At 44.9% G+C, this 57671-nt stretch carries 53 protein-coding genes (2 of these 53 running past the window's edge); 14 read left to right on the top strand and 39 right to left on the bottom strand.

The annotated features are described in order from the left end of the window. The 3 genes from QMA41_RS01295 to QMA41_RS01285 all read right to left on the bottom strand — a co-directional run. Positions 1 to 106, bottom strand: the start of a protein-coding gene (locus tag QMA41_RS01295) for a DUF1028 domain-containing protein (RefSeq protein ID WP_281628628.1). It extends 596 nt beyond the left edge of the window; the window shows 106 of its 702 coding nt (coding positions 1-106); its start codon is at positions 104 to 106; its stop codon lies beyond the left edge, outside the window. 22 nt (positions 107 to 128) lie between these two features. Then, complete coding sequence (locus QMA41_RS01290) at positions 129 to 1520, bottom strand: AbgT family transporter (protein WP_281628627.1); 1392 nt, start codon at positions 1518 to 1520, stop codon at positions 129 to 131. Between the two features lie 94 nt (positions 1521 to 1614). Beyond that, positions 1615 to 2877, bottom strand: coding sequence for a M20 family metallo-hydrolase (locus tag QMA41_RS01285; protein WP_281628626.1), 1263 nt, complete (start codon positions 2875 to 2877; stop codon positions 1615 to 1617). A 231-nt stretch (positions 2878 to 3108) separates the two neighbouring features. On the opposite strand from QMA41_RS01285, the gene QMA41_RS01280 reads away from it, so the two are divergent. Further along, a complete protein-coding gene (locus QMA41_RS01280; RefSeq protein WP_281628625.1) occupies positions 3109 to 3855 on the top strand; it encodes an FCD domain-containing protein in 747 nt (248 codons plus the stop codon). A gap of 62 nt (positions 3856 to 3917) precedes the next feature. Here QMA41_RS01280 and QMA41_RS01275 read toward each other — a convergent pair whose 3' ends face one another. The 6 genes from QMA41_RS01275 to QMA41_RS01250 form a co-directional block, all read right to left on the bottom strand. Continuing rightward, complete coding sequence (locus tag QMA41_RS01275) at positions 3918 to 4829, bottom strand: VirK/YbjX family protein (RefSeq protein WP_171352707.1); 912 nt, start codon at positions 4827 to 4829, stop codon at positions 3918 to 3920. Positions 4830 to 4916: 87 nt separating this feature from the next. Beyond that, the gene (ompV, locus tag QMA41_RS01270; RefSeq protein WP_281628624.1) at positions 4917 to 5693 is read right to left on the bottom strand and encodes an outer membrane protein OmpV; all 777 of its coding nucleotides are present in this window, start codon (positions 5691 to 5693) and stop codon (positions 4917 to 4919) included. Between the two features lie 82 nt (positions 5694 to 5775). Further along, positions 5776 to 7083, bottom strand: coding sequence for an ATP-binding protein (locus tag QMA41_RS01265; protein WP_281628623.1), 1308 nt, complete (start codon positions 7081 to 7083; stop codon positions 5776 to 5778). 21 nt (positions 7084 to 7104) lie between these two features. Then, entirely contained in the window at positions 7105 to 7821 is a 717-nt protein-coding gene (locus QMA41_RS01260) for a response regulator (RefSeq protein WP_281628622.1), read from the bottom strand. A gap of 769 nt (positions 7822 to 8590) precedes the next feature. Continuing rightward, on the bottom strand, positions 8591 to 8932 hold the full coding sequence (locus QMA41_RS01255; RefSeq protein ID WP_006962405.1) for a DUF3316 domain-containing protein: 342 nt from the start codon (positions 8930 to 8932) through the stop codon (positions 8591 to 8593). Positions 8933 to 9163: 231 nt separating this feature from the next. Next, positions 9164 to 10087, bottom strand: coding sequence for a LysR family transcriptional regulator (locus QMA41_RS01250; protein ID WP_281628621.1), 924 nt, complete (start codon positions 10085 to 10087; stop codon positions 9164 to 9166). A 373-nt stretch (positions 10088 to 10460) separates the two neighbouring features. Here QMA41_RS01250 and QMA41_RS01245 point away from each other — a divergent pair, with 373 nt between their 5' ends. Both QMA41_RS01245 and QMA41_RS01240 read left to right on the top strand, forming a co-directional pair. Then, positions 10461 to 11372, top strand: coding sequence for an omptin family outer membrane protease (locus tag QMA41_RS01245; protein WP_006962409.1), 912 nt, complete (start codon positions 10461 to 10463; stop codon positions 11370 to 11372). 83 nt (positions 11373 to 11455) lie between these two features. Further along, a complete protein-coding gene (locus QMA41_RS01240; protein ID WP_281628620.1) occupies positions 11456 to 12262 on the top strand; it encodes a phytochelatin synthase family protein in 807 nt (268 codons plus the stop codon). 56 nt (positions 12263 to 12318) lie between these two features. Here QMA41_RS01240 and msrQ read toward each other — a convergent pair whose 3' ends face one another. Then, positions 12319 to 12921: a protein-methionine-sulfoxide reductase heme-binding subunit MsrQ gene (gene msrQ, locus QMA41_RS01235; RefSeq protein WP_281628619.1), complete on the bottom strand. Its 603-nt coding sequence runs from the start codon at positions 12919 to 12921 to the stop codon at positions 12319 to 12321. Beyond that, positions 12918 to 13925 (bottom strand): protein-methionine-sulfoxide reductase catalytic subunit MsrP, encoded by a 1008-nt coding sequence (msrP, locus tag QMA41_RS01230; RefSeq protein WP_038159024.1) that lies wholly within the window; start codon positions 13923 to 13925, stop codon positions 12918 to 12920. The genes msrQ and msrP overlap by 4 nt, the downstream gene beginning before the upstream one ends. A 177-nt stretch (positions 13926 to 14102) precedes the next feature. Here msrP and QMA41_RS01225 point away from each other — a divergent pair, with 177 nt between their 5' ends. Continuing rightward, entirely contained in the window at positions 14103 to 14300 is a 198-nt protein-coding gene (locus QMA41_RS01225; RefSeq protein ID WP_095560244.1) for a DUF2986 domain-containing protein, read from the top strand. Here the strand turns inward: QMA41_RS01225 and QMA41_RS01220 are convergent. The 5 genes from QMA41_RS01220 to nirB form a co-directional block, all read right to left on the bottom strand. Next, positions 14280 to 14762 carry an NYN domain-containing protein gene (locus QMA41_RS01220; protein ID WP_006962420.1) on the bottom strand — a complete coding sequence of 161 codons (483 nt, stop codon included), beginning with the start codon at positions 14760 to 14762 and terminating at the stop codon, positions 14280 to 14282. The two genes, QMA41_RS01225 and QMA41_RS01220, sit on opposite strands and share 21 nt — an antisense overlap. Before the next feature lie 97 nt (positions 14763 to 14859). Beyond that, positions 14860 to 15618, bottom strand: coding sequence for a uroporphyrinogen-III C-methyltransferase (cobA, locus tag QMA41_RS01215; RefSeq protein WP_171352714.1), 759 nt, complete (start codon positions 15616 to 15618; stop codon positions 14860 to 14862). Positions 15619 to 15763: 145 nt separating this feature from the next. Next, positions 15764 to 16612 (bottom strand): formate/nitrite transporter family protein, encoded by an 849-nt coding sequence (locus tag QMA41_RS01210; RefSeq protein ID WP_019276488.1) that lies wholly within the window; start codon positions 16610 to 16612, stop codon positions 15764 to 15766. A gap of 125 nt (positions 16613 to 16737) precedes the next feature. After that, positions 16738 to 17061: a nitrite reductase small subunit NirD gene (nirD, locus tag QMA41_RS01205; RefSeq protein WP_021457103.1), complete on the bottom strand. Its 324-nt coding sequence runs from the start codon at positions 17059 to 17061 to the stop codon at positions 16738 to 16740. A 12-nt stretch (positions 17062 to 17073) separates the two neighbouring features. Then, complete coding sequence (gene nirB / locus QMA41_RS01200; RefSeq protein WP_281628618.1) at positions 17074 to 19629, bottom strand: nitrite reductase large subunit NirB; 2556 nt, start codon at positions 19627 to 19629, stop codon at positions 17074 to 17076. Between the two features lie 532 nt (positions 19630 to 20161). Here nirB and QMA41_RS01195 point away from each other — a divergent pair. Both QMA41_RS01195 and QMA41_RS01190 read left to right on the top strand, forming a co-directional pair. Then, a complete protein-coding gene (locus QMA41_RS01195) occupies positions 20162 to 21706 on the top strand; it encodes a PAS domain-containing methyl-accepting chemotaxis protein (RefSeq protein WP_082314019.1) in 1545 nt (514 codons plus the stop codon). 448 nt (positions 21707 to 22154) lie between these two features. Next, positions 22155 to 23198: a GGDEF domain-containing protein gene (locus QMA41_RS01190; protein WP_281628617.1), complete on the top strand. Its 1044-nt coding sequence runs from the start codon at positions 22155 to 22157 to the stop codon at positions 23196 to 23198. Positions 23199 to 23217: 19 nt separating this feature from the next. Here QMA41_RS01190 and QMA41_RS01185 read toward each other — a convergent pair whose 3' ends face one another. The 5 genes from QMA41_RS01185 to QMA41_RS01165 form a co-directional block, all read right to left on the bottom strand. Then, positions 23218 to 23883, bottom strand: coding sequence for a DUF2726 domain-containing protein (locus QMA41_RS01185; protein ID WP_019275108.1), 666 nt, complete (start codon positions 23881 to 23883; stop codon positions 23218 to 23220). 97 nt (positions 23884 to 23980) lie between these two features. Continuing rightward, a complete protein-coding gene (locus QMA41_RS01180) occupies positions 23981 to 24787 on the bottom strand; it encodes a hypothetical protein (RefSeq protein WP_021457098.1) in 807 nt (268 codons plus the stop codon). Positions 24788 to 24823: 36 nt separating this feature from the next. Beyond that, positions 24824 to 25585: a transporter substrate-binding domain-containing protein gene (locus tag QMA41_RS01175; RefSeq protein ID WP_006962436.1), complete on the bottom strand. Its 762-nt coding sequence runs from the start codon at positions 25583 to 25585 to the stop codon at positions 24824 to 24826. Between the two features lie 107 nt (positions 25586 to 25692). After that, the gene (locus QMA41_RS01170) at positions 25693 to 26373 is read right to left on the bottom strand and encodes a response regulator (RefSeq protein WP_006962438.1); all 681 of its coding nucleotides are present in this window, start codon (positions 26371 to 26373) and stop codon (positions 25693 to 25695) included. Beyond that, complete coding sequence (locus QMA41_RS01165; protein WP_281628616.1) at positions 26370 to 27989, bottom strand: sensor histidine kinase; 1620 nt, start codon at positions 27987 to 27989, stop codon at positions 26370 to 26372. The genes QMA41_RS01170 and QMA41_RS01165 overlap by 4 nt, the downstream gene beginning before the upstream one ends. 346 nt (positions 27990 to 28335) lie before the next feature. Between QMA41_RS01165 and QMA41_RS01160 the strand changes: the two genes are divergently transcribed. Next, positions 28336 to 28560 (top strand): hypothetical protein, encoded by a 225-nt coding sequence (locus QMA41_RS01160; RefSeq protein ID WP_019275111.1) that lies wholly within the window; start codon positions 28336 to 28338, stop codon positions 28558 to 28560. A gap of 46 nt (positions 28561 to 28606) precedes the next feature. On the opposite strand, the gene QMA41_RS01155 is transcribed toward QMA41_RS01160, so the two are convergent. The 11 genes from QMA41_RS01155 to QMA41_RS01105 form a co-directional block, all read right to left on the bottom strand. After that, entirely contained in the window at positions 28607 to 29776 is a 1170-nt protein-coding gene (locus QMA41_RS01155; protein WP_281628615.1) for a tetratricopeptide repeat protein, read from the bottom strand. Beyond that, positions 29773 to 30390, bottom strand: a complete 618-nt coding sequence (locus tag QMA41_RS01150; protein ID WP_281628614.1) for an energy transducer TonB — start codon at positions 30388 to 30390, stop codon at positions 29773 to 29775. The genes QMA41_RS01155 and QMA41_RS01150 overlap by 4 nt, the downstream gene beginning before the upstream one ends. Then, on the bottom strand, positions 30390 to 30794 hold the full coding sequence (locus QMA41_RS01145; RefSeq protein ID WP_019275114.1) for a biopolymer transporter ExbD: 405 nt from the start codon (positions 30792 to 30794) through the stop codon (positions 30390 to 30392). The genes QMA41_RS01150 and QMA41_RS01145 overlap by 1 nt, the downstream gene beginning before the upstream one ends. Continuing rightward, the gene (locus tag QMA41_RS01140; protein WP_095572099.1) at positions 30791 to 31348 is read right to left on the bottom strand and encodes a MotA/TolQ/ExbB proton channel family protein; all 558 of its coding nucleotides are present in this window, start codon (positions 31346 to 31348) and stop codon (positions 30791 to 30793) included. Before QMA41_RS01140 ends, QMA41_RS01145 begins: the two co-directional genes overlap by 4 nt. Beyond that, on the bottom strand, positions 31348 to 32706 hold the full coding sequence (locus QMA41_RS01135) for a MotA/TolQ/ExbB proton channel family protein (RefSeq protein ID WP_281628613.1): 1359 nt from the start codon (positions 32704 to 32706) through the stop codon (positions 31348 to 31350). Before QMA41_RS01135 ends, QMA41_RS01140 begins: the two co-directional genes overlap by 1 nt. A 1-nt stretch (position 32707) precedes the next feature. Next, the gene (locus QMA41_RS01130; protein WP_281628612.1) at positions 32708 to 33472 is read right to left on the bottom strand and encodes a DUF3450 domain-containing protein; all 765 of its coding nucleotides are present in this window, start codon (positions 33470 to 33472) and stop codon (positions 32708 to 32710) included. Between the two features lie 175 nt (positions 33473 to 33647). Next, positions 33648 to 35744 (bottom strand): TonB-dependent siderophore receptor, encoded by a 2097-nt coding sequence (locus QMA41_RS01125; RefSeq protein ID WP_281628611.1) that lies wholly within the window; start codon positions 35742 to 35744, stop codon positions 33648 to 33650. A 287-nt stretch (positions 35745 to 36031) separates the two neighbouring features. Further along, entirely contained in the window at positions 36032 to 37348 is a 1317-nt protein-coding gene (locus QMA41_RS01120) for a histidine kinase sensor domain-containing protein (protein WP_281629151.1), read from the bottom strand. A 74-nt stretch (positions 37349 to 37422) separates the two neighbouring features. After that, positions 37423 to 38088 carry a response regulator transcription factor gene (locus QMA41_RS01115; RefSeq protein ID WP_281628610.1) on the bottom strand — a complete coding sequence of 222 codons (666 nt, stop codon included), beginning with the start codon at positions 38086 to 38088 and terminating at the stop codon, positions 37423 to 37425. Positions 38089 to 38204: 116 nt separating this feature from the next. Then, entirely contained in the window at positions 38205 to 38981 is a 777-nt protein-coding gene (locus tag QMA41_RS01110) for an MBL fold metallo-hydrolase (RefSeq protein WP_281628609.1), read from the bottom strand. Between the two features lie 114 nt (positions 38982 to 39095). Then, entirely contained in the window at positions 39096 to 39968 is an 873-nt protein-coding gene (locus tag QMA41_RS01105) for a DMT family transporter (protein WP_281628608.1), read from the bottom strand. Positions 39969 to 40432: 464 nt separating this feature from the next. On the opposite strand from QMA41_RS01105, the gene QMA41_RS01100 reads away from it, so the two are divergent. Both QMA41_RS01100 and QMA41_RS01095 read left to right on the top strand, forming a co-directional pair. Next, positions 40433 to 40825: a SulA-like leucine-rich domain-containing protein gene (locus tag QMA41_RS01100; protein WP_006962466.1), complete on the top strand. Its 393-nt coding sequence runs from the start codon at positions 40433 to 40435 to the stop codon at positions 40823 to 40825. Positions 40826 to 41021: 196 nt separating this feature from the next. Beyond that, positions 41022 to 42125, top strand: a complete 1104-nt coding sequence (locus QMA41_RS01095) for a phosphoribosylaminoimidazolesuccinocarboxamide synthase (protein WP_281628607.1) — start codon at positions 41022 to 41024, stop codon at positions 42123 to 42125. Positions 42126 to 42169: 44 nt separating this feature from the next. Here the strand turns inward: QMA41_RS01095 and QMA41_RS01090 are convergent, their stop codons facing one another. After that, positions 42170 to 42511 (bottom strand): hypothetical protein, encoded by a 342-nt coding sequence (locus QMA41_RS01090; protein ID WP_038158976.1) that lies wholly within the window; start codon positions 42509 to 42511, stop codon positions 42170 to 42172. A gap of 138 nt (positions 42512 to 42649) precedes the next feature. Between QMA41_RS01090 and QMA41_RS01085 the strand changes: the two genes are divergently transcribed. Further along, on the top strand, positions 42650 to 43378 hold the full coding sequence (locus tag QMA41_RS01085; protein WP_281628606.1) for a helix-turn-helix transcriptional regulator: 729 nt from the start codon (positions 42650 to 42652) through the stop codon (positions 43376 to 43378). A 63-nt stretch (positions 43379 to 43441) separates the two neighbouring features. Here the strand turns inward: QMA41_RS01085 and QMA41_RS01080 are convergent, their stop codons facing one another. After that, positions 43442 to 43936: an EF-hand domain-containing protein gene (locus QMA41_RS01080; RefSeq protein ID WP_281628605.1), complete on the bottom strand. Its 495-nt coding sequence runs from the start codon at positions 43934 to 43936 to the stop codon at positions 43442 to 43444. Between the two features lie 47 nt (positions 43937 to 43983). Then, positions 43984 to 44550 (bottom strand): nucleotidyltransferase family protein, encoded by a 567-nt coding sequence (locus tag QMA41_RS01075; protein ID WP_281628604.1) that lies wholly within the window; start codon positions 44548 to 44550, stop codon positions 43984 to 43986. Between the two features lie 164 nt (positions 44551 to 44714). On the opposite strand from QMA41_RS01075, the gene QMA41_RS01070 reads away from it, so the two are divergent. After that, positions 44715 to 45626, top strand: coding sequence for a LysR family transcriptional regulator (locus QMA41_RS01070; protein ID WP_006962474.1), 912 nt, complete (start codon positions 44715 to 44717; stop codon positions 45624 to 45626). Here the strand turns inward: QMA41_RS01070 and QMA41_RS01065 are convergent. The 4 genes from QMA41_RS01065 to gyrA form a co-directional block, all read right to left on the bottom strand. Then, positions 45623 to 46492 carry a YjjW family glycine radical enzyme activase gene (locus QMA41_RS01065; RefSeq protein ID WP_281628603.1) on the bottom strand — a complete coding sequence of 290 codons (870 nt, stop codon included), beginning with the start codon at positions 46490 to 46492 and terminating at the stop codon, positions 45623 to 45625. The genes QMA41_RS01070 and QMA41_RS01065 overlap by 4 nt on opposite strands. Before the next feature lie 9 nt (positions 46493 to 46501). Then, a complete protein-coding gene (locus QMA41_RS01060) occupies positions 46502 to 48043 on the bottom strand; it encodes a YjjI family glycine radical enzyme (protein ID WP_281628602.1) in 1542 nt (513 codons plus the stop codon). A 152-nt stretch (positions 48044 to 48195) separates the two neighbouring features. Further along, positions 48196 to 50079 carry a methyl-accepting chemotaxis protein gene (locus tag QMA41_RS01055; protein WP_281628601.1) on the bottom strand — a complete coding sequence of 628 codons (1884 nt, stop codon included), beginning with the start codon at positions 50077 to 50079 and terminating at the stop codon, positions 48196 to 48198. Positions 50080 to 50387: 308 nt separating this feature from the next. Beyond that, a complete protein-coding gene (gene gyrA / locus QMA41_RS01050) occupies positions 50388 to 53030 on the bottom strand; it encodes a DNA topoisomerase (ATP-hydrolyzing) subunit A (protein ID WP_281628600.1) in 2643 nt (880 codons plus the stop codon). Between the two features lie 287 nt (positions 53031 to 53317). On the opposite strand from gyrA, the gene ubiG reads away from it, so the two are divergent. From ubiG to nrdB, 3 genes are all read left to right on the top strand, one after another. Further along, the gene (gene ubiG, locus QMA41_RS01045) at positions 53318 to 54025 is read left to right on the top strand and encodes a bifunctional 2-polyprenyl-6-hydroxyphenol methylase/3-demethylubiquinol 3-O-methyltransferase UbiG (RefSeq protein WP_281628599.1); all 708 of its coding nucleotides are present in this window, start codon (positions 53318 to 53320) and stop codon (positions 54023 to 54025) included. A 467-nt stretch (positions 54026 to 54492) separates the two neighbouring features. Then, positions 54493 to 56775: a class 1a ribonucleoside-diphosphate reductase subunit alpha gene (gene nrdA, locus QMA41_RS01040; protein ID WP_281628598.1), complete on the top strand. Its 2283-nt coding sequence runs from the start codon at positions 54493 to 54495 to the stop codon at positions 56773 to 56775. An 82-nt stretch (positions 56776 to 56857) separates the two neighbouring features. Beyond that, on the top strand, positions 56858 to 57671 hold the 5' portion of the coding sequence (gene nrdB, locus QMA41_RS01035) for a class Ia ribonucleoside-diphosphate reductase subunit beta (RefSeq protein ID WP_006962487.1). The gene runs 320 nt beyond the window's last position; 814 of the gene's 1134 nt are visible here — the first part of the coding sequence; it begins with the start codon at positions 56858 to 56860; its stop codon lies off the right edge, out of view.

Here is a 57671-nt window from a genome sequence, read left to right as displayed (position 1 = left end):
TGCGCCAACTATGATTAACATAGCCTCCGACAGCAACACCACCTGTTGCTGTTATTGATGCAGATAACCCCGTTTTAGGGTTTACATGTATAAGTGAAATCGTCATAAATTCTCTGCAGTAAAAAGGCTCAATAGCCCACCATTTGACCTATAAACAGGACAACCCAACACAATGCGTACACAAACACCATGAAAGGTAAGATCGCTTTTAACCATTGCTCATAAGAGACACGGCCAAGAGCTAACATCGCAAGTGTTCCACCAGAAGTTGGCACAATGAGATTCGTTAAACCATCACCCACTTGGAAAGCGGTAATCATTAACTGACGGCTCATTCCGACCAGATCCGCAACAGGAATGAGAATTGGCATTGTCACCATTGCCTGACCTGAGCCAGAAGGAACAAACAAGTTAATTACGCCTTGAACAACACTGGCAACAATTGCCGAGATCGCAATTGGCATATCTTTGATCAGTGAGCTCAACGCATGAACGATAGTGTCGATGATTTGTGCTTGATCTAAAATCACCTGAATGGAAGCAGCAACACCAATCACTAACGCACCAGCGGTGACACCTGAAGCACCTTCCATCATCTGTTTGACAATAGCGTTGGCATTCAGGCCATTGACTGCACCAATCACGATGGCCATCAACAAAAATAGACCTGCGATTTCATTGATGTACCAGCCATTAACGAACACGCCATAAAGCATCACACCCAAGCCCGCAAGGAAAACACAAAGCGTCAGTTTGTCTTTTTTTCCTAAACGGTAATCAGATAGATCTTTGCTTAATCCCTCCGACGATTCTGGCTCTTTAAACTCCATCTTGGTCACTCGAGCGCAGATATAGTAAGACAAAAGCGCTAGTGAAGAGAGCACCATGACAACACGCAGCCAAGCCCCTGAAAATGTTGGCAGTTCAGCAATACCTTGAGCGACACCTACTGTATATGGGTTAATCGGAGACAAGGCGAAACCCACGCCGATACCACCGACAGCCAACACCGTACCCACTAAGCTCGAATACCCGACAGCAGCAGAAATCAGAACGGCAACAGGGACAAGCGCAATGTTGTTTTCAAACCCTACCGCAACACCGAAGAAACCATAAATGAACGTCCCGATGGTAATGATCATGTTGCGTTTTTTCACGCCAGCGCGGTTGACTGCAACGCCAATCGCGTTCTCTAGTGCACCGGTTCGTTGCAATATGTGGAACAAACCACCAGCAATAAAGACGATGAACAAATAAGGCGCAGCACTGATCAAACCTTTGGGGATAGCAACGAAAACATCAAAGAAGTGAACCGAAGGAACGTCTTTCAAATAGGTAAACGAATCCGCCACCACAGACGTTTTACCATTACTGACAATACGTTCAAACTGACCCGCTGGTACAATAAAGGTCAGCAAATAGGTTGCGACCAAAATCATAAAAATTAGAACCATCGGGTCTGGAATGTTTTGATACCATCGCCTCTTTTGAGCGGTTTCCATGTTCTTTGTCATGTCCATAACAAAATATCTCCTTAGTATAGGGATAAACGCTGCTAGATAAGAGCGTTCTTGCTTGCAAGCAAAGCTAAATCAACGACTATGGCTGATGTTTTCACTTGCCAATATCTGGTTGTTGCTTCATTAACAGACAGAAGTGATTAAGAACTTCCGCCGCTGCGACTAAATCTTCTTGCAATATGGTTTCTTCAGGGTGGTGACTGATTCCGTCAGTACAACGTAGGAATAGCATGGCGATATCAGTAAGCTTGCTCACAGCCAATCCATCGTGGCCTGCGCCGCTGTAAATATGCTTAGGTTCAATTCCAGCCAATTGCACAGCTTCACTTAACGTTGCTGAAAGTGAGTCTGCACACTTAACCGCTGACTGTTCATAGGTTTGCTCATGCTGGTAAGCGAGATTGTATTGGCGCATCAAAGATTCAATGTTTGATAACATCTCTTCTCTTGCTGCTATACGCGAGGCGTCGTTTGGTGAACGTAGCTCAATTGTAAGGTCCGTTTGCTGGGGAATCACATTCACGCCATTTGGGTAGTTGGCAATTTTGCCCACAACACCCACCAAGTCCTCTTCGCGTTTACATAGTTGATCAAACATATGAATCACTTGAGACGCTCCCACCAGCGCATCTTGCCGCATGTGCATAGGAACGGTACCAGCGTGACTCGCCTTACCCACAATCGACAAGGTATGACGCTCGATACCTGTCATCGCTGTAACAACACCTACAGGCAAATTAGCCTGCTCTAGCTGCGGCCCCTGCTCAATATGCAGCTCAACAAAACCAAGAACACTCTTCTGATCGTAAGAATCTTCACTGATCAACTCCGGCTGGCAGCCAAATGAGACCAGCGCTTCTCGCATGCTAACTCCATCAGCGTCTTTCGCTTCAAGCATTTGAGGGTCAAAGGTTCCAGATATCGCTTTGGAGCCAAGCAATGTGGACTGAAAACGAGTCCCTTCCTCATCACTGAATGCTATGACATCAATGTGAAAAGGGAACTCAATTTGGTTTTGATGAAAGTAGTTCACCAATGCAATAGGCAGAATAACGCCAAGAATACCGTCGTATTTGCCTCCATTTGGAACCGTATCTTGATGCGAACCAAACATTAGCGTTTTGGCATCTGGATTTGAACTTGGGTAACGTCCGATCAAGTTGGCGGCGTTGTCCATATGTACATTCATCCCAGAAGCCGTCATCCAATCTCGAAGTTTTCGATTGGCACCCGCATGCTGCAGAGTGGCACATAGTCGAGTCACTCCTTCTTTATCGGGATTACTTGTTTGGCTGCATTGAGCAATAGACTCAAGCCATTCCCAAGCAAGGTCAGCTGTTTGTTTAAAATTCTTCATTTTTCGCTCTACTTTTGACCATATTTCACTTTAATTTATCATGATAAATTTCAAATAAAATATATTTATCATGATAAATTACATTTTTGTGAGTACGATAAGATCAATAATCGGATAGTTTCATAACGAAACTTAGGGGCGATTTAGTCCAGTATTTCGATAGAAAACAGATGACTTTCGGCAGAAATGCTTCAAAATTTGTGAGAAATAATAAAGTGCAGCGAGGTTAAAGTGGTAAGCAGCGCGAAAGGACGAAGAACGCAACAATTAGCAGAATCCATAAAGGATTGGATTGTGGAGCAAGCACTCCAACCAGGAGACCGCCTTCCAAACGAAGCAGAAGTCATGGAGACCTTTGAAGCGTCAAAGAGCACCGTTCGAGAAAGTATGCGTATCCTTGAGGCACAAGGCATTCTTGCAACCAAAACTGGCCCCAAAGGTGGCGTTTTCGTAAGTGAAATGTCTGAGAGCAAAGCTCAGTCCTTGATGAGCAACTATTTGTTCTTTAAAGATATATCTATTTCGGATCTATACCAGCTACGTCTATCACTTGAGCCGGAAATCGCTGCGTCACTCTCGGGTAAGCTAAACGAGTCACAACTGAACGCCCTCGATAAGCAAATCGACAAATATCAGAAGCCTCCCGAAGATATTTATCAAGAGAGAGAGCACCACATCGCTTCCATTGAATTCCATAGCCTCCTTGCAAGCTACTCAGACAATGAACTGCTCAAGTTTATCGTCCGCTTTACTGCGCAAATGCTGACAAAACTCACCATATACCGGAAATTGTATGAAGCAGGAAATCATAAATTATGGCATACCGGAATTGAGAGTCAGCGTTCGCTAGTCGATGCGTTACGCTCAGGGGATGCGGTGAAAGCAAAACAGGTAATGCAACAACACATGTTGACCGCGCATCAACTAATGGTTCAACAAGAAGCAGAAGTTGCGAACCGATTTATTTCCGAAGGATGAATACTTATAGAGTGTTCCCTGCATTCGATTGCCCTCTGCGTCTTTGTGCCTATGTGTTGGCGCTAGTCAGCGAGTTCACCAAGGCGCTGACGAATTGTTGTGTGGGTATCTTCAAGCCAGGCGTAACGTTTTGTGTAAAGGCGTCGCTTCGCTTTTTTCAATGAGCTTGGATCTTTACGAGCAGGACAAAGAGGTATTTGATACAGATATTTTGATACCTCTACACCACCATATTCTGCCCACAATTCAGAATAGTTATACGTGATGCTTGAGCGCTTAGAGCCTGTATATCTTAGTGCTTGGTAGACATGGCCCTTATTAGTAATGCCATACACCGATTCAACACCCCACTCACGTGCAAGTATAAGCAATACCTCAAGCATGAGCGCTTTGGGGCGAAGCCCATGCATTCCGCGCGTCAGGCTTTTAATAATTTCACCACGACCAGTGATATGATCGCCCGGGCCTTGCAAGGCTCCAATGTGGATTTCGCGTTTTGGCGACGATGAGATATTGAAGGCTAAAGTGAATAAGTCCTGTTTATTCTCATCGACCAACTTCAAAGCCAAAGACCCTTCCCTTTCAGGACCCGCACACAACATGAGTCTGCAATCCTGAATATCCATCAAGCACCAACCTTCTTCAGAATAAAAGTCGAGGAATGCGCGTCCGTACATTTGGTGTAGCGTCTGAAAGTGCTCATAGATTTTTGCAGCCCTTTGTTGAGGGCGCCACTTTAGACAAACGAATGGTTTTAGGGGCTTTTCAAACATCCTTGGGTTTGTCTCTTGGATCGGACGAAACTCCGGCTGATCAAACAACTGCTGCATTTGTTTCAACACATTAGGTTTGAACATTGACCACAAACAAAAACGGGCGTTATAGCGAAGCTTTTTCACCCCACGGATATCTGGGTAAACACTCTCAGCAACGCGAGGGAGAGATTTAACAAAATGGAAGTAGTTGGCAGACATAGATTCACTAACACTCAAACGCAGCGGTTAAAAATAGAAGGAGGAAAGCCTGACGGTCAGTCAGGCCTTGGGAGATAGTTGCTGAGATCAGAAACGGTATGCGACGGTCGCGCCAACGGTCCACTGGTTTGCGCTATCAACAATTGGAGAGTCCGCAATGTTGTCGCCAAGACGAGTGTAAGCCGTCGTCTGGGTAAGCTCCCAACTGTCATTAATTGGAAGGATAAGCTTGTAGCCTAAGTTGTAAGACACATCACCGCTTCCCTTGTACGCCTTGCGTGCTTGAGTCGCTTCTTTGTCTTTTACGCCAAAGTAGTAGTCCACGTAATCTTTGCTTTGATAAGTCAAACCAGCAAATGGGACTAGGTCCATGCTGCCAACACTCATTGGCAAGAAGTAAGTTACACCCGCTAGGTAGCCATCGTAAGTATCGGTAACATCATGCTGAGCGTAAGTAGAAATGGTGCCTTGAGATAAGTGGAAGTCAGCGTTGATACCAAGGTCCAGACTCGCTTTACGCTTGTCCATACCTTTCAGGAAATCTGAAGTGTCATGGTCATACATCAAGCCAGAAGAACCCAAGTAGGCGCTCATGTTGAACATATCACCAGTATTACCAAGGAATCGGTAGTTGATCCCTTGCAGGCTCGCATTGAAATCTTCGCCTTGGTAACCAAAGTTACCAAGAAGCGTCGCGTTATGTTTCTGATCCTTGTAGAGATCGCTTACGCCTGCTCCACCTAGTTCAGCAATCCAGCTATTTTCTTTGGTATAAATGTTACCGTTTCGAATGTATGTATCACCGGCGGCATGTACCGCTGTTGCCGCTACTAAAGTTGAAACTAGAATCGTTAGCTTTTTCATCGTTTTGTCCTTGTGTTAACTTGTTATGAACACTGTACAAAACGATTCACCCTGACAATATCTTTACTTTGTCACGCCTTTGTCACCGTTTGTCAGACTCATCTGACATACGTGGGATTTGTAGAGTAAATTTAGCTCCACCAAGTAAACTTGCACCCACTTCGGCACGTCCATCATGACGTTCAACGATCAATTTGACAATCGCTAGTCCTAATCCAAAGCCAGTATTGGCTTTGTTCCTAGAGGGGTCTGCACTATAGAAAGGGTCAAAGATAAAGTTCCAGTGATCGGTTGGGATTCCCGGTCCATCATCTTCAACAGTAAATAGGATGGTTTCATTTTCTAACTTCGCCGAAAGCTGGATTTTCTGATCCGCATAGCGCAACGCGTTAGAAAGCAAGTTATTGATTGCCCTTTTGAGCAGTGCGCTGTCTGCCTCGACAAACAAATTGTCTTGAACCTCTAACGACACCAAGTTCATTTTAGTGTCAGGCAGTTTGTTCGTCAGTCCGTGCATAAACGGGTCGAGCTCAATGGCTTCAATGTTAAGCGCTGAGTCTGGGCGCTCTACCTTGGCGAAATAGAGAAGCTCATCGACCATTTGTTCCATCTCTTCGGTATCTTCAATGATGCTGGCGATTTTATCGTGCTGCTCTTGAGTTAGGCTCTCGTCTTGGAGCATTTCAGCCTGCCATTGAATACGGAAAACGGGAGTTCTTAAATCGTGGGCGACGGAGTTGGTAAGTGAGCGGTTACTGGTAATAAGATCGGAAATCTTATCGGCCATATAGTTGAAGCTATCATTGAGAGAGCCTACACGATGTCTACTACCCGTTGGTGCTCTTGAGTTGAAATCACCTTGAGCGAATTTCATGGTAACCTCTTCAAGAGTACGAACTCGCCTGCTTAAGAACCAAATAAGTCCCGAGGTGTAGATAAAGAAACCGCCCAGAATAAATCCCCAAAGAATATCGTCATCAAACTCTATGGCTTTGCGAAGGTCAGACTCGACGTCAGGTTGAACTCGGTAGATGGTGTCTGGTGACGATAACATGAACCAGAAATCACGCTCGTCGTCATAAAATGTGAATGGGTGAATACGATCATTAGTGAAGTAGTTTTTCACTTCATCTGGCACATCTGAACTCGGAAAAGCCGTCAATGTTTTCGCAGTATTGGCGATAAACTCATTCAGAACTATCAAAGCTTGATCTTTACCCTGATGGTCTGAAATTGTCATTAGGACGTCCCTAAATGCGGCGCCCTCTAAGTCTTCTAGAACATAGTCATAGTCTGTATTAAGTTGATAAATAATGATTTCATACGCCACCAGACTCAGGGTGAACAACACCAACAACCCGAAAAATGCCTCAATGTAGATTCGGCGCATACCTCATTATCCTCAAAAATTTTACCAACTATCTGGTACGAACAAATAACCTTTACCTCTGACAGTGATGATGCGTTTAGGTGTCGCGGAATTGTCACCCAGTTTTTTTCTCAAACTGACCACTTTGTTGTCGATCGTACGATCCAAACCATCGTATTCGATACCTCTCAACGTTTGGGTCAGAAAGTCGCGCGATAACACTTCATCCGGAGCGCTAGCCAGTATCCAAAGCAGATCAAAATCGCTGTCAGACATGCTGACCTGAGCACCATCAAGAACACACACTTTGCGCGCTTGATTCAGGCTTAGTTGGCCGTATGTCAGAGTATTCACTGGTTTGGATTCTACCTCAGCAGACTGTTCCCCAATTGGGCCTCGCCTTAATAGCATCCGCATGCGAGCGAGTAATACGCGTGGTTTTATCGGTTTGCTGACAAAATCATCGGCACCAATTTCAAGTGCCGCAACATGGTCAAAATCATCATCACTTGCCGTCAACATTAAGACTTTACCGGAGTATTTCGCTCGAATCTGTCTACAAATTGTCAGGCCATCCATTCCCGGCAGCATCAGATCAAGTAAAAGCAGATCCGGCTGTTGCTCAACAATAGCATCAACAGCACTGCTACCGTCTTCGAAAGTAGTGACTTCAAAATCTTGTTTAACGAAGTATTCTTCAAGCATTGAGCGAAGCTTTACATCGTCTTCAACAATAAATAAGGATTGCAAAGAGCTCATCGACTATATAACCAGAGTTCTGAATTTGAGATTGAGTAATATTAGCTTAAAGCTATAAGGATTACCGTAACAAAGGTGAGCCCAATAGATTTATTTTGAACACAGTTCAATTATGAGACGGGAGTTATCCTTAATGAGCTGACAGAGCTACAGGGAAGAAACCCAGCCCATTAAACCGCCGCTATTTAGATCATCAAAAATATTTAGAAATATAAATCATCCTTAATAACTAACGTGAAGCGGATTAACACGTTAAGTTCGAGGTGCGGAGTGACGAATTTTGGCTCTATTACGGCGTCTTGTAGCTTATCGTTACTCCATTTCCCTACAGAGCTAGTTTGGACATCTAGACGTGATTAGCTGTGTGCTTTGGGGTGACTCTTCTCACCCCACTTTTTTCTCAATCGCATTCCTTTAGAAATGCATGTCGACAAAAGCGCTTCATTTGGAAAGCGGCTCTTCACAATACCTGCTTTTATGTTTTTATCTTAGTTTGGTTATTGATGACGACATGCGATTGTTCGCTGCTGGAGCAAAATTAGGTTCGGTTTCTTATTGGTTGCCATCTTTATTAAAGAAGTATCCGCTTCACCAGTAGTAGAGCAATCTGATTTATCACTGATGCGAGGCAACACACTTTTTAGTCAAGGCTACAGCTAAATTACTGGGAGAGGTTTTTCTGGGTACTTTTGGTAAGGGGAATCAAAAAGTAACGTAAGCCCTAGGGAAGTCCTTATCTCCTAGGCTTAAGGCAGTAAATAGACTCATATTAGTCTTTTTGCTTCGCTTTAAATTGGTAATCGAAATTCAGGATAGAGCGATACTTCACCTCTCCACGATTACTTGCGTACTCTTCTACTTTCACTTTGAAGTCATCCAACTTGATGTCGCCTACATGTGAATAGCCTAATGTTGCAAACTCGTTTTTTCGCTCTGCTTGGGACATGTCCTGCATAGAATCTTTCAAATTGAAGCCAGCTTCATAAGCTGCCGTTTTGCTATCAAATGAACCAGCAGAAATGTTTTGCTCACCGCTGATGTTAACAAAAGAAGAAGCGAAAGCAGAAGTTGCTAGTAACATAGTTGAAGTAAGAGTAATTAAACGTTTCATAATTATTTCCTCACATTTTGTATTTATTAACATTGGTTAAACAGAATGTTTCTCCAATCAACAGAGTCCATTTTATATTGCACAATCGTGCAGTAAATAGGTGTTCTGTCCATTCATTGTGGAAAATATTGCACCAATAGATGTCACCCCAATGTAACTAAATGGTTGGATTTTGCAGGTAGAGTGAAGAAAAAAAGAGCGCCTGATAGGCGCTCTAGATCGAACTGGGTATCAATGAAACCGTTGTTCCCAAATTGGCGGAGAACCTATGATTTCTTCAACAGCTTCAATGAAAAATTTAACCAAAGGCGGCTGGTTTCGATGTGAATACATGGCATAAATACCGCTCTGCGTGTAAATATCAGCATAGGGTAGCAGCTTCACCAGCCCCATCTCATTGAGAGGTTCTGGCAGCATAAAATCACAGATTAAACCATAGCCGATACCTGCTTTCATACCTTCTATCATCAGTTCGGCTTCGTTAACGAAGTACTTACCGTTCATTTCATATGAGGCGAGTTCATCTCCATTTGTCCCGCTAGGCATTTGGAATTGGTCTGCGGTCATGCTGCCATTGGTATACACAATAGCAGGTAGAGAAATGAGCTCCTCTGGCGTTTCTGGGTTGCCATGAAGTTCAACAAACTCTCGAGAAGCAAGAAGTGAAAAGTCATTCGGTGAGATTTTTTTGGCTACAAGGTTTGAATCCTGAAGTTTGCCGATGCGGAACACAACATCAAAACGCTCACCAATCACATCCACCCTACGATCATCCAAAATCAGTTCAATGGTGATTTGCGGATACTTCGCCATAAACTTTTCGATAGCAGGCTGAAGGTACATACGACCAAAAACCGTCGCACTTGAAATTCTTAAGTGGCCCTTAGGCTCATTGTGGTAAGTATCTGCAATATTGCGGGTGTCAGCCAATAACTCTCTGACTTTTCTGGCTTGATGAACAATATCCTGCCCTGCTGATGTCAATGCTAAAGAACGTGTCGAGCGATTGAGTAGACGCACACCCAATGTCTCCTCCAGTTTCTTGATCTGCTTGGACAAGACAGAGCGATCCATATGTAAACGTTCAGCTGCTTTTGCAAATGACCCTGACTCCGAGACCTCAAGTAACATTTCCAGTCGATTTGCAAAGTCCATACTACCTCCAGTTTAAAGCTGCCTTTAAGAGCCAAGCTTACTTATTGATAAGGCAGATATATTAACTCAAAGAGTTACATAATGATTATAGACTTATTGTCTATAGTTCATTTCTTTAATGTCCATAATTACTATTCGCGGCGAATTCTCCTTGATACAAAGGGGGTTGATGTAACACAGACCAGCTCTCTGATTTTCATTCCTCTGTATTGACCTCAATCTCAGGTAATCACCTGATATTTCGTTATTCGTCCAATTTTTATACTCCACTCCAATTTCATGCTGATTAGTCAAGCTAGTAAGCCTCTGGAATTCACCACTATTTCAATCATTTGGCTAAACACTTGCCCATACCGGAGTATTTAAAACACTTATGAAACAGTTAACTTTGATGCTAATTCCGCTCGCTCTGGCTCCTAAAGCTATGGCAGCAGGCGATACAAATAATGTCACGCTAGAAGGATCTCTTGGCGTCTTGAATGGCTCATCAACGGAACTGGTTTACGACAGTACAGGAAGGAAGCTGAGTCAGCTTGACTGGGAGATCGATAATGTCCCGATAATCAAGCTAGGTGCTGCTTGGGATATTAATGAGAATTGGACGCTAAGGGGTAGCTTTTGGTCTGTGCTGACTGATGATGGCGACGCTCATATGGAGGACCGCGATTGGCTTAATGCTAATCAATCATCACCGACAGACATATCCATAAGCCCAGACACTAAGTTACGAGATGCTCATGAGATTGACATCAATGCAACCTACTGGCTGCTTAGCCAAAGCAATTACAAAGTCGGTGCTCTAGCGGGCTATCAATATAACCTCTTCAAGTGGGACGGCATTGGTGGCACTTATTCCTACAATAATGGGGCTGACGTAGGCTCATTCCCAAACGTCGTAGGCATAGACTATAAGCAGGAATTCAGCGTGCTATATCTTGGACTAGCTGGAGAATACAAGCTGGATAAATCGGACTTTGGTGCACAACTTAAATGGAGCCCATGGGTTGATGCGAAAGATGTAGACCATCACAACATGCGCGATCTGACCTTCTATGAGCAAAGCAATCGTAATTCTGATTTTATCTCGTTGTCGCTCAACTATGGTTACCACTTTACGCCAAGCATGAAGCTATATGCCGAATATGTTTATACCAAATACTCTGAAGCGAAAGCAGATACCACCATCGTTGACAACAGCTCTGGTGACTCTGGAGTAGTACCCAATGGCGCTGGCTTGGATAACCACAACTCAACCGTTTCAGTTGGCCTGAAATACACATTCTAGTCACTTGAAAATGACTCAGAACGGTGCATTCGTTTGCGCCGTTCTTTTCTAAATTCCCCCAATCATCATCGGAATACAATCTCATGAAACACGCTATTAAATGGTCTCTGGCAGCTTTGATTATTAGCTGCAGCTTTAACGCACTGGCGGCAAAAATTGTCTATTGGGACGATGCTGAATCTTTTGAACGTTTGGTTTCGTCAGAAAACAAGACAGACTTTGCGCGACTCTCGGTTTACTACCAACCGCAAGAAAACAAAATGTTCTGTGGTGTCGCATCGGCTGCGATGGTGCTAAATGCACTGCGTGTTGATAGAACACCAGAGCAGATTCCACTTGATTCAAGTCAGTTCTCTACGTTGGAGTCCGGCTACCTGCCAAACGGCGGTGGCAATGTCGAGCACTCAGATAAATCCTATGTCAGCTGGTCTCCCCTATTTCACCGTTATACTCAAAACACCGTGTTAATCCACTCACCGAAATCCAGAATTGAAATCCTAGGCAAGCCCACGAAAGGCAGCCAGTTTAACGACTATGGGTTGCAACTTTCTCAATTCGTCGATCTGGTTAAATCCAATGGCGCTAAAGTCGTCAGCTACGAACTACAAAACATTGACGATATCGACACAATTAAGGCAAATATGGTCACGGCACTGAGTCAGCCAGAACATTACCTGGTGGTAAACTACGCTCGAAAAGGCGTTGAGCAAAAAGGTGGTGGACATTACGCGCCAGTGGCTGCTTATGATGGAGATTCGGATTCATTTCTCATCTTAGATCCTAATAACGCTGACTACTTGTGGCATTGGGTCGATGCCACCAGCATGATCAAAGCGATGAATACAATCGATGTCGACAGATACCGCGGCTACGCCATTATCTCCGACTAATCAAAAGACCAGCAAACCGTTTGGTTTGCTGGCCTTTCAACACTTCTCTTGCACGATTAGCGAAGTAATCGTTGTTTAAGAGTTTTCCAACGAACACCAAGTAACACAAGGGCTATCAGAATATAGATTGTTGGTTCAGTGACCTCAGACTTTACCGACCAGTAGAAATGTATCGGTGCAAGCAGCAAGGCTAAATAAACCCAATTATGTAGCTTTTGCCATTTTGCTCCCAGTCTACGCTGCATTGCTTTGGTCGATGTTACAGACAGCGACAACAATATCAGCCACACAGCTCCACCTACGGTGAGATAAGGACGTTTGATGAGCTCCGAAGCCAGTAAACTCCAGTCCAAGCCCAGATCCAGCGTCGCAAAGGCGACTAAATGTAATACCGCCCAGAAAAAACTATATAGCCCAACCAATCGTCTGACTCTGACTAACGCCCCTTGCTTGGTCCATTTCGCTAATGGCGAGACCAGTAAAGAAACAAACAACGTATTGAGTGCACTGATACCCGTGTAGTGGATGATGCCCTGTACCGGGTCCCCACCTAAACCACCCGCGAGAGCCTTAAGCACCAACAACAGCAAGAAACTCAAAGACACACCATGGATAACTACCTTCAGCCCGGTAATCGCCTTTGGAGACAACCTCATCAATAGAACTTCCTCAAGTCCATATTCTTGTAAAGATGAGCGACTTCTTCTTCATAGCCATTGAACATCAATGTAGGCTGTCTGCGGCTGCTAAATAAGTTACCTTCACCGATAAAACGTTCGCTCGCCTGACTCCATCGTGGATGATCGACCTGCGGGTTCACGTTGGCATAAAAACCATATTCATGGGGTGCAAGTCTATTCCAAGTGGTTGGTGGCTCTTGATCTGTCAAACGAATACGCACAATAGATTTGATACTCTTGAAGCCATATTTCCATGGCACAACTAAGCGCAAAGGCGCGCCATTTTGGGGAGCTAAGGTTTTGCCATACAAACCTACTGAGATAAGCGTTAACGGGTTCATCGCTTCATCCAGTCTCAGGCCTTCAACATAGGGGTAATCGATACTGCCACCCCAAGAGTTTTGTCCGGGGAACTGCTCAGGGTCGTAGAGTGTTTCAAAAGCAACGTATTTCGCTTCACTCTTCGGATTGGCCATTTTGATGATGTCAGAAAGCGGAAAGCCAATCCAAGGTATATTCATTGACCATGCTTCTACGCATCTCAAGCGATAGATACGTTCTTCAAGAGTGAACTTGTTGAAAATATCTTCATAATTCAACGTTATCGGATTACCGACTAACCCATCAACTTTGACGCTCCAAGGATCGGAAACAAAACCACCTGATTTTTCCGCAGGATCAGACTTCCCTGTTCCAAATTCATAAAAGTTATTGTACTTCAGTACTTTGTCTTCAGGTGTTAATGAAAGGTCAGCTTGATACTTATCCGGCTTTGAGGCAGATAAATCAATACGGCGGTCTTGAGCAGGCTCCTCTTTTGAGGAGAACAGATCCAAAACACCCGCTTGAGAGTTCGCCGCCAACGGCACACCGACAACAGCAATACCCAGTTTTTTTAATATGTCTCTTCGCTCTTTATACACCGACTCTGGTGTTGCCTCGTTTTCAGATAACGCCCAGCGATGATTTTTCTTTATCCACATAGTCTTCCCCTGATACGACTTACTCACTGAGCAAGAAACAAATCGATTGTTCAATGATTTAACCAGACCGTACTAACGTCAGTTCTCTTTCATCAAAAACGCAGATAATCTTGTTAAGGTGAAGTGTGGTACAAAGTCTGTTACTATGCGCGCCCCTCTGAATACTGGGCGACAACGATGAACCGTAAGAAGAAAATTAACCAGATCCTAAAAGCGAAGCAGAAAAAACAAAACGCTAAGCTACATAAAAGCAACAAGCCTCGCTACATTTCTAAAGCGGAAAGAGCAAAGCTTGAAGCAGAAGAGCAAGAACAGCAAACCGCTGCACAAGTGGAAAATGAAGAAAGCGAAGACTCAGGTTCGTCTGAGCAATAATTCCTCTTCAATCGGGATGAACTTATCGCACACGTCGATTAGTGACTGTGCGCTAAGGCCCGGCACACCAAATACATCCACTTTGGTGCCAAACCTTTCTTGGACTCTTTTGACTAACACGTCAAAGTCGCCATCTCCAGATAACAGAATAACTCGGTCAACCTTGCTGGCAGCTTCGTACACATCCAAAGCAATACCCACATCCCAATCGCCTTTGGCACTGCCATCTTGTCGTTGAATAAATGGCTTCAGTTTAACGTTAAAGCCAATACCGCGAAGGATATGATGAAACTGCCTCTGTTTCGGGTCATGTGAAGCAATCGCATACGCATGAGCCTCGGTGACGTCTCGACCTTCCGTTGCAACGTACCAAAACTCATTGTAGTCAAAGTTTGCGCGGTACTTTTCTCGTGTTGTGTAGTAGATGTTCTGGACATCAACGAAAATGGCGACTTTTTCCATCAGGAATCCTGTTTAATCAATAACGCAGGCATAGTAACAGTTATTGAACTCAAGCTGTTGGTTTTCTATGGATTCTGATGCGAAAGGCAAAGACTCTTTAATTAAACCATTTAAGCTTATCGTGCAGCGAGGTCACGCTACCAACAACAATAAGTGCAGGGCTGACTGCTCCCTCTGCCAACTTGGGTAAGTCTTTTAGTGGCCCAGTGAATACACGCTGTTCGCTGCGTGTTCCGTTTTCAATAATGGCGCAAGATATCTGTTCATCCAGACCATTTTCGATAAGCTTGGTAGTAATTCGCTGGCTCTGCTTTAGACCCATATAAAATACCAGTGTGTTGTTAGATTGGGCCAGTGATTGCCACTCAATTTCCCGACCGTCTTTCTGCACATGACCAGTAATAAACTGAACGCTCTGAGCGTGGTCACGGTGTGTCAACGGAATACCTGCGTATGCAGTTGCGCCAGCAGCCGCTGTTATGCCCGGTACCACTTCAAAGTGAATTCCATGGGCAGCCAACTCTTCCAGCTCTTCACCACCACGACCAAAAATAAATGAGTCCCCACCCTTGAGCCGAACAACACGCTTTCCTGCCAGTGCTTTTTCCACCAAAATCTGGTTGATTTGATCCTGAGGCACGCAATGAAAATCAAGCTTCTTGCCGACATAAACCATCTCAGCTTGAGGATTGGCTAACGCCAATATTTCTTTAGAAACAAGGCGGTCATAAACGATCACTTCTGCTTGCTGTATCACTCGATAGCCTTTAACAGTTAGTAAATCTGGGTCACCGGGACCAGCGCCAACAAGAGAAACAAAACCACGTTTTGGAGAAGAGTTAGGATGAGCACTCATAGCCGTACCTGCTGATTCAAATTTGGATATAAAAAGTAGCGCTCAATCAAAGTACTCATCGAATCACGACTTTTTATCGCCAAACCTTTAACCATATAAAAGGACTCTGCGAAGGCCCCATACTGCGCCATGGGGCCACATCAATTTATTTCGCCATTGCAGGCTTAGCTTTAACTTCCTGCTCAGAATCAATTGATGGAGCAGTTTTCGCGTGAGTCAGGTAAAGAGGAATACAAGTGAACAACAAGCCACCAACGATGTTACCCAGAATCGTTGGAATAAGGTTGAAGTTCAGCCAAGTTGCAATACCGAAATCGGCACCAAGAATCATACCCAGTGGGAACAAGAACATGTTCACAACCGTATGCTCAAACACCAAGGCAAAGAAGATGAAAATCGGTAGCCACATTGCGGCGATCTTGCCAGCTACACTTCGGGCAGTCATGTTACCAATCACACCAAGGCAGACCATCAGGTTACAGAAAATGCCACGCACAAAACAGGTAATCCATCCGTCCATTCCCATGTTTTCAAAACCAACGGTACGCGCTGTTGATACCGCGATAAATTTCTTAACCACGGCATTTGGGTCCAATGAGAAATTGCCCGTTAAGGAGATAGCAACCAGGTAAGCAACGATCAGTGAGCCAATCAAGTTGCCAAGTCCAACTAATCCCCAGCAACGGAAAATGCGGTTCCAGGTGATGCCTGGTCGGTTATCAAACTTGGCAAGAGGTGCGAGACCAAAAACACCGGTGACCAGATCGTAGCCCATCAGACTTAGGATACAAAAGCCGACTGGAAACACTAAAGCACCCACGATGCCGATGCCTGTCTGTACGATAGTCGTAATGGCGACTACAACAGCCAAAGATAAGATGATACCCGCCATTGTGCCGCGCAAAATCAAGTCACGCGTACTTGTTTTTGTTTTCGCTTCGCCGACATCGATCATGGTTTGTACGAATTCGGCAGGTTTTAATGCTGAAGACATAGCTACGTCCTTTTTAAAATTGAAAGTTAAAAGTTGAAATTGAATAGTGAAAGGCTCGTTGCTTCACCTGCTCCCCTATGGAAAGCAACAAGCCTTTAAGCTATTAAATCTCTTCAAACACTCGGTTAAGCAGAAACTTCAACCTGACCTTTAATAACGCGTGTTTTGTATGCTTTGACACTGAAGTTTTCGTCTTCCATACATACACCCGTTGATAGGTTAAAACGCTGTTTTTTCAGAGGACTAGCGACCCACAACTCCTGCTTGTGTTCAACGATCAATCCACGAGAAAGGACATTTGACTGGTAGAACGGATCAGTGTTGCTGATAGCCATCACTTCTTCAGCGTGAGAAGGGCGAAAAATGGCAACCTGCTCCCCAGAAACCAACGCACACACGCCAGTACCCGGGGTGATATCTTCAATACTGCATACTTTTGTAAATGCCATGATCTTGTCTCCCTAAACTAACTCGACGTGAAGGATGTCACCCTTCTCTTCTGGATGTTTTTCTGTGTACGTCGCCGGACGATGCTGTTCACGCTCTTGGACAAAGACAACATTGCTATCGCGTTCATCTGAGTTTATGAAATGTGCGAAACGTTTTAGCTGAGCTTCGTCGTTGATAGTATCAGTCCATTCACAACGGAACTCTTCTACTAACTTGGCTACATCGGCTTCCAGTTGTGTATTGATACCGAGTTTGTCGTTGACGATGACTTCTCTCAGGTAATCAACACCGCCTTCCAGATTTTCCATCCACACAGAAGTGCGTTGCAGTGGCGCTGCCGTACGAATGTAGAACATCATGAAACGGTCGATGTATTTGATGAGGGTGTCCTTATCGAGGTCGCTCGCTAGAAGGTCAGCATGTCTTGGCTTCATTCCGCCATTACCACACACGTACATATTCCAGCCTGCGTCTGTCGCTATGATGCCTAAGTCTTTCCCTTGTGCTTCTGCACATTCACGCGTACAACCCGATACACCGAATTTCATCTTATGCGGGGTACGGATGCCCTTGTAGCGGTTTTCGATCATCACGCCAAGGCCAACAGAATCATGAACGCCATAGCGACACCAAGTTGAGCCTACACAAGTCTTTGCCATGCGAAGCGCTTTGGCATAGGCCTGCCCTGTTTCATAGCCTGCCGCGATCAACTTCTTCCAAATCGCAGGTAGGTCGTCTTTCTGAGCGCCAAACAAACCAATACGCTGAGCACCAGTAACTTTGGTGTAAAGGTTGTACTCGGCAGCAACTTCAGCCAATACCTTAAGTGCCTGAGGCGTCACTTCACCACCAGCCATACGAGGAATCACAGAGTAGGTTCCGTCTTTTTGCATGTTGCCGAGGAAGTTGTCGTTGGTATCGTGAAGTTTGACCAATTCAGGTTTTAGAATGTGCTCACCCCAGCAAGATGCGAGGATTGAGCCTGCTAGTGGCTTACACACTTCACAGCCGTATCCCTTACCGTATTTTTCCAACAACTCATCAAATGTTTTGATTTCTTCAATACGGATAAGGTGGAACAGCTCCTGACGAGAATAAGCAAAATGCTCACACACATCATTTTTTACTTCGACACCTGCTTTGGCTAATTCAGCGTTTAGCACGGATGTCACCAGTGGAATACAACCACCACAACCCGTTCCAGCGCCAGTTACCGCTTTGATATCACCGATAGTGTGATGACCTTGGGCCACGGCTTCAGCAATCTTGCCTTTTGTGACATCAAAGCAAGAACAAATAACCGCTGACTCAGGAAGCGCATCGGCCCCTAGCGTTGGCTTTTCTGCCCCAGCATGTGCCGGAAGAATTAGCGTATCTGGATGTTCTGGAAGCTCGATCTCATTGAGTTTAAGCTGCAGCAAATCACCGTAATCAGATGTATCACCTACCATCACCGCGCCAAGCAACTTCTTACCGTCTTCAGAAACGATGATTCGCTTGTACACTTCCTGCTCTTCGTTTTGGTAAACGTAGCTCTTACATCCCGGTGTACGTCCGTTTGCATCACCGATGGAGCCTACTTTGACACCAAGCAGCTTCAGTTTCGCAGACATGTCCGCACCTTCAAACTTGCTGTCGTTACCTAATAGATGATCAACAGCGACTGTCGCCATCTTGTAACCCGGTGCCACAAGACCATAAAACGTGCGATTCCAAGACGCACATTCGCCGATAGCATAGACATTTTCATCAGTGGTCTGGCAAGAATCATTAATCTCCACACCACCGCGTGGCGCTATACCTAACCCCATTTGACGAGCAAGTTTGTCTTGAGGGCGGATGCCGGCAGAAAACACGATAAAGTCCGTCTCCAATTCGCTGCCATCAGCGAATCGCATTACGTTTCTTGCGGCTTTGCCTTCTGGTGCAATCTCTAGGGTGTTCTTGCTAACGTGCACCGTTACGCCCATACGTTCAATTTTCTGACGTAATTGGTCACCGCCAGCCTGATCTAACTGCTCAGCCATCAACTTAGGAGCAAACTCCACCACATGGGTTTGCACACCCAGTGCTTTCAGTGCACCTGCGGCTTCAAGGCCAAGTAAACCGCCACCAATAACGACACCAACTTTGCTGTTCTTGGCACATGCTTCGATCGCTTTGAGATCTTCGATTGTACGGTAGACAAAGCAGTCTTTGCTCTCGTGGCCCTTAATTGGTGGAACAAAAGGAAAAGACCCCGTGGCCATGACAAGTTTGTCATACTGAATTTCACGTCCAGTGCTTGAATAAACGGTCTGCTTTTCACGATTGATGTTGATTGCGCGTTCGCCCATCAAGATGTTGATATTATGCTTTTCGTAAAAGCCTTCCTTTACAAGCGAAAGCTCATCTGCAGTATGATGGGAAAAGTAAGAAGATAGATGGACACGGTCATAAGCGACACGAGGTTCTTCACAGAAGACAGATATTTCATATTGAGAAACATCCGTCTTCTCAACGAGGTCTTCTATGTAACGGTGCCCGACCATGCCGTTACCTATAATGACCAGCTTCAACTTGCTCATAGTACTTCCTAAGGGTTAGGTTCTTATCACTATGTGCATTGTTAAATGTGAAAGAAAATTAATATATGATGTAAATCAATTACGAAATTGAACTACCCTAAAGGGGTAGGAGCAAGATTTAATCAGCCTATTTATGTATTAAAATTACAATAATGAATTCCTAATCCTCTATAAGACTTAGTAATGTGTACTTTATGTAAACACTTCTTCACAGGAGCTCTGAACGATAAAGCTCGGGTTAACAAATTGAATACAATTGCAATCGAGCACATATGAATAATTGGAATTAATATCTCAACAAAAAGAAACAACATGTAACAAGGTTATTTTTGCAGCAATTATTTGCGAGCAGTCAAACTTCGCTGAGCAGTTTATGAATAGTTAGCTCAAATTGATTTAGGTCATTTATATAACTTTTGCCCTAGGGATAGCATGGCGCGGTAAGTCAAGGAAAAACAAGAAGTAATTTAGCAAATGGTAATAGACCGCTAGCTGAAATACGCCGCCATACTATTTGAGATAACCAATAAAAATGAACAATCAACAGCTCAACAAAGACTATTGCGCTAATGCCAATCTAATATCTACCACGGATCGATCCAGCCTTATAACTCATGCCAATCAAGACTTCTGTGATATTGCAGGCTATTCAACTGACGAATTGGTGGGCAACCCCCACAATATGGTTCGTCATGATGACATGCCAAAGCAAGCATTCGAACAGATGTGGACCTACCTTAAACAAGGGAAAAGTTGGATGGGTCTAGTAAAAAATCAATGTAAAGATGAAGCTCACTATTGGGTATCCGCCTTTGTAACTCCGATTAAAAACCCTGAAGGTGACATCGTTGAATATCAGTCGGTTCGTTCTAAACCCGATTCAGAACAAGTTGAGAGAGCTGAAGCGCTTTATCGTCGGCTACAACAAAATAAATCTACAACAAAACCTAGGCTGCCACTGCACAAACTCACATTAGGCTCTTCTACGTTACTGGCATTATTGTCGCTTTTAATGCTGGGTACGACCCAGAGTGTTCTCAGTGCTGCAATTACCTTAGTTGCGGCAATGATGACATTTGGCCTCGCGTACCAGTACCGACGTAGTAAAAGCATGGCAGCTCTGGCCCAGCAAGCCTATAGCAATCCATTGATGGAAAAGCCCTATACTAACCATTTCGATGATTACTCTCAGGTCGAATTAGCGCTGAAAATGAAGCAAGCCGAACTGCGGGCAGTGACCGCTAGGGCAACGGAAACGTCCGGAGAAATCCTGATTTCAGCAGAAGACGAATTTGGCACGATTCAATCAATCGGACAAAGCCTAGACCAACAATGTCATGAAACGGAGCAAGTTGCCGCAGCTGTTGAGCAACTCACCCACTCTATCAATGAAGTCGCAAGCGGCGCATCTGCGGCTTCAATGCTCGCTGAAGAAGCCGATCAAGAATCTGAAAAAGGGCTAAGCAGCATACATTCCACCATTGCGGAAGTGACTGCTCTTGAAGCTGAGCTGGCGCAAGCACAGACAATCATTAATCAGCTATCTCAAGACAGCCAAAAGATCGACAGCATTTTAGAGGTCATCACTGCTATTTCAGAACAAACGAATCTACTCGCCCTGAATGCCGCTATCGAAGCAGCGCGAGCGGGAGAAGCTGGCCGAGGATTTGCTGTAGTCGCGGATGAAGTGCGAAATCTGGCGTCAAAAACCGGTTCCTCTGCAAGTGAAATTCATACCATGATTCGCCAGCTTCAGGAAACGGCCGAAAGTGCAGTAGGTGCAATGGAAAAAGGTATTGCTCTTTCAAGCCGCTGCAAGCACCGTGCGGATGAAACGGGTGATGTTCTCAGCACGATTTCAGACAAATTGAATCAAGTCACCGACAGCAGCATCCAAATCGCCACTGCGGTCGAGCAACAGGCGAGCGTTACGCAAGAGATCAACCGCAACATCATCAACATCAAACAACTCGCCGATGACACTTCCCAAACGTCACAATCTTCAATCGAACGAACCAGCCATTTGGTTAACAACCTGGAAGGTCTGGAACGTTTAATGAAACAGTTCCAGAAATAATTGGAGAGCCTTCGGGCTCTTTTTCCTCTCCATCATCCAGCCCTGATAACTACAAAAAGATCACTAAAATAAGGTCAAATCTGTTTAACAATCTTATCAATGATACAGGCTTAGGCCTATTAGGGCTCAGAAGTGGTATTTCTCTACATTTTGTCGCATTTTTGTGACTTTAAATACGAAATCAAAACCATTAATAAAAGTGATACTAGTTCCACTATTTGATAATTTTCTGATTAAGTATAGACTGGTAAAAAGATGATATAAATTGACTATTTCTTATACATTACATTAACTTGCGCACATAATACCTGTATAGTTTTAATACGCTGTATCATTTATAGTCTTTAAAGTGTGATCCTTGTTCAGTCTTATGCTTGATTCCCCATACGAAAAGCATACTATTGTCTGATATTCATACTTAGGCATATTCGTACAAAGGCTACTCAAGATGGAGCTTGACATATTTAACCCTTCCAGACAGTTACGTCGAGCAGTCTTGTTCTGGCTAAGTATGCTTCTTGCCCTGATGTCATTGATTATTGCCACTCTTAATGTGTTTTTTGGCGTTTATCACCTCTTGGCGATCATTCAGAGTCTTTTTTGTAGCTTTTCTCTCTATGTCGCTTTCAATAGCTACCGAAGCACTGCTTCCCTTTTACTCTCAAACTGCTACGTCTATAGCATCATAGGTTTGGTTTATTTTACGACGCTAGCATACCCGATAGAGAATGGTTTGTTCCTCTGGAGTTTCCTCTACCCGGTTCTGTTTTACCTTATTCTGGGTAAACGGTATGGATTTGTTGCGACCATGATGGGCTTCATTAGCCAGCTATTCCTTGTGGTTGATAAATCGTTCGTCGATGGTGTTGTCAGCTATTTTGAGCTCATCGTTAATTTTGCCCTCGCCTATCTGAGTGTCTGGCTCGCCAGCCACATTCTCGAGGTCAAGCGTAAGACATCAGAAGCATCACTGGGGCAGCTTGCTTCACGTGATGCTCTCACTAGCGTCTATAACCGCCACGCCTTAATTCATAACTTTGACCGATACCGACAAGAAAGTGAAACACTACCTTTGTCGCTTCTGGTTTTGGACTTAGATTACTTTAAACAGGTCAATGACGAATTCGGCCATGACATTGGTGATAAGGTGCTCATTCAGACAGCAGCACTCATCGATGGATTAAGCGATGAACACTTGGTGTATCGCATTGGTGGAGAAGAGTTCTGCATCGCTCTGCACAACACTAATATTCAACATGCCATGATTAAGGCTGAACAAATCCGAATGGCGATTGAACGCTACCGATTCAACAACAATGAGCAGCCAATATCTCTCACGGCGAGTATTGGGATTTATCAGTGTGATCTCTACAATGATCTCGAAAGCGTACTGAAAGAAGCAGATAAAGAGCTGTATAAGGCCAAGAAGAACGGGCGTAACCAAGTCATGGTATGCAATCAAAAAGAGCAGGCCATAATGACCTGCTCTTGATAACAGTTACTTTTAGTAATTAGCCTTCTGAGTCATCTTCATCAAACACAACATTGTAGTTTTCTGTATAGGTACACTGAGGTTGGCGGCTACAGGTAAAGAAACGACGACCTTTGAACTCCCCTTGAGAAGCAGTCTTAATCACCATAGGGCTGCCACAACGCTTACAGAAACGTATCTCTTTCTCTGGTTCGATCAAATCGATATGAGACGCCAGAAGACGACGCAACTTGCCAACCTGATAGCTGTGTTTAACGGAAGTGCCGATTAAGGGAATGCCTGACGACTTACACACGTGCATTAATAGCTTTTGGCGTTCTATTTTGCCTTTATCGAGTGTCCTGCCATCATCCAGTTCGATTGCTACACGAACCTGAAGTGTACGCGGGTCGCAAACCACGTAATCAAAGTAACTCTTAGCAATGCGGTTATTGGCGATAAACCACTGCTTTTTATCAGTAGCCAGTGGGGCAACAATATTTGCCATGTTTACTTTTGCCATGACAATGCCATGCTGACCTACTGCAGTCATCAGGGCATTGTAAAATGCCGATTCCTGCATATTCATCAAGGGGCCTTTTTTCTTATAGGCACTGTCTTTCAGCTCATCTTGTTTCAGATAACGTTTTTGCACAAAGACAAAAAATAAAACCAACAAAACGACAACGATGAAAACACTTTCCATTTCGCTTTATCTACTCCACCACTTAGGAAATGTATGAAACTCTTAAAGAATTTATACGCTAACTTAGGGGATATGTCAGTGTTTATGTAGGAATGGCTTATTGTTTGTGGGATCCAGCCTCGGGTAAAGCCAGATTGATCACCACCCGATCATCGGGTTTAATTTGTTCATACGTCTGCTGCCAGTACTTACGTACCAATCGATCTATCAGGCCACTGTTTTTGGCTTGCTTTAACGCTTGCTCCAAAATCTGGCGATAACCCGCAGCTTCATCTGATAGATAGAAATAAAAGTCTTTCTCGTAATTTAAAAGTAGGCGTTGTTCTATCGCTAGGTGGGGGTTTTGTGCTGCTTCTCCTAGAATTTCGGTCATCCCTCTCGGAAAGTAGTTCACATCGCCTTTTGGAGTGAGTTTGGAGTAAAGTGCCCTCCACTCACCATCTTCTAAATGCACTGGCAGTTGATTAGCCTGCCAAATCGCCACATCGTACCATTGCATTCCCATCCCTGCGATCAGACCTGAATCCTGCAAGTCTTTCAAGTTCCTGATAGTGTTAAACTCATTCTGCAATTGAGGTGGAATGAGCAACACACGTTTACCAATCAGACCATTGGTTAGCGGTACCTTGACTGGTACGTACTGCTGATTTCTTTCTTCTGTCTCAATCAGCCAAGTTAAAGACAGCTGATTACTTTCAACCATTTTAGTCGCACGCTTTTGAGGAATATGATCTTGAGGAACTGATATTGTGACCGTGTAACCTGCATCGCCTAATGCTCTGTAAAGCAACTCATGATAGAAGACATGACCGCCATCCATCTGAGATGGCAAAGTAAGTTCAATTTCATTTTTTGCAAAAACGTGCTGGCACATCATGCACAGCAAAATGACGATTATACGCATACCGCCGCTTCCTGATTTGATTTCAACCAAAGTGCTTTAGCGATAGGTATCAACAATCTCCTGATACTTAGACATACCCGCTTCACCGATGGTATTTTTCATTTCATCGATACCGCGTTGTAGCTTCTCAGTTAATTTTTCATCTACCGCTAAATTAAAAGCATAGTAGAGTTCCCCTTCTCTGAGCACAAACACTGCCTCAAAATCGCTGGTGTCGTATCCGATTTGCTTGATCCACCACTTAGCGACGTTTTCTTCATATGCCCAAAGATCAATACGCCCTTTAGCCAGTTGCTGAGCTAAAGTCTCAGCTACAGAGTTCTCCTGCATTGAATCTCTCGGCACGCCAAGCTCTAACATCAGCTGTTCACCCACGTCGTCCCGAATGACTCCAATCCGATATTGAGCAAAGTCGATTGTGTTCTCGATACTGATTTGACGGGACTTTTTCGCCATAACGACGATCCGCGTTTCACTCAAAGGTCCCACCCATTGGAACAGGTGTTCACGCAACCTTGTCCTAGTAGTCGAAAACAGTACCGCATCAGGCTTAATCAGTGTGGTTCGGTATGCCCTAGCCCACGGCTGAACCTTGATATCTTCTTTCTTGATTTCTATCCCCTCAGATTTAGCAGCAGCAATCAGCAAATCGATCGAAATGCCTTTTGTTTCACCATCTTGGGTAAAGTTGTATGGTGGGTATTCTTCGGTCAAAAACTGAAGTTCATTGAGCTCTATCGCTCCAATCGGAAATGAAAACAACAAGAGCGATAGAGACAGGCTGAGTAAAGATTTCATAGCCGCCTCTAACAGTAAATAGTGTCACATCTATCAATAAACTTTAGAGGCGGATGCAAAATACGTCTAGGTAATTTGGGCGAGAATTTTCTAATCGAAAGTTGTAGTTACGATCGCTTATAGCAGCGTTCGGGTCTCCCGACCGTGCCGTAGTTAAGATCAGCCACTAGTTCACCAGAGCTGATAAGGTATTCTAGATAGCGTCTAGCTGTTGTACGGCTCGCACCAATGCGTTCTCCTGCTTCATCTGCTGTGATACTTTCTGCACCAGAAAACAACGCACGTATTTTGTCGAGAGTGACACTGTCGATACCCTTAGGCAACCTTTGAACACTGGATTCTGCAGTAGATGGGCTCTGTAGCATCTTGTCCACCAAATTTTGGTCAAGATCCGAAGCGCTCGTGAACTGATGCTTTTGTACTACGTATTTCTTCAATGCAGCTTCCAGCCTTGGGAATACAACAGGCTTAAGTAGATAGTCGACAACACCACCACGCATCGCCTGTTGCAGTGTATCGACATCACGAGCTGCGGTAATAAGAATGACATCGCAGCTTTGGTTGCGAGCACGCAGTTCCTGTAAAAGCTCCAACCCTGTTCCATCCGGAAGATACACATCAAGTAACAGGAGATCTGGGTTCAACACATCAAGCTGTATCTCAGCTTCGACTTTCGTAGTGGCAATCCCGATAACCTCATAGCCTTCCATCTGTTCCAGATAACGTTGATGTAATTGAGCAATGTTGAGATCGTCTTCAATAATCATCACTCGTGTTACGGACGTCATACCTGCTCTTCCTTCGGTAAATACACTGTCATTCTAGCTCCATGCTGTTCGTTATTCGTGATTTCCAATGCGCCGTGATAGCGCACTGCTAGTTCATTCACTAAGTAAAGACCCACCCCTCGAGTCGCCTTATCTTTGGTCGACACTCCTCGTTCAACCAAATGCTCGATGGAAAGCTCTTCGGGTAAACCACAACCTTGATCCGTGACTTCGAGAATGATTTCATTCCCAAAATCGCCAATAGAAACTTCAATTTGTCTTCGTACTGGGGCAAACATCGCATCCAAAGTAATCGCACTGCGCGTGGCATCAAAGGCGTTATCAATAAGGTTGCCCAGAATAGTCACAAGATCTTCTGCATTAATGCGCTCGGGCAGAGGTTCAAGTCGGGAGCCCTCTTCGACGATAAGTTCAAGTCCCAGCTCGCGGGCACGCTCCGTCTTACCCAGCAGCATGCCGGCGATCAATGGCTCTTTAACGGTTTCACGTAAGAACTCAATCAAAGATTGGTAATGCGCGGTTTCCTGGCCAATCAGATGCTGAACCGCGTCCAGCTCACCCATTTGAACCATACCGCTAATAGTGTTCAGCTTATTACGATGTTCATGAGTCTGAGAGCGAAGCATCTCTGCGTACTCTTTGGTTTTCGCTAGCTGCTCAGAAAGTTCATTTAACTCATCCCTCAAGCGAAAGCTCGATACGGCCCCCACCACTTTTCCTTCAACAATTATCGGGCTACGGTTTGCAATTAATCTTTGCTTGTTGAGATAAAGATTTATGTCGTGATCGGTGTGGGCTGTCGTCAGAACAGTATGAAGGTCACTCTCAGGCAATACTTCTTTTAACGGCTTATTCAGACATTGAGACTTTTCCAAACCCAATATATGGCACGCACTCTTGTTAATTGAACGCAGTTTGCCCGACTGATCGATGCTCAAAATGCCTTCTTTGAGCGTTTCCATCGTCACGTCTAACTCAACATACAAACGGCCAATTTCTTCAGGTTCAAAGCCAAGGATCGCTTTCTGGAAACGCCGAGATGCATAGCTTGAGACAATAGCATTCGCTGCAACCACCAATAACGCCATTAAAATCAAAAATATCAGAAAAGGTTCAAGTCGGTCCTGAAGGCGGTCAATGAGATAGCCAACCGATACCACACCTATGATATTGCCATCCGAATCAAAAACGGCCGCTTTCCCTCGAACGGAGTAACCCAACGAGCCTTGAGCGAAAGAAACGTATTTCTTACCTTCAATCAGAGCACGATCGTTATCGCCGCCTTTCATTGGTTTGCCAATGCGTTCATCAATAGGATGGATGATGCGAATACCGTCCTTATCGCCAATAACAATAAACGCGGCACCAATTAACTCGGTAAGATTACGATATCGAAGCTGATACTCTGAGCCACCACCATCTTCTATCATTTTTACGACGAAGGGAGAGTTTGCCAAAAATGAGGCGACACCAAGCGCTTGCTTCCCCATCTTTTCTTCCTGCTCTTGCTTAACGTAGAAGAAGCCTGCGGCAGCAAGCAACAACAATTCAATCAAGCCAGAAAGCGTCATGATAATCAGCATTCGCTTGCGAAAGCTGATACTACTCCATTTCATAAACTCTCCCATTTATCCTATCGAGGCTAACATCCAATTAACATTTATACGAGTTACTGGGCGCTATTTTGTGAGGCCTATTATCTTAACCATTCCCTCCTCTTATTGAGCCACCCCCAACGATTCACCCTATGTGTTGTTTGATAGTTTTAAACACACTTTTATATAAAACCAGTAGAATAATTGATTTTGATCACAAGAGTTTTAGAACATTTTTTGTACTACTTACTTATTTAGACTGTATAATTATTGAGCATAAAAAATGTAGGAACGCTAGAAGTGGGTAGTGAGTACTAATAAAAACACGAAAATAACCGTCCACAATACAATGTCAGAGGGAAAGACGATGAAACGGGATATGTTTGGTATCTGCCTGTCAAAATCTATGCTGTCACGTAATCTGTCCAGCACCTTTACTCACGTAAGGGCCTATGAAAAGTCCGACTTAGATAACGACGTGAAGGTTCTGCATGCCTTTCCGCAATTATCCGGTCAAGAGCTGCTGACGACGATTCAATCCTCCAAGCAATTACTATGGCGAGCGGAATATGTCTGCTTCAATCAAAAGTAAGCGACAACAAAAAAGGGAAGCAAATTGCTTCCCTTTTTTAAATCTACTACCCTGTCGCCTCTTGAGCGGCAGCCCTGAGTTGAGACAAGTATTTAATCCAACTCTTCGCCTGACTTGATGGTTCGATATTGTTGGCTCTTTTCGCTTGCACCAGCGCTTTCTCAAGCAGGTTCAATTTGTACAAAGCTCGCGTTTTGGCTAGCGCCACGTCTGCTTCACGGCCTTTCACTTTATCTAGCACCGACAACGAATCTTTGTAATAGCCTTGCTGAACCATGAGCTGAGCGACACTCCAGTTATACTTAGCGTCTTTCTTGGCTGCTAACTTCCAAATAGATAAAGATTTATCCCACTCTTTTGCCAACTGCCAGTAAGTGGCCTGCTCCGATAACAACTGAACATCCGTTTGCGCGTCATCCAGTTCACTTATTTCAATCGCGGCCCTTTCTGGGATACCACGTTTGGCATACATCTGGGCTAGCATGCGTCTGTCACTCTGGCTCAACGGCAACCCATTGATTTTGGCCAGAGCCAAGGTATCAAGCGCCTCTTTGTCCTTGCCGACTTTCATTTGCAAGCCAACCAGTTGGCGCCACCAGCTCAGTTTCTCCGGTTGGATACTAATAAGCAACTCAAGGGTTGGGATAGCTGCGCTCCAGCGTTTCAGCTCCAGTTGAGCACCCAGCTTGAGTGATAGCGGTTGAAGAATCTCTTTTTTCTCGACCTTTAGGTACTTATCGACCGCAGGTACTACTTTATCCCATTGCTCTAGTTGATAGTGCGACTGTGCAATTCGCAACCACAAATCCTGAGCTTTTTGGGTTTCAGGAACCGACTTAACTAACTGGTAATAGTGCTTAAGCGCCTTAGCAAACTGCTGGTCATTAAGGTACAGATCAGCCAGCATACGTTGGCTGATCCACGCCTGTTCATCACGCAGTAGACCACTTTCAACCGCATACTCCATTTTCGAAATGGCTTGCTTTGTGTTGCCATCTTGCCAGTAGAATACCGCCAACATACGAGCGACAAATGCCTTGTCGTAGTCGCGCGAGGTGTCGATTTCTTTAAGTACAGTAATCGCTTCTTTAAGCTGTTCTTCCTGAGCGAGTTCATTGGCTTTCTGAACACGAACCGCAGTGTATTGAGTCAGCTCCTGAGCCGCGGTTATTGGCGAAGCCAGAAGCAAAGCGATAAGGGCTAATCGTTTCATCATTTGGCTAACTTAAACTCCAGTCTTACAGTTTGGTTTTCCTGAGATACAGCGGTTCCATCCATTACTTTAGGCTGATACTTCCACTTCTGAAGCGCCTGTATTGCATTGCGTTCAAACATGCGCTTTGGATTGGCTTCGACGATATCGATATCTCGCGGCTTACCCGTAGGATCGATAGTGAACTTCAGGATCACATAGCCTTCTGCTTTACGCTTCAAGGCTTTGGCTGGATAACGCGGTTCGACTCGATATAAAGGCATGACTTGTTGGTTGACGCCAAAGTCACCAAACGTTGGCGCGCTGATCGCCAAACCTTCAATACTTGTATTCAGGCCAAGCGACGGCTGTGAAATCGGTGAGATCTGCGACAATTCGGTATTGGCTTGGGAAGTTGGCATCTGCTCTGGTACTTCTGGTGCTTTTGGCTGCTCAGGCACCGTTCGCTGGCGACGTTGAACATCCTGCTCATTTTCCACCATCACCATATTAAAGCTCAGCGACTCGCTTGGCTCAGGAGCTCTGCGATGACCGCTGTCCACCATCCATGCCATAAAACTGAAAATAGATAACGCACATGCGGCAGCCAGTGGCGTTGCAATTAACAAACGTCCCACTACTTCTTCTCCGCTGCCAACGCTATGTTCTTAACACCAGCACCTTTCGCCGCATCCATTACTTTCACTACAGTACCGCTGTAGGCATGTTCATCTGCCTGAATAACCAGCGAAGCGTCAGGTTTATCCAACAACAAGTGCTCCAGTGTCGCTTGTACACGTTCAATATCAACGTTGCGCTTATCAATATAAATGTCGTTTGCAGAAGTCACCGCGACAAAAATGCCAGCGTCCTTCTGACTCACCACATTAGATGCCTGAGGGCGATTCACTTCAACACCAGATTCACGTACGAACGAGCTGGTAACGATGAAGAAGATCAACATGATAAAAACGATATCAAGCATAGAAGTCAGGTCAATCTGAGCTTCATCTTGTTTATGGTGACGTCGACCGAGTCTCATCGCTGACTCCTTAAAGATTTTTCTAATTTAATTTCTCTCAACTGGCATGCTTTCATTAATCGCGCATGGAAAAACATACCCGTTAATGCGGCGACCATACCTGCCATTGTTGGTAATGTGGCTAGCGAGATGCCTGAAGCCATCAATTTAGGGTTGCTGCTACCTTGGTTAGCCATGACATCAAAAACGGAGATCATACCCGTCACTGTGCCCAGCAAACCCAACATAGGGCAAATGGCAACCAGAACCTTAATGATATTCAGGTTTTGATATAGCTGGCTGTGTGCTTGTGATAACCACCCTTCGCGGATAGAACGAGCATACCAAGAAGTTTGGTCGCTCCGTTCACGCCAAGCTTCGACCCAATTTGCTCTATGCTTGGGAAATTCGACGAACAGATAGATGATGCGCTCTAGAATCAATAGCCAGCATAACGCTACCACACCAGACAGCCACCACAGCACCTGACCACCCTGCTGCATAAAGTTTTGCAACGAGAGTAGCCAGTCACTGCCAGCCAATGCTTCAGGTAACAATGCAAATATTGCATCCATTAGGCAACATTCCCTAGCGCTTCCTGAGATGGCTTGAGATCTTTCTCCGCTTGTTCAGCGACTAGAGAGATTCCCTGTTTCTCAAGGATGTTGCGAATCGTTTCGGCTTGCGAGCTCAGAATATTGTGAGCCAGAAGAAGAGGCATAGCGGCAACAAGACCAAGTACGGTGGTCACAAGTGCCATCGAAATACCACCTGCCATGACTTTAGGATCACCATTGCCAAACTGAGTGATGACCTGGAACGTTTCAATCATACCCGTAACCGTACCCAGAAGACCCAGCATTGGTGCCAAAGCAGCCAACAGTTTGAGCATGGACAATCCTTTTTCCAGCGTTGCTTGCTCATCAACGACAGCTTCAAGCAAACGTAATTCAAGCGCTTCAACACTGAGGTTTTTCTCTTTGCCGTAAACGGATAACACACGGCCAAGTGGGTTATTACCCGGATTTTGAGGTGACTTCAGTTGAGCACGAATCTTCTGGCGAGCAATAGACAAACTCACGCCACGTACTACAGCTATGATCAAGCCAATCGCAAGCAGACCAAGAATGATCTTACCTACCACACCACCAGCTTGTAGTCTGTCCATCAGGCTTGGGCTGTGCGCCAGTTGCTCCAGCATCACACCACGAGAAGGATCAAGAACAATGTTCTCAACCTGCCCATTTGTTAAAGGAGAAAGAGATGAAATGGTTGGCGCTTGCTCAGGTTGCTTAATATAAGCCTGAGCTTCACCTTTTGCGGCATTCCAGTTTAAGTAACCCTGCGCTCCAACTAAGCCAATCGAACCAAGTCGAAGGGCTGATTCGCTTTGAGCTACCCCGTCACCGTTAACAAAACGGACTTCAGTTGATGCCACTTCACCACTGGCTTTGATCTGCTCTTCCAACGCTTTCCAAAGACCATTAAGTTGATACATAGAAGGCAGTTTTGTCGCTGCGACAATCTCATTAACCACACTGGCATGAGTTTGTGCATCTGCTGAGGTCACTGAATACTGCAGTTCAGACTCCAACTCTTTAGCGTTTTGACGCACAACGCCAAATACTTCACCTAGACTTCCTGTCTCTAAGCGGAGTTTTTCTTCCAGGCGAGCTAAGGTATTTTCGTTGTCACTGAACTTTGCCGCTAGTTTGTCATTTTGCGTTTGCAAATCGTCACGCTGCTTGATCAGTTGTGCTTTGAGCGCTTTAAGTTCTTTTTCAGTCTGCTTAAAACCTGACTCGCGAGCGACGTTATGTTTCGCTTGCTGTTGGTTTTCAGCCTGAGCTTTGTTGACCAACTCAGAAGAAGCTTGAGTGTTACACGACAGGCCAGCAAGAGCGATAAGGGAAGCAATTAACGTACGTTTCATATTATTTCGCCTCCGCAACGTTTAGAGAAACTGGGAGAGTAATCAAGCTTGGCGCCGCTTGCTTCGCTGCGATGTTAAACGCTTTGTCTAACTCTGATTTCATCGAGCTATCGACACTCTGCCACTGTTTATCTGACTGGTTCCATGACCAGAATTTCGTGCCGTTCAGGCTGCGAGCTACCAGTGAAACGCGACCAAGATGAAGGATGTCGACTTCACGCGAGCCCTCACTTACCGCAATCTGGCCTTGATACAAACCAAGTTTGGTACCGTAATCAAGCTCTATCTGATACGCCTCTAGAATACGACGATACTTCTCTGCATCGCTCACATCAGCGCGAGTCATCATTTTTTCCAACTTCGCGACACGCTCTTTGCGCTGCTCTTGTTTGATCGGCATATCATCAGCAATCGACGCTTTTAGACCGGCGATCATCTGATACATCAGTGGAACTACACCCTGACGAGTGGTTTTTATCTCATCAATTTGATTTTCAAGGTTACCCGCTTCCTGCTCTTGGCTTTTGACTAACGCCGTCAGGTGAGAGCGATAAACCTCAAGGTTTTTTACTTCTTCCTGAAGCTGTTCAATTTCAGCTTGAAGGCTAAGTGTATTTTCAGCACTGACATCAATACGTTTCTGACTCGCAGCGGATGAGGAATTGGTTTTACTTTGAATGGATTGAGCGCTATCAAGGCTCGAGGCCGTTGCACTGAAGCCTGCTGTCGCAACCATCAACGCCAAACTGGTTTTAAATAGATTCATAACGTGTAATTTTCAATGATGTCAAACTGATTAGTGAGAAGCAATCTCATTTTCACTCGCCCGACATAGTAACGCGATTACATAAAATTTCAATCAACCATATGCTCAATATGCATTTAGGGGAAAGACCATGCCTTTCCCCTAATGTATCAAAGTTGATTAACCGTATTGTGTTTTAGTATTTAATTTGTAGAGTCGCCATATAGTTTCGACCTTCACCAATCACAACGTCTTCGGCATAAGCGTGTTTTGAAGATGTTGAACCACCACCAGCAAGGTAATCTGTATCAAACACATTTTCGACCGTCAGGCGAGCCACCATATCAAGGTTTTCATCGTATTTGAGCGTATAGGCCATACCCATATCGACACGTGTGTAAGCATCTTTCTTGAACGTGTTCGCATCGTCACCGTAGCGAGAACCTTCGTAAATCACACCGACATTGAGATCAACTTCGTTGGTTGCCGCGTAGCTGGACCAAACGCTCGCCGCAAACTCAGGTACATCCACAGGGCGGTTCCCTGCATAAGTCTCGTGCTGTGTGATTTCAGCACCCAAGTACATAGCCGAACCCGTTAGCGAGAAACGCTCTGTCACAAAGCCTTGTGCTGACAATTCCGCGCCACGGTGCTCTTGCTGACCGTTTTGAGTCTTGATGTAATTCCCTGTTGCTGTGTCTTCAACATCCATCGAGATGTTTTCCTGAGTGATATCAAATACAGCACCAGAAACAAACAGACGATTATCCAGCAGCTCCCACTTAGCCCCTAGCTCATAGGAAACGCCTGTTTTCGCATCCAGCAAAGCACCATCGTTGAGGTAAGTACGGCTTCCGCTTGATACCTGACCTTGAGGCTCAAAGCTTTCTGAGTAAGACAGGTAAACACTACCATTGTCAGCTGGGTGGTAAATCACACCCAATTTTGGAGCGACGTGTTCTTCTGCAACACCATTTGCGACTTTACGGTCAAAACGCAGGCCTGCAATGACTTGCCATTGTTCGTTCAGCGTCACCATATCCTGAGCGTAGAAGCCCCAAGTATCGTAAGCGCTGTGGCTGACTTTATCGCTCCCGCTAAATGTTGGCACAGATACCGATTCGCCCGGCGCCACATCCTGACTGTTGAACCCTTTCTGGTCGCGATCATAGCTGTATCCTAGCCAGTTCGACCCCATTAGGAGTTGGTGCTCGACACCGAACATCTCAGTGTTCGCAACCAGGTCAAAATAAGCTGTGCGGAATCGCCATTTATCATGACGGTTGCTACCGCCATGAGACACAGTACCCGTTCCATCAGAATTTAGGTTAGAGAATCCCGGGTAGCTTTCAATATCTACACGTTCGAAATCCTGATAGTTGTAACCTGTTTTCAGGCTCCATACGTCTGTCAGCGTTGCGTTGACGTTGAAACCAATGTTCTCTACGTCATTTTCAATCTCAGACCATTGTGCATCCCAGATGTGCTCTTTGCTGCCAACCAGTTGGCCGTCCAGCGTATAAACTGCACCCGAATCAACGCTGCCTTTATCGTTGGTTTTGTCGTAGTGAACAGAAACTGTCATATCGTCATTTACGTCGTAATCAACGAACAGACCAGCGACAAGTCGCTCAGTTTGAGGTTTTGAACCATCACCATACGTGCGCCATGAACTGTAGCTCTCTTTCGATACAATAGTTCTAGCTCGCAGCGTCTGAGCGTCATTGAGTGACCCGCTCACATCTACCATGGTACGAGACTGGTCATCTGAACCAATATCTTGACTGACTTGAATCTGAGTATCGTATGTTGGCTTCTTTGCCACCATGTTGATCAAGCCACCCGGAGCTGAAATACCGTAAAGAAGACCAGACGGTCCTTTTAGTACTTCTACTCGTTCCAGTAATTCGACAGGCTGGCGGTAGTGAGACCAGTGTTGGTGGCCATCACGAAGGAAACCAGAAGAACTTTGAACGTCAAAGCCGCGCAGTGAGAAGCGCTCACGGTTACGTCCTGTGCCACCCGCGCTCACGCTAGCGTCGTTTTTCAGAACATCTCCAAGAGTCGTTGCACGCTGCTCTTCTATCACCTGACTATCAATGACGGTAACTTGACCAGCCGTTTCCAACTGGCTCATTTCCATACGCATTGATGTCGAGTTTGTGTCAGCCTTATAACCATACTCACGGCCTTCAACAACCATGTGCTCATCAGTCTGAGTGGTTTGCGCGCTAACTGAAGGTGCAGCTAATACAGCACCGATGACCAGTGCTAACTGACTCTTAGTAAACATATTCATCTCCGAATTAAATGACGACCCCAAAAGCCGCCTGACTAATTATTTCGGCGAGAATATAAGTAATAACCAATATCATTTGCATTAAATTTACATTCTTTGCATTCGTAAATTTATCGATACATAAATATTAAGTTCACCGGTGAATGAAAGCCTCTACAGGTGTGCGGAATAATAATTTTGTTCTGAGAGCAGTCAAACTTACCGCAACATCGGCAACACTCTCTTGCTTACAAGGGTATAAATACAGAAAACACTGACATCCATAATGAAAAGCACAGCCATTAAGGCTGTGCTTTTGTTGGAAAATAGAGCTGAATACTCAGGCCATGAGGCGAACGATTCTGCGCCCTGACCTCGCCTTTCATCAAAGTCATGGCTTCTTTGACAATTGCCAATCCTAAACCGTAGCCCCCTGACTGCTTGTCGCGTGCCGACTCCATCCGAGTAAATGGGCTGAAGATATCCTCTAGCGCAGCTTCAGGAATACCCGGCCCATCATCCGCGACGTCAAACACTAAATACTGATTGCCGTGTTCAGAAGAGGCTTTAATCGACACCTCGATGTGTGCATCCAACCCTGCATATTTCATTGAGTTTGATATTAGATTGCTAAGACAGCGCAAAATTAAACGTTCGTCAGCATGTAACATAGGAAGAGAGGGCGCTACATTGAGAACCAGTTTTTGCTCCGCTCCCAGCTGAAGTCGACTTTGGTTTACTTGCGTATTCGCAATACTTTCTGGGCAGACAGGCTGAACGTCGGTCACGTAACGAGAGTTCTCTAGTCGGCTGAACTCTAAGATTTCACCCACCAACTTGTCCATTTCATCGACCTCTTTTTCTAATCGGTCAACCAAAGCTTGCTCTTCTTCACCGGCTTTTCTGCGCAGTAAATGCAACGCTAAGTTTTGCCTAGCTAAAGGCGTTCTAAGCTCATGAGACACGTCTCTAATCAGCCTACGCTGTTTCTCAGCCAGTGAGTGAATCTCTTGGGTCATGCCATCAAAATCATGGGCAAGCTGGTTAAACTCCGTAATATTGGAGTTCAACTCACTGACAACATTGACTCGAAAATTGCCCTGAGAAAGCTTATTACTGGCTTCACGTAACCGGTCTAGAGGCCGCTGTAACTTACGCGCCAATATCTGAGAAAAAAGAATCAACATGATAATGGCGATGATAATTTTGCTCACCGTCAGATAAACAATAAAACGGTGAGCCGGATGCACCTCACTAGGTAGCTGAATAACCAAAGTATTTCTTTCTATTAGCGGAATACCTATCAGAGGTTTGCTGACTTGGTCATTGAGTGGTCCATCAAGCTCTCGCAAAAAACGAAGCTTGAATTCAAAATGTGGGTGCATCTGGCGATGAGAAAGCGGCTTATTCTCTTCATTCAAAACGAACAGATAAAAGGGTTGCGCATTTGCCCAATCGGCTAAGTCGTCCATGTCCCCTTCTTCGATCAGTACATTAGCCTCTTCAGCTAACGTTAACATCTGCGCTTTCAGGGCTGGCGGCACTTTTAGTACCGCTTTCATTAACGCTTGCTCCGCTACAGCTTGAAGAAGCAAAATTGAAATGATGACAGCGGACATGTAGCTGAATAATTGAAAGACCAGTGCATCCTTACGCGTTGCAATGGCCTCAGGGCATCGAAGAGAAAACACGGCTAACCCCTGACAGAGTCAACAAAGCTATAGCCTTTGCCACGCACTGTTTTGATGTGTTGTTTCGACAAACCCGCTTCAACCAACTTGCGGCGAACATTGCTGATATGCATATCCAGATTTCGGTCAAAGGGGCTGAGTTCTTTTTTCAGTACTTCGATCTGAAGCTCTGCTTTGGACACAACCACGCCATCATTACGCATAAGGTAGTTGAGTAGATCGGATTCTGTGCCTGTCAGTGGCACACCGGACAGTTGTTCAGCAAAACCTACACTGCTCTGGCAGCCTGATTGGCGCTGTTTTTCCAATCCAACTCGACGGAAAATCGCTTTAATACGAGTCAACAACTCAGGCACTTTAAAAGGTTTAGCAATGTATTGGTCTGCACCTGCCTGATAACCGTCAAGCATCGACGCTTCATCATTCAGTGCAGTTAGCATCAATATCGGCGTGGCAAATCGTTGGCAGATACGCTTCGCGACCTGCATGCCGTTGAGTTTGGGTAACATAACGTCAAGGAGGACGAGATCAACAGGCTTTTTCTCAATGTATTGCAGCGCGCTCTCGCCACAATGAACGCTCTCTACTTGATAGCCTTCTGCAGAGAGCACGTCCACTAGCAGTGCACACAGTTCAATATCATCATCAACGACTAGAATTCGGGACATCTTGTTATATTGCAAATGAAAAGATTTCGCATTCTAATCTGCATTATTATCAGTGACAATACCGTTCTGTATCCACTCCCATTGTTATGCTATTTCTTGTTCAAATCCGCTGTCACTCAGCGCTTTTTCTTCACTCCAAATGCCCACAACGCACCGAGTAAACCACGTAACTTCACTTTCGTTGCTCGCCAATGGGTGGCAGGAGTGCGCGGCGCGACTTTGAGTAAGTGATCATAAGCGCTTTGATCAAACTGGACCTCGCCTCCGTGGGCAAGTAACAATGTTTTAGGTTCCATTGCGTAAACACGATGGAGGGAATGGCGGTACTTGTTCGGATGAAAAATAGGAAAAGGAGCGATCAGTCGTTTCTTCACTTCGACCATTAAGTCCGCGACATAAAGGATATCTTGCTGCTCATGATGAAGAGATAGATCTCGATCAGTATGACCTGGGGTCTCTAGCACTTTCCAATCTTCAAAACAGGGAATGGATTGCCCATCGGAGAGCTTAATATCAGGGTGCAGGTTTCGCGAATACCATAATTTTCGCTTAGGACGCTTCATTCTCCCTGCGACCCAGCGAGCCAAAGCCAGATCCGTCAAGTGCATTAAGATGCCATCCCATCCACCGTACCATTGCTTGTCTTTCTCAGCTGATACAATTTTGCAGCCCGTCAGCTCTCTCAGCTTGTGAGCAGCTCCAGCGTGATCTGGGTGCATGTGGGTCACCACCACCACCTTGAGGGAGTGAAAAGGCTTCCCGAGCGTTTCAGTGATGTATCGCTCTAAATATGGAACATCTGCCCTACTCGCCCCATCCAGTAACATCAGCTTATCTGGATACTCGGCTAAGTACATTTTCTGAATATAACCATCAATGGTATGAAGCTTCATTCGAACTGCCAATTTAACAATGTATTTACATTTTTCAATTTAGCAATAAGCCAATAAATGAACAGAGCAAATACTCCATGATGTGACATCGGACCAGTTAGTGAAATATGAGGATTAGCGTTTGAGTCTCAAGAGACGTCCATCTGTGCGGTAGAAAATCAGAGCGAATAAAATCAAACTACACCCTAGCAGTTTGTTGGCCGAGAGCTGTTCACCATACCAAAGGATACTGAGTATCACGGTCCAGATCGGTTCAAGTAGCATGATAAGGGCGGCATTGCCTGGATTGCTGTGTTTCTGGCCAAGCGTCTGCATCACGTATCGCAAGCTGGTCGCAAGAACGGCACTGGCAGCAAACCATCCCCAAATGCTGGCATCCACACTAACAGGTACTGTCTCAAACAAAGCGGAAGCCACTAAAGCAATAACGCCAGTAACAAATAGCTGAATACAAGTCAGTGTAAGTACCGGTAGGTTTTGTGCTAGTCGGCTATTCACATTGAAATGCAAAGCAAGTAGACAGGCGTTGGCTAAGAACCAGAGTTGCCCAGCTGAACTGTTCCACTCTCCTTGTAAAGAAAGAAATGCCAGACCGGATACCGCAATCGGCATCGCAATCCAGAACGCACGCTTTGGCCGTTCCTTGTACAGCGCCCAAGCTACTATAGGAACAATAATCATAGATAAGCTAACAATAAACGCCCCTTCACCAAGGGTTTCACTGACTGCGATAGCATGTACCCAAGCAAGAAGCGCAAGCGCCAGAATACAACCGCCACCCATTGCTTGAGCGAGCTGTTTTAGGCTGAGTTGTTTGAGTGATTTGAAACAGAAAGGAAGCAAGCATATTGAAGCGACCACAAAGCGTAAACCGACAAAGCCAAATGGCGGTAAACCTTGAATCGTTTCTTTGGAAAAAATCCACCCTAAACCGGCCAATGCGGTAGTGGCAACAAGAATCCAAGCGGCTTTGCTTTCTGAGTTCAATACAAATTCTCTTTAATTATTATTCTGTTAATTCGGGAATTTCCGATAGTCTCAGATTTGTTCAAGAATTACCAAGAAAAGTCCGCTCCTATTTTCATTCTCAATAATATATCTACTGAGAATATGGTGGCACTTGATGAATAAAATCCCCGATACAAAGGTCACATGAAACTCAACATGTGCATTTCTTTACTTTCCGCATCACTAGACGTTATTCAAGCGCCTCGAAAACCACTGTATAACACTGTATGAAAAATAGTGTTTTAGATCACATTTCCTCATACTTCTATCTCATCACATCGCCACAATCGGAGTGAAAAATAACGATTAAAAACAAACAGTTAAATAACAAACTTCAGATGCCACACAAAATAAACGTACAAAAAGACAACAAATATTGCTTGATCAACTGGCACAATCAAACTACTGTATAAGCATACAGCATGTATGTAAGGACAGTAATTATGTTTCAGGTACACACTACAAATCGCTCAGTTTCTAAATTCAATGTATTGGCTCAACCAACGCAACCAATGAACATTGCAGACTCGACGCTCAGCCGTTTAGCAGGGTTGTCTAACCAGAAACAATGGATCTTGTTCACTGCCGAATGCCCTCGTCCAGATTACGAACAATTCTCTTCATACAATGTCAGCTGTAAAAAGATCATTCAGATGAAGTCTTCGCAAACACAATCCGAGTTTGAAATCGTAGTAAAAGCAATTAAATCCGGTAATGCCAGCGCCGTTGTCGCCTCAGATAATATTGAACTCGTAGAACAATCATTGCTTCGTGATCTCGCGAGCCAATACCATTGCGAAGTCTTCTTTGTTGAAAGCCACAATCAATTCCACTAATTTCATTTGCACTGTCTTCTGCCTCTCTTTTCGAGAGGCTTTTTTGTTTTTAGCTAATTTCTAATTCCTAAAGAATATTTACAAGCAAACGTTTGCTTTTTCTCTGGAAGGTTAATTTAGTTCTGGTATGATTCTCTGCAAATCGATTGCCTCTCACGGGCAACCTTCCATTTTTGACAAAGATAGGAATGTCTAAATGAGTCTCGCTGATCAAGTTCTTGCTGTTAATGATGATCTTCCCATTCGTACCAACAAACCCGTTCATAGTGGCAAAGTACGCTCTGTATACTGGCTAACAGAGGAAGACAGCCAACGTCTGATTAAGGAAAAAGGCTACGATGTTGCGGAAGATGCACCGCTTGCCATTATGGTCATCAGCGACCGCATCTCTGCATTCGACTGTATCTGGCGCGGGCAAGGCGGATTAAAGGGCGTTCCCGGAAAAGGAGCGGCACTCAACGCGATTTCCAATCACTGGTTTAAACTCTTCAAAGAGAACGGTCTAGCGGACAGCCATATCTTGGATATTCCTCACCCTTTGGTTTGGATCGTGCAGAAAGCGAAACCAATCATGATTGAAGCGATTTGTCGTCAGTACATTACTGGCTCAATGTGGCGCGCTTACGACAAAGGCGAGCGTAACTTCTGCGGAATCCAGCTGCCAGAAGGGTTGAAGAAAGACACCGCGTTACCTGAGCTTTTGATGACACCGTCAACTAAAGGCATTCTGAAAGGCATTCCCGGTGTCCCGGAAGCTGACGATGTGAATATCACGCGTCAGAACATCGAAGATAACTTTGCTGCGTTCAACTTCTCTAGCGCGAACGATATCAGCCTGTATGAAAAACTGCTGAGCGAAGGGTTTGCTGTGATCAGTAACGCTCTGTCTCAAGTTGAGCAAATCTTCGTTGATACCAAGTTTGAATTTGGTTATGTGCACGATGCCTCAGGCAATGAAAAGCTGATTTACATGGATGAAGTGGGCACACCAGACTCTTCTCGTATTTGGGATGAGCAAGAATACAAAAACGGTCATATTGTTGAGAACTCTAAAGAAGGCTTCCGCCAGTTCTTACTTAACCACTTCCCTGATCCTGATATTCTGCTTAACAAAGAACGTATGCCTGAGCGTGAAGCTTTAGCGCGCGATAACGAGCTTCCGCTTGAGGCGCTGATGGACATTTCACAGACCTATACAGGCATCGCAGAGAAGATCACCGGGCAACCGATCAAACTGAGTGCCAATCCGAAACAAGAAATTATCGATGTACTGAGCAGAGAATACGGTTTGGTTGACTAATCAATGACGCCCAAGTCATCACTTGGGCGTCTTTCTCTAACTTACTATCCCTTAAAACCTTCTACGGTTCCCTGTTCAATGTAAGCCTGAGCCAAACGCCCTACAAAGCAACGGCCCGGATTATCCCCTAGGATCCATTCTTCTGGCGTAAACAATTCAAACAACCCAAAGCTTGCCAATGCTGGAATGGCTAATTTTAAATCCTGCACAACTTCGCCACGCTCCCCTTCGTTGTATCTGATTATATTGTGCAGCATCGCCCCAACGGTTCCGGTTGGAATCTTAGTGCCATCTTTCAATGTTACGATCGGCAGTACCTGACCTTCAGCAACTATTTTGTGGTTAACCGCCGAAAGCTGCTGCGCTAGAGATGTATTCTTATCCATTTTTCAATCCTCTTTTAACTACTGTTACGTGAGGTTGCCAAGTCATAACGCTTGAAACCTCAAACACAGGGATAGAATAACGGCTAACGAGCAGGCATAATTTCTTTAAATAGACATAATATTTACTTATTACGCCATATGAATTGCATTGAATTATTGAAGATTCATCACCCAGCGGCATCCGAAACCGAATGGCACCAGCATGAGTATGCGCAGCTTTACTGGTTGAACAAGGGTATATTTACGATTGAAACAAGTGATCAGCAATGGACGATTACTCCCGCATGCCTAGGCTGGATTCCTCCCCATTTACAACACAGATCTGATGTTGTGGCTGACATAGAAGCAGTCATGATCTACGTACCTTTAACTTGGCTCAATGCCTTTCCGCAACAAGCGAAGGTCATTCAATCCAACACCCTTATTCAAGCTCTCATTGAGCGAATTACCCATTTCGACTTATCAGCGATGACAGCGCCTCAACAGCGACAGTTTCAAGTCCTGCTGGATGAGATTCACCTTGCCCCTGCGAGTAATCTCTATTTACCTCTACCCAAGGAGGCAAAAATGCGCCAAATCGCCGATACCCTATTAGCAACACCAGATGACGCTCGCTCGCAAACAGAGTTAGCGCATGATTTTAGTACCAGTACACGGACTTTGAGTCGGCTGTTCAAGAAAGAAACCGGGATGGCTTTTGGCTTCTGGCGGCAACAAGCCAGACTCGTCAGCTCATTGCCTATGTTGGAAAAAGGCTTAAGTATCACTTGTGTCGCACTGTCCTGTGGCTACAGTAATACCAGCAGTTTTATCACTGCTTTTAAAGCGCGTTTTGGTGTCACTCCAAGTGTGTATTTTAATCAATAAGCCTTAATATCTGGGAGAACACCGCACAAGCAAATACTAGCAGGTGAGATGTTCTATATGTCTTCACTTGTCTTTGCCTTTACCACCTTTGTTGCCCCCTTTATCACTTCCTCCTTTGTTACCACCACCTTTATTTCCGCCGCTATTTCCTTTCCCGCCACTGTTGCCCTTGCCATTGCTGCTGTTACTTCTAGCTTCAGATTCACCGCTATCAGGCTTATTTTTTAGTTCGCCTGTGCCATTACCTGGATTCGAATATTTTGCATGGGCGGCAAGTTCACTTTCTGAAACAAAGCCATCTTTGTTTTTGTCGAACGATGAAAAGGCACTCAAACCGCTTTCATTCTCAGAATTGTCTTCATCTTCAGAGCCTTCCGGTTTACGAAATTGGTCGAACTCTTCTTTGGATATCTGTCCGTCTTCATTGGTATCCATAGACGAAAATTCAGGTGGTGACTTCGTCGCATTACTCTCCTCTTGCTGCGCATCTTCAACCGATAACGCTAATGGAGATATGAACAGTAAAGGCACCAATAAAATGTTCAAATAACGCTGCATGATAAACTCCTAGAACAGTAAACCTCTCATATAAGAGTTTAGTGCAGCTATTGATCATTAGTGTTTGTTATATCAATTATGAGATTAGGCCATATCGTAAGCCAGTTTTTAGATTGAAGTCTGCGCTTAAAAATTGTTATATCCCTGCTTGGGTTATGCGACACTTGCAGTTCAAACAAGCTATCAAAACCAAATGATGAAAGGCACTGGTACTCACCACGCGCAAGCTGTCTAATCGCCACCGCGGTTTCTTTTTCCGGCCAGAAGCTCATGGCATCAATCAAATCCGTATACGCGCGATCACCATTGCGCTCATGCATCATGGCTTGGTTTCTAACCTGCCAGTTCGCGTCCGGCATCAACTTCTGAAGCTCCAATTCGTAAGCCTTGTATCGTTCTGGATTGGATTCATCCAAATCAAAATAGATGACATCAAGATCATTGAGTGGTGTCGGGGTTTCTTTGTTGTGTAACACATCCCACACTAGATTTCTGACAAATCCTGCGGCTAAAAAAGCTTGAGGGATCTCGGACTTAAAAACACACTCTAAAGCGCGCATCCGAAAACTGTCTTTTTCAATCCATTGGATTATCTGGTCGCTGTGGTTTTCCATTTCATTCTTCTGAATTTCTCATTCTGCCTAATCCTAGCATGACGTGGTTAAACGGTTCCTAGATAAATCGACCACTTACAACTGACAGAATTTTTGATCAGGCTCGTATCTAATTTAGGCCATCACAGGTATAACTGGCCCGTCTTTCTTTTCTGGCCTTTTCAATGGACTACGTTGCCCTTTCTCGAATCAGCTTAAAGCACCTGACGGTATTGCATGTACTATTAAGTACGCACAGTGTCAGTGGAACCGCTCAAGTTTTATGTGTTACCCCATCAAGCGTCAGTAAAACACTCAGTCAGCTTAGAGAACAACTTAAGGATGAACTTTTTTATCGGGAAGGAACGTCACTGGTCCCCACCCCCTTTGCGCTGTCCGTTGCCAAAGACGTACACAAGATCCTTGCTTGTATGAACGGAATTCTCCATCAAGGGGAGTTTGAACCGAAGAATTTTTCCGGAACGGTATCGCTATCGATGCGCGAGAGTACCTTCGAGCTGTTTTCTGGGAGAATCACCAAAATCGGTCGGGAGTTAACGTCAGCTAACATCCAGATTTTCGCCAAAGAAGAGCTCAGCTTTGATGCCCTGCTGCGTGGGCAAGTTGATTTTATGATTTTACCTCACGATATCAGCCAACCGCCAACACGCAGTCGCGATCTGGTCTGGGAGCAGATTCAGGAGGATGAAATGGTCTGTTTGATGAGTCCAACGCACCCTCTGGCTAACCAATCGATGAACACTGAACAGTATCTCGCTTACCAGCACATCGGTATTTTGGATAAGGATCTGTCCGCCCCCTACTTTGAGCAGAAACTCACCCAGCAGTTCACACCGAGAAACATCGCCATCTCCGTCGCTGATTTTGGTTCGGCAGCGGTTATCTGTCACCAAACTGAGTTGTTACTAACTTGTTCGAAAATGTGGGCAGAGAAATCGCTGCAGGCAGAAACTCTGATCCAAAAGCCTCTGCCGTTTTCCTATGGAAAGGTTACTTACAGCTTGGTCTGGAACCAAGCGAGCCTAAACGACCCAGCTCTGAAGTGGTTGCACTCTCAACTGATTAAACCAGTTTAGACATAAACACTGGGTAGCTGAATGTTTTGGTGAATCAGTGGTCGCAAAGCATCATGAAACTGCAACATTTGCGATTCTGTACATTTCGGCCACTCTAGCGCTTCACCCATCACGCCATGATGCTGAAACGCATTTAGCCGCACATTAACGTTGTCAGGCAGCGTATTAATAAGACGGGCGACCTGTGTAACTTCTTTATCCAGATCACTTCTGTTCGGGATGTGCAGTAAGCGAAGCTCGTACAACTTCTGCTTATCTGCCAAATAGCGTATTGAGTGAACCACCTTGTGATTATCACGCCCTACTAGCCAGTGATGTGTCTCTTCCTGCCAAGATTTAAGGTCAATCATTGCACCGTCAAGATAAGGCAGAACCTTATCCCAACCAGACTCACCTAGGTAACCATTACTGTCAATGAAACAGGTAAGATGGCAAAGTTCTTTGTCTTCTTTGATGCGTTTGAATAACGCGATAATAAAAGGCAGCTGCATTGTTGCTTCGCCACCGGATATCGTGACACCGCTGATAAACCACTTTTGTTCGTTTATCAGATGGATGATTTCTGATACCGAGTAGTGACGCACTTTAGGGCTAGAACGATGCGTGCAAACATCAATGCACTGATCACAATGCGTACATTTGCTCTCATCCCACACGACTTTCTGGTTCGTGTCGAATGACAGCGCATTTTCTGGGCACCCTTCGACACAATCCCCACAGTGATTACAATAATTAATCGTATGGGGGTTGTGGCAGTTAATGCAGTTAAAATTGCACCCCTGTAGGAAAAGGACCAGTCGATTACCTGGTCCATCCACGCACGAGAACTTGAGGATACGGCTAACAATGGCCTGCCTTTCGCTCATATGCTTACCCTATTTGTAAACCGGCTGACTTTCCATACTCACAACTCGCGGAGCTCTATCCAAAATCCCTGTATTGTTAGCCGCTTCAGCGCCAAGGAAAGTTGTATTTTTGCGCGAACCTTGCTCTGAGAACTTATCTATATCTGACAGTTTGATCATATAGCCAGTAACTCGCACCAAGTCATTTGAAGCAACATTGGCCGTGAACTCTCTATACCCTGAACTCAGCGCCCCCTTACACAAATTAAACATCGCTTCCGGGTTTGACTTCACCGTTTCATCTATCGTCAAAATATCACTAATACCAGAGGTATAATGCTGATGGTGCTTGGCGGTTGCTTGTACATAAGCAACTGGGTCTGGCTCGGTGCCATAAGGAATGCGAACTCCTGGGGTCACTCCCTCATCGAGGCTAATCCCCCCTTGAGCATGTAGAAGCGCCTTACCTTCAAGACCGTACTTCACCTCTGAACCTTGCACGATTTCAGCCAGTTTCTCAGAAATTAGATGGCCTAGCTCGTTCGCTTCTAGGTCATGTCCATAGCAACCCTTTTCTCCCGACTTATCCATAAGAAGATTAACCGCTTCAGCCATACCGTAGATGCCAAACATTGGCGCAAAACGCGCTTCGTCAATCAAACCTTCTTTGGTTAAGAAGCCTTTAAAGAAATTTGACTTCTCATGCAAATGTGAACTTCGTGAGTCCATCAGCTCGACCATTAATTCACTGTAATAAGGCAGCAGTTGATTGAGAAAGTCTTCAGTGTCTGATGCTAGATTCGCCAACAACTTAAGGTTCATTCGGACCAGGGTGTTCGACCCACCGGCCAAAGGTAGAGAGTTATAGCAACTCACAATACCAAATCGCTTTTCGCCGTAGCTACTCGCGTGCATTGGATAGTTAGCAATATGAGGTTTACTGCATTCACAAATGTTGTTGGTGGCCTGACTTAACAAATCATCCGGTGTCACGGTCGGGTCATACATGAAAGTGAGATTTGGCGCAATTTGCTTGAGTTCAGCATCAATTTTTAAGATCGTTCGACAAATGATGTTATCCGAAGGACCAATATTAACGTGCATAAAAGCATCAGGCAGTGTTCGGTCTAGCATGATCCAAAAGCGCTTGAGCTTCTGATAGATCGCCTGCTCACTTAACTCACCCACATAGGGAAGCAATACGTCATCAAGCTGCCCTAGATATACTGGAATATTAGTCACTGACGGCACATGATGATAAATGATTGTCAGCAGGTTAATAGCATCGTCAAAATCACTCGCTGGCTCTAGCTCTAGATACTCAGAACCTTGTTGAAGAAACTTGGCATAATCAGGCAAGACATATCGCGGTTTAAATGGTGCATGACCTTCAAACATATCGCATAAAATGCCTTCTTCCATTGCAAGACGAACAGGCTCTGAGACAGGCATATAAGGGAGGCTAGCCTCTGCTTCTAAGGCTAAGAATTGATTCTTCTGTTTAGGGTTTAATTTGGCATCAGTGACAATTTCTTGTACGCGTTGTTGGAAAGAGTTGAGAGCTTCAGACATTGTATATTCCTTATTGTTTTTAAGGATTTTAGACCCGAGCTCTCCTTGTCGACAATTGAAATATATTTAATCCCTCTTTTCCAATTTGGAAATACAAAGACAATAAAAAAGGCTCGGTAGTATTCCGAGCCTTTCGTCATTTAATTAGACACTTACAGTTTAAAGCGGCCAATTTCCTGTTCTAGTTCGTGAGACAGCTCTGAAAGCTGAGCGGCTTGTGCTGCAGCGTCGTGAGCTTCATCAGCAAGCTCGTTTGATACATCGCGAATACCAACCGTATTGCGAGTGATCTCAGAGGTTACCGAGGCTTGTTCTTCCGCGGCAGAAGCAATCTGTGTCGCCATATCGCTGATTTGCTCAACCGCTGATTGAATCTGAGTTAAGCTGACCGCTGCTGAGTCCGCATCGGTGACACTGGTGTCTGCAAGCTGACGGCTATCGCCCATAATGCTCACCGCTTTACCCGTTGTACTTTGCAATGTTTCGATCATTTGCTGAATCTCTTGCGTCGACGCATGGGTGCGTTGGCTAAGAACACGAACTTCATCAGCAACAACAGCGAAACCGCGACCTTGTTCGCCAGCACGTGCCGCCTCAATCGCAGCATTCAGTGCCAACAGGTTCGTTTGCTCAGCGATATCCTGAATTGTGGATAGTATCGTGCTGATGCTATTACCGTGCGTTTCAAGTTCTTGGATAACATCTGTAGCAACTTGTACTTCTTGGGCCAGATTCTGAATCGAAGACTGAGTCTGAACAACTTGCTTACCACCGTGAACACACGCTGTCACCGCTTCCGTTGAGTTTTGTGCAGTGTTATCTGCATTGCCCGCAATTTCCTGGGTTGCTGCTGCCATTTCATTGATTGCAGTCGCTACCATATTAATCTCATCTTGCTGGAGACGAATACGCGCACTGCGTTCTTCAGCGTGTTCGGCCGTCTGCTTAGCTTGCTCTGAGAGTGATGCCGATACATGACTTAGCTTGGAAACCATCGCATGCATGTTGCCAACAAAGGTGTTGAAGTTCGTTGCCAATTGGCCCACTTCATCATCACTGCGAGGTTCAAGGCGCTGCGTGAGATCCCCTTCACCAGATGCGATTTCTTCAAGAGCGTTAGATACGCGTCCAAGATCGCGGAACAAGAAGCTCACCAGCCAAGAAACCACCGCGATAACAATGATTGTGATGATCGTTGCCGTCAGCAGCAGGTTTTCCAGCAATGCGGTGTGCGCCGCTTCTTCTGTTTGACGATCCATCTCAATGGCGAAAATCCACTGCGTACCAGGAACCTTTTTGAAGAAGTAGAATTTCTCCTGACCTTTGCGCTCAATGATCTCCATTGCACCTGAATTCGCAGCGTTTTCAATCGCGCTCATTGTCAGCTTTTTAGATAGCGTAGTCACAGGTTTGAGAGAAAGATCTTTGTTCGGATGTGCTAGGAATGTGCCATCTTGCGTATCAATCAGCATTGCGTAGGCATTTTCACCCGCATCTAGGTTGATAACATCATCGATAAGCTGGTCAATCAATACATCAGCACCCACTACGCCTACCAATTTGCCATTGCGACGAACAGGTTCTGCAATAGTAACCAACAGTGCATTAGTGATTGCATCTTTATACGCTGTGGTAATGATCTGACGACCGGCTGCGTTCGCATCTTTATACCAAGGACGAACGCGTGGATCGTAATCCGCACGATTGCGCTCAGGGTGGGAACGGAACATACCACCTTCTGGCGTGCCTAGGAAAATATCATCAAAGCCGCCCGCTTTGCGGGCCTGCTGAAGATAAGGAACAACGTCTTGCTCTTGGCTGTAATCGTTAAACGCTTTAGCAATATCCTCACGGATGGTAATCCAATCTGAAATACCTTCCGAGGCAGCGGTAGCTAGACTTTCTGCTCTGGCATTTACGCCATTGCGAGTTTGCTGGAAAAGTTGGTCGGCAGAAAGCCAAGTCAATGCACTCGCCATTAGCACAACGGCTAATAAGCTGGCACCGATGAGTTTTTGTTTCAGTGACAGTTTCATGATAGTTAATATTGGTTGTGGAACAGACAGAAGCTGCGAATTTTATAGGCAATTTCGCATTCATGCACGCAATATTATTGAAATATTATTTACCTGTAACTATTTGTAATAACGTTATTTTTTTGGCGCCATACCTTTGTCAGAGATAGTTTTATCAATTAGATATTGATGAAATTTATCACTCTCAACTTAAGCGACTGATTACCATTAATTTGTTTCTAACATGGTGGGATGGGAAGGCAAGATCTCTGAATTTCAGATACAAAAAAGCCGGGATAAAACCCGGCTTTTAAACATAACGTCAACGATTATTCTTGCTCGTCTGCGTTAGTATCGACATCGGCGTCTGGTGTAGATTCTGGAGCGGCTTCAGATACTTCACCTTCCTGACCTTCTACTTCTTCGCCTTCAGGCAAATCAGCTTCTTCCACTTCATCAATACGCTGCAAACCTACAACGTTTTCGTCTTCAGCAGTACGGATAAGAGTAACACCTTGCGTGTTACGACCAACTTGACTAACTTCCGCTACGCGTGTGCGGACTAGAGTACCAGCGTCGGTGATCATCATCATCTCATCGCCTTCTTCTACCTGTACCGCGCCAACGACACTACCGTTACGCTCAGAAACCTTGATAGACACAACGCCCTGAGTTGCACGACCTTTCGTTGGATACTCGGCCAGCTCTGTACGCTTACCGTAACCATTTTGCGTCACTGTCAGAATGTCACCTTCGTTAGAAGGAACAATCAGTGAAACAACCTGATCATCATCAGCCAGTTTCATACCACGTACACCTGCCGCAGTACGACCCATGGCACGAACTTTATCTTCGCTAAATCGAACCACTTTACCTGCTTTAGAGAACAGCATGATGTCACTGTCACCATCAGTGATATCAACACCAATCAGTGAGTCATCTTCACGCAGGTTAACCGCAATCAGACCATTAGAACGTACGTTCGCAAACTGATCGAGAGAAGTCTTCTTAACCGTTCCATCACCCGTTGCCATAAAGATAAACTTCTCTGGGCTGAATTCAGAAACAGGTAGAATTGCCGTAATACGCTCGTTCTCTTCCAACGGAAGAATGTTCACGATTGGCTTACCACGTGCGGTGCGGCTAGCTTGCGGTAGTTGGTATACCTTCAAGCGATATGTTTTACCACGAGTAGAGAAACATAGGATGTTGTCATGAGTATTAGCAACAAGCAGACGCTCGATGTAATCCTCTTCTTTCATCTTGGTTGCACTCTTACCTTTACCACCACGTCGCTGAGCTTCGTAGTCGCTTAGTAGCTGGTACTTAACGTAACCTTCGTGAGAAAGCGTCACAACGACGTCTTCGCGAGCAATAAGCTCTTCCATGTCGATATCATGGATTGCAGCAGTGATTTCTGTGCGACGTGCATCGCCGAAACCATCACGAACGGCTTCAAGCTCTTCACGGATTACTTCCATCAAGCGCTCAGTACTTGCAAGGATGTGCATTAATTCTGCGATTTCTTCTAGAAGCTGTTTGTATTCGTCAAGAATCTTCTCGTGCTCTAGGCCAGTCAGTTTCTGTAGACGAAGATCTAGAATCGCTTGTGCTTGCTGCTCAGTCAGGAAGTACTGACCGTCACGGATACCAAACTGAGGCTCTAGCCACTCTGGGCGAGCCGCATCTGTACCTGCACGCTCAAGCATTGCTGCAACATTGCCTAAGTCCCAACCGCGAGCTACTAGCCCTTCTTTGGCTTCAGCTGGTGTTGGAGCACGACGGATCAGTTCAATGATTTCGTCAATATTTGCAAGTGCAAGTGCCAAACCTTCAAGGATATGAGCACGTTCACGAGCTTTGCGTAATTCGAAGATAGTACGACGAGTCACCACTTCACGGCGGTGGTCAACGAAGCACTTCAGCATATCTTTCAGGTTAAACAGTTGTGGCTGACCATTGTTCAGCGCAACCATGTTGATACCGAAAGTCGTCTGTAGCTGGGTATTTGCGTACAGGTTGTTCAGAACAACTTCACCTACCGCATCACGCTTACATTCGATGACAATACGCATACCGTCCTTATCAGACTCGTCACGTAGTGCACTAATGCCTTCAACTTTCTTATCTTTAACCAGCTCAGCAATTTTTTCGATTAGGCGAGCTTTGTTAACCTGGTACGGAATCTCTGTGACAACAATGGTTTCTTTGCCATTCTTGTCTGTTTCGATTTCCGCTTTAGAACGCATGTAGATCTTACCGCGACCTGTTTTGTACGCGTCTACAATGCCTTTACGACCACTGATAAGCGCTGCCGTAGGGAAATCAGGACCAGGAATATAATCCATTAGCTCATCAATAGTGATCTCTTCATTATTGATGTAAGCCAGACAGCCATCGATTACCTCAGTCAAGTTGTGCGGAGGAATGTTGGTTGCCATACCTACCGCGATACCAGAAGCACCGTTCACCAGTAAGTTAGGAATTTTTGTCGGGAGAACTGCCGGGATTTGCTCCGTACCATCATAGTTAGGTACGTAATCGACAGTTTCTTTGTCTAGGTCAGCCAGAAGTTCATGGGCGATTTTCGCCATGCGGACTTCGGTATAACGCATTGCCGCCGCTGAGTCACCATCGATGGAGCCAAAGTTACCTTGGCCATCAACAAGCATGTAACGTAGTGAGAACGGCTGAGCCATACGTACGATAGTGTCGTACACAGCGCTATCACCGTGAGGGTGATATTTACCGATTACGTCGCCAACTACACGGGCAGATTTTTTGTATGGTTTATTCCAGTCATTACCTAGTACATTCATCGCGAACAAAACGCGGCGGTGTACAGGCTTTAGGCCATCACGCACATCTGGAAGAGCACGACCAACGATAACGGACATCGCATAGTCAAGGTACGAACCTCGAAGCTCATCTTCAATGTTTACGGGCGTGATCTCTTTAGCTAGATCGCTCATAGAGCCAATATCCCTCTATTTATAGATCGTATGTACAATACGTTTAAGGTGCAAAAATATAACACACAAATCAACAGTTCGGCATTACTTTCCCTCTCCTTTTATCAGGTTGTGAGCTTGGTTGTGAATCAAATGCTGAGAAATTGCACACTCTGAATTTATCTCGCTGATTAATGGCTATATTTTCACCACCTCTTGAGAAAAGTGATCCCTTCTATGGAGAGTTGAGAGTTAAGGGTTATAATGCCCACCTGTTTCAAGGAAGTCGTTAAGTAAATAGAGTAGTTATGACCCAGTCACAAAATGTCGATCCAAACGAAATCAAAAAATTTGAAGAGATGGCCTCTCGCTGGTGGGATTTAGAGGGTGAGTTCAAGCCTCTGCATCAAATCAACCCACTACGACTGAATTACGTATTGGATAACGCGAATGGCTTGTTTGGAAAAACCGTTCTAGATGTTGGCTGTGGCGGTGGAATTCTTGCTGAAAGCATGGCGAAAGAAGGCGCAACAGTGACTGGCCTTGATATGGGTAAGGAGCCATTAGAGGTAGCTCGATTGCACGCACTGGAGACAGGTACTGAGTTGTCCTATATACAAAGTACAATTGAAGACCATGCTCGCGATAATGCAGGCAAGTATGATGTCGTAACCTGTATGGAAATGCTTGAGCACGTTCCCGATCCCCAATCTGTCGTTAGTGCTTGCGCTGCATTGGTCAAGCCCGGTGGTCACGTGTTTTTCTCAACACTAAACCGAAACTTTAAGTCTTACCTATTCGCTATTGTTGGGGCTGAAAAGCTACTACGTATTGTTCCAGAAGGCACACACGATCATGAAAAGTTCATTCGGCCAGCAGAGCTAATTAAGATGATTGATCATACCGACCTGACAGAAATGGGGATAACAGGCCTACTTTATAATCCATTAACGGATAGCTATAAGCTCGGCAATAAAGTAGATGTTAATTATATTGTTCATACGCAAAAGTTTTAATAACAACACGTATCATTCATAAGTCGAACATATAGAAAGCGGTGGCATATTGCCCCGCTTTTTTTGTTATTTTTTCGCCCATTTTTGGGGCTCTGATTCCAAAATATACAGCCATAAAATCACGCTCAGAATTGCTGAAAGATCAAGGAATTTTTTTTTGTTTGTGGTTACTTATAAACCGATCTCAAAACGGTAATTTTATACAATCAATTAGACTCTAATCCCATCGGTTAGTGTCCACTTACTGAAATTTTCATTTTTGTTAGTTATCCACAAGTCATCCCAGATCTGCAACTTGAAAAGGGGCATGGATAGCACTATCTTGTAACTCGCACAGCAATGCACCCCTATATGTTGTGTTTGTACTACAATATATAGATAGACTTTGATCACAAAGCCGGAACATTTTTTACAAGAATTACACGAAAACACGGCTTTTATCAGTTTTGTTAGGGAAATTAAGCAGAATGAACCAACAACTAACCGTTACCAAACGTGACGGCCGCAAAGAAAGTATTGATCTGGAAAAGATCCACAGAGTAATTACCTGGGCTGCTGAAGGTCTAGACAATGTTTCTGTATCTCAGGTAGAACTGCGCGCTCACATTCAGTTCTATGATGGAATCACTACTACTGATATCCATGAAACAATCATCAAATCAGCGGCCGATTTGATCTCAGAAGAAACGCCAGATTATCAATACCTAGCCGCTCGACTAGCCGTATTCCACCTGCGTAAAAAAGCTTATGGTCAGTACGAGCCGCCGACGCTACATGACCATGTGTCCCGCCTTATCGACATGGGCAAATACGATCAGCACATTTTGGAAGACTATACAAAAGCTGAGCTGGATGAACTAGATGCGTACCTAGATCACAAACGTGACCTCGATTTCTCCTACGCAGCAGTTAAACAGCTAGAAGGTAAGTACTTCGTTCAAAACCGTGTATCTGGTGAAATCTACGAAAGTGCTCAGTTCCTGTATATCCTTGTAGCGGCATGTCTGTTTGCTAAGTATCCAAAAGAAACGCGTCTTGATTACATCAAGCGCTTCTACGATGCGACGTCAACATTCAAGATTTCCCTGCCAACGCCAATTATGTCTGGTGTGCGTACTCCGACTCGTCAGTTCAGTTCATGTGTTCTGATCGAGTGTGGCGATAGCTTAGACTCTATCAACGCAACGGCAAGCTCTATCGTACGTTACGTTTCGCAACGTGCAGGTATTGGTATCAACGCTGGTCGTATTCGTGCGCTGGGCTCAGAAATCCGTAACGGTGAAGCGTTCCACACAGGCTGTATCCCATTCTACAAATACTTCCAAACTGCCGTTAAATGTTGTTCGCAAGGTGGCGTGCGTGGTGGTGCTGCAACCGTATTCTACCCTCTATGGCACGGCGAATCTCAGGCACTAATGGTGCTTAAGAACAACCGCGGTGTCGAAGAAAACCGTGTTCGCCATATGGACTATGGTGTTCAGCTAAACCGCCTGATGTATCAGCGTTTGGTTGAAGGCGGAAACATTACGCTGTTCTCACCATCAGACGTGCCAGGCCTATACGATGCGTTCTTTGAGAATCAAGATGAGTTTGAACGTCTGTACGTTAAATACGAAAACGATCCATCAATCAAGAAAGAATCCGTTAAAGCTATCGAGATGTTCTCTATCTTGATGCAGGAGCGTGCTTCTACAGGCCGTATCTATATTCAGAACGTTGACCACTGTAATACTCACAGCCCATTCGACTCTGAAGTCGCACCTGTTCGCCAGTCTAACCTATGTTTGGAGATCGCTCTTCCAACGAAACCTCTGACAAACGTAGAAGACGACTCAGGTGAGATTGCACTGTGTACGCTTTCAGCATTCAACTTGGGTGCTATTAAGTCTCTTGATGACTTTGAAGAGCTCTCTGATCTGGTTGTTCGTGCGCTTGATGCCCTACTAGATTATCAAGACTACCCTCTACCAGCGGCATACAAGTCAACGATGAACCGTCGTACTCTAGGTGTTGGTGTTATTAACTACGCTTACTACCTAGCTAAGAATGACGTGAAATACTCTGACGGCAGCGCTAATGGCCTGACGCACCGTACTTTTGAAGCGATTCAATACTACTTGCTAAAAGCGTCTGTAGCGCTAGCGAAAGAGCAAGGTAAGTGTCCTTTATTTGGTGAAACCAACTATGCGAAAGGTTTGCTACCAATCGACACCTACAAGAAAGATCTGGACTTAGTTTGTGATGAACCCCTTCATTACGACTGGGACGGTCTTCGAGAAGAGATCTTGACGCACGGCCTGCGTAACTCAACGCTAACGGCGCTAATGCCTTCAGAAACGTCTTCTCAAATTTCAAATGCGACAAATGGTATCGAGCCTCCACGCGGCTACGTATCTGTAAAAGCATCGAAAGACGGCATCCTGAAACAGGTTGTTCCTGAGTTCACTGAATACAAAGATAACTACGAGCTTCTTTGGAATATTGGTTCTAATGACGGTTATCTACATTTGGTTGGTATCATGCAGAAGTTTGTCGATCAGGCAATTTCAGCCAACACTAACTATGACCCAAGCCGTTTCGAGAGTGGCAAAGTGCCAATGAAGAAACTGCTACAAGATCTGCTAACAGCGTACAAGTATGGTGTGAAGACACTTTACTACCATAACACTCGCGATGGTGCGAGCGATGACCAGAAAGACGCTGTACAACCACAAGACGACGATTGTGCAGGCGGCGGTTGTAAGATCTAATCACTAATCCGACAATAGGATTAGCAAGGCTTAACAGATTATCTGCCCCTCGCTTGAGGGGCTTAAAAGGAATTGAGGCATCATGGCTTACAGTACTTTTAACCGAAACAAAAATGACCAACTAAAAGAGCCAATGTTCTTAGGTCAGTCAGTAAACGTTGCTCGTTACGATCAACAGAAGTTCGAGATCTTCGAAAAACTGATAGAGAAGCAGTTATCTTTCTTCTGGCGTCCAGAAGAAGTCGACGTATCAAGCGATCGCATCGATTACAACAAGTTACCAGAACATGAAAAGCACATTTTCATTTCTAACCTGAAGTACCAAACACTACTGGATTCCATTCAGGGTCGTAGCCCGAACGTTGCCCTACTTCCTCTAGTATCACTACCAGAAGTAGAAACGTGGATTGAAACTTGGTCGTTCTCTGAAACGATTCACTCACGTTCGTACACCCATATCATCCGCAACATCGTGAATGATCCAGGCCTAGTGTTTGATGACATCGTTGAAAATGAGCATATTCTGAAGCGTGCTGAAGACATTTCACACTACTACGACGATCTGATCCAAATGACGAATGACTACCATCGTTACGGCGAAGGGACGCATACTATCAATGGTGAAGACGTTAAAATCAGCCTTCACGAATTGAAGAAGAAACTGTACGTATGTTTGATGTCTGTAAATGCACTAGAGGCAATCCGTTTCTACGTCAGCTTTGCTTGTTCATTTGCATTTGCAGAACGTGAACTGATGGAAGGTAATGCGAAGATCATCAAGCTTATCGCGCGTGATGAAGCCCTTCACCTGACGGGTACACAGCACATGATCAACCTTCTACGCAACGGCCAGGATGACTTCTCATTCATGCAAATTGCTGAAGAGTGTAAGCAAG

This window comes from Vibrio sp. St2, from assembly GCF_947311885.1.
In the GTDB taxonomy this organism is placed as follows: Bacteria; Pseudomonadota; Gammaproteobacteria; order Enterobacterales; family Vibrionaceae; genus Vibrio; species Vibrio coralliilyticus.
Note: the sequence above shows the minus strand (reverse complement) of the source record. Positions and strands in the feature narration are given on the sequence as shown.

What these genes read in the sequence shown, in the direction of transcription:
- QMA41_RS01290 (WP_281628627.1), bottom strand. Translation starts at nt 1,520, where the DNA reads ATGGACATGACAAAGAACATGGAAACCGCTCAAAAGAGGCGATGGTAT.
- QMA41_RS01285 (WP_281628626.1), bottom strand. Translation starts at nt 2,877, where the DNA reads ATGAAGAATTTTAAACAAACAGCTGACCTTGCTTGGGAATGGCTTGAG.
- QMA41_RS01275 (WP_171352707.1), bottom strand. Translation starts at nt 4,829, where the DNA reads ATGTCTGCCAACTACTTCCATTTTGTTAAATCTCTCCCTCGCGTTGCT.
- ompV (WP_281628624.1), bottom strand. Translation starts at nt 5,693, where the DNA reads ATGAAAAAGCTAACGATTCTAGTTTCAACTTTAGTAGCGGCAACAGCG.
- QMA41_RS01265 (WP_281628623.1), bottom strand. Translation starts at nt 7,083, where the DNA reads ATGCGCCGAATCTACATTGAGGCATTTTTCGGGTTGTTGGTGTTGTTC.
- QMA41_RS01260 (WP_281628622.1), bottom strand. Translation starts at nt 7,821, where the DNA reads ATGAGCTCTTTGCAATCCTTATTTATTGTTGAAGACGATGTAAAGCTT.
- QMA41_RS01255 (WP_006962405.1), bottom strand. Translation starts at nt 8,932, where the DNA reads ATGAAACGTTTAATTACTCTTACTTCAACTATGTTACTAGCAACTTCT.
- QMA41_RS01250 (WP_281628621.1), bottom strand. Translation starts at nt 10,087, where the DNA reads ATGGACTTTGCAAATCGACTGGAAATGTTACTTGAGGTCTCGGAGTCA.
- QMA41_RS01245 (WP_006962409.1), top strand. Translation starts at nt 10,461, where the DNA reads ATGAAACAGTTAACTTTGATGCTAATTCCGCTCGCTCTGGCTCCTAAA.
- QMA41_RS01240 (WP_281628620.1), top strand. Translation starts at nt 11,456, where the DNA reads ATGAAACACGCTATTAAATGGTCTCTGGCAGCTTTGATTATTAGCTGC.
- msrP (WP_038159024.1), bottom strand. Translation starts at nt 13,925, where the DNA reads ATGTGGATAAAGAAAAATCATCGCTGGGCGTTATCTGAAAACGAGGCA.
- QMA41_RS01225 (WP_095560244.1), top strand. Translation starts at nt 14,103, where the DNA reads ATGAACCGTAAGAAGAAAATTAACCAGATCCTAAAAGCGAAGCAGAAA.
- QMA41_RS01220 (WP_006962420.1), bottom strand. Translation starts at nt 14,762, where the DNA reads ATGGAAAAAGTCGCCATTTTCGTTGATGTCCAGAACATCTACTACACA.
- cobA (WP_171352714.1), bottom strand. Translation starts at nt 15,618, where the DNA reads ATGAGTGCTCATCCTAACTCTTCTCCAAAACGTGGTTTTGTTTCTCTT.
- QMA41_RS01210 (WP_019276488.1), bottom strand. Translation starts at nt 16,612, where the DNA reads ATGTCTTCAGCATTAAAACCTGCCGAATTCGTACAAACCATGATCGAT.
- nirD (WP_021457103.1), bottom strand. Translation starts at nt 17,061, where the DNA reads ATGGCATTTACAAAAGTATGCAGTATTGAAGATATCACCCCGGGTACT.
- nirB (WP_281628618.1), bottom strand. Translation starts at nt 19,629, where the DNA reads ATGAGCAAGTTGAAGCTGGTCATTATAGGTAACGGCATGGTCGGGCAC.
- QMA41_RS01195 (WP_082314019.1), top strand. Translation starts at nt 20,162, where the DNA reads ATGAACAATCAACAGCTCAACAAAGACTATTGCGCTAATGCCAATCTA.
- QMA41_RS01190 (WP_281628617.1), top strand. Translation starts at nt 22,155, where the DNA reads ATGGAGCTTGACATATTTAACCCTTCCAGACAGTTACGTCGAGCAGTC.
- QMA41_RS01185 (WP_019275108.1), bottom strand. Translation starts at nt 23,883, where the DNA reads ATGGAAAGTGTTTTCATCGTTGTCGTTTTGTTGGTTTTATTTTTTGTC.
- QMA41_RS01180 (WP_021457098.1), bottom strand. Translation starts at nt 24,787, where the DNA reads ATGCGTATAATCGTCATTTTGCTGTGCATGATGTGCCAGCACGTTTTT.
- QMA41_RS01175 (WP_006962436.1), bottom strand. Translation starts at nt 25,585, where the DNA reads ATGAAATCTTTACTCAGCCTGTCTCTATCGCTCTTGTTGTTTTCATTT.
- QMA41_RS01170 (WP_006962438.1), bottom strand. Translation starts at nt 26,373, where the DNA reads ATGACGTCCGTAACACGAGTGATGATTATTGAAGACGATCTCAACATT.
- QMA41_RS01165 (WP_281628616.1), bottom strand. Translation starts at nt 27,989, where the DNA reads ATGAAATGGAGTAGTATCAGCTTTCGCAAGCGAATGCTGATTATCATG.
- QMA41_RS01160 (WP_019275111.1), top strand. Translation starts at nt 28,336, where the DNA reads ATGAAACGGGATATGTTTGGTATCTGCCTGTCAAAATCTATGCTGTCA.
- QMA41_RS01155 (WP_281628615.1), bottom strand. Translation starts at nt 29,776, where the DNA reads ATGATGAAACGATTAGCCCTTATCGCTTTGCTTCTGGCTTCGCCAATA.
- QMA41_RS01145 (WP_019275114.1), bottom strand. Translation starts at nt 30,794, where the DNA reads ATGAGACTCGGTCGACGTCACCATAAACAAGATGAAGCTCAGATTGAC.
- QMA41_RS01140 (WP_095572099.1), bottom strand. Translation starts at nt 31,348, where the DNA reads ATGGATGCAATATTTGCATTGTTACCTGAAGCATTGGCTGGCAGTGAC.
- QMA41_RS01135 (WP_281628613.1), bottom strand. Translation starts at nt 32,706, where the DNA reads ATGAAACGTACGTTAATTGCTTCCCTTATCGCTCTTGCTGGCCTGTCG.
- QMA41_RS01130 (WP_281628612.1), bottom strand. Translation starts at nt 33,472, where the DNA reads ATGAATCTATTTAAAACCAGTTTGGCGTTGATGGTTGCGACAGCAGGC.
- QMA41_RS01125 (WP_281628611.1), bottom strand. Translation starts at nt 35,744, where the DNA reads ATGTTTACTAAGAGTCAGTTAGCACTGGTCATCGGTGCTGTATTAGCT.
- QMA41_RS01120 (WP_281629151.1), bottom strand. Translation starts at nt 37,348, where the DNA reads ATGTCCGCTGTCATCATTTCAATTTTGCTTCTTCAAGCTGTAGCGGAG.
- QMA41_RS01115 (WP_281628610.1), bottom strand. Translation starts at nt 38,088, where the DNA reads ATGTCCCGAATTCTAGTCGTTGATGATGATATTGAACTGTGTGCACTG.
- QMA41_RS01110 (WP_281628609.1), bottom strand. Translation starts at nt 38,981, where the DNA reads ATGAAGCTTCATACCATTGATGGTTATATTCAGAAAATGTACTTAGCC.
- QMA41_RS01100 (WP_006962466.1), top strand. Translation starts at nt 40,433, where the DNA reads ATGTTTCAGGTACACACTACAAATCGCTCAGTTTCTAAATTCAATGTA.
- QMA41_RS01095 (WP_281628607.1), top strand. Translation starts at nt 41,022, where the DNA reads ATGAGTCTCGCTGATCAAGTTCTTGCTGTTAATGATGATCTTCCCATT.
- QMA41_RS01090 (WP_038158976.1), bottom strand. Translation starts at nt 42,511, where the DNA reads ATGGATAAGAATACATCTCTAGCGCAGCAGCTTTCGGCGGTTAACCAC.
- QMA41_RS01085 (WP_281628606.1), top strand. Translation starts at nt 42,650, where the DNA reads ATGAATTGCATTGAATTATTGAAGATTCATCACCCAGCGGCATCCGAA.
- QMA41_RS01080 (WP_281628605.1), bottom strand. Translation starts at nt 43,936, where the DNA reads ATGCAGCGTTATTTGAACATTTTATTGGTGCCTTTACTGTTCATATCT.
- QMA41_RS01075 (WP_281628604.1), bottom strand. Translation starts at nt 44,550, where the DNA reads ATGGAAAACCACAGCGACCAGATAATCCAATGGATTGAAAAAGACAGT.
- QMA41_RS01070 (WP_006962474.1), top strand. Translation starts at nt 44,715, where the DNA reads ATGGACTACGTTGCCCTTTCTCGAATCAGCTTAAAGCACCTGACGGTA.
- QMA41_RS01065 (WP_281628603.1), bottom strand. Translation starts at nt 46,492, where the DNA reads ATGAGCGAAAGGCAGGCCATTGTTAGCCGTATCCTCAAGTTCTCGTGC.
- QMA41_RS01060 (WP_281628602.1), bottom strand. Translation starts at nt 48,043, where the DNA reads ATGTCTGAAGCTCTCAACTCTTTCCAACAACGCGTACAAGAAATTGTC.
- QMA41_RS01055 (WP_281628601.1), bottom strand. Translation starts at nt 50,079, where the DNA reads ATGAAACTGTCACTGAAACAAAAACTCATCGGTGCCAGCTTATTAGCC.
- gyrA (WP_281628600.1), bottom strand. Translation starts at nt 53,030, where the DNA reads ATGAGCGATCTAGCTAAAGAGATCACGCCCGTAAACATTGAAGATGAG.
- ubiG (WP_281628599.1), top strand. Translation starts at nt 53,318, where the DNA reads ATGACCCAGTCACAAAATGTCGATCCAAACGAAATCAAAAAATTTGAA.
- nrdA (WP_281628598.1), top strand. Translation starts at nt 54,493, where the DNA reads ATGAACCAACAACTAACCGTTACCAAACGTGACGGCCGCAAAGAAAGT.